Here is a 57,671-nt window from a genome sequence, read left to right as displayed (position 1 = left end):
TACGTGTTCGCCAACGAACTGCAGATCGTTGATGGCAAGCTGACTGGCGTGGCCATCGAGCCCATCGTCGATGCCCAGCGCAAGGCTGACCTGCTGAGCGAGCTGGCGCAGAAGGAAGGGCTGCGTCTGGAGCAGACCATCGCCGTCGGCGATGGCGCCAATGACCTGCCGATGCTGGCTCTGGCTGGCCTGGGCGTGGCCTTCCGCGCCAAGCCGCTGGTCAAGCAGTCCGCCAAGCAGGCCATTTCCACCCTGGGCCTGGACGGCATTCTCTACCTGCTCGGCTTCCGCGATCGCGACGGCAGGGAATGAGGGGCTGACCGGAAATGAAAAAGCCGCCTTCGGGCGGCTTTTTCATGGACGGCGTTCGAGACCGGGCTTTGCCCTTACTCGTCCCCAGAGGAGAAGTCGTAATCCATCGCCTGGCTGGGGCCTTGCAGGTAGTAACCCTGGATGTAGTTGACCCCGGCCTGCCAGAGGGTGGCGAGGACGCTGGCGGTCTCGACGTAGGGCACGATGGTCAGCTTGGCTTGGGCGTGCAGGCTCGCCAGCAGGGTCTTGAGGACCTCCTGGTTCTCCGCGCGGCCGAGGTCCTGGGTAAAGGAGCCGTCCACCTTCACGAAGTCGATGGCCAGATGCTTGAGCGTATTGAACGGGTTGAGTGCGCAGCCGAACTGGCTCAGCGCGACCTGGCAATGCAACTCGGCGAGGCCCTGGGTCAGTACCTTGGCCTGTTTCAGGTAGGCGATGGCGTCCGGCTCGCTGAACTGGAAGATCAGCGCATCGGAAGGCAACCGCGCGGCCTTCAGGGCGACGCTCAGCCAGGGCAACAGGGTCTGGTCCTGAAGGCTGGCGCCGGAGAGGTGGACGAAGAGTCGGGTGTTGTGCCCCTTGGTGCGATGCTCGGCCAGCAGCTTGATGGAGTTGAGGATCACCCAGCGGTCGATCTTTTCGGCCAGGCCGGCGTCCTTGGCTGCATCGAGGAAATCGGCGGGCGGCACTTCCTCGCCCTGCGGATTGAGCAGGCGCAGCAGGACTTCGTAATGTTCGAAGTTATCGCCACGCAGGCTGATGATCGGCTGGAACAGCAGGCGGAAGCTGTTGTTCTCCAGCGCCTGCTGGACCATGGCCACAAGGTTGCCACGGTTGGCCGCGGCGGCCAGCTCTTCGGCCGGGTTGTACAGTTTGAGGCCGTTCTGGTCGCCCAGCTCGTCGGAGCAGCGATGGGCACGATCCACCACATCCTGGGCCTTGGGCGTGGTTTCGCTGAGCCCGGCGACGCCGATGCAGAGGCTGACCTGCACGGTACGGCTGCTGACGTCGAAGAGATGAATATCGATCTTCTTCAGCAGGCTCCGCAGGCTTTCCGCCGCCTGCTCCGGCGTGACGCCCGATTGCAGGATGCCGAACACGTCGTCGCCATAGCGGGCAAGCTGGGCGTCGCCGGCAAAGTGGGCGCGCAGGAGGTTGGCGAGGTCGGTGAGCAGCAGGTCGACGCCGGCGATGCCGACTTCAGCGAGCAGGCTGGAATAGCGTGCGACACGAACGTACGCGAGGCTCGACGGCTGGCTGGCCTTGACGGCGCGCTCGGCGGCGGTGTCGAGCATTTCGTTGAAGTGGGAGCGATTGAACAGGCCAGTGACCAGGTCCTGGCTGCTGATTTCGCGCAACTTCTCTTCCAGTTCGGCGCTGCCGGTTTCGGCGCGGATCACCACCTGGATGCACGGCTCGCCGTCATAGGACGCGGGTGAAAAGCTCATCCGTGCCTGGAAGCTCTGGCCGTCGACCTTGCAGCCGTTGCAGGTGAGCTCGCCAGCGCCTTCGCCATCGCGGTAGTTCTTCAGGAAGTCCTTGAACCCGGCCTGGTCGCTGCCGGCGATCAGGTCGATCATCGGCATGCCTTCGAGTTCGTCGCCATCGTCGTAGCCGAACATCTCCACGTAGGCGCGGTTGGCATAGATGTGCATGCCGTCGTGGACGTAGGCGATGGCGTCCACGGAGCTGTCGAGCAACAACTGGCAGCGTTTTTCCGCTTCCCGCAGGCTGACCTCGGCGGCGCGGCGGGCGCGGCGTTGCTCGAGGTTGGCCAGTTCGCGGTTGGCCACCAGCACCAGGCGCTCGTCCTCGCCCTGGGGCAGGGCGTCCTGGGCGCCAAGGGCCAGGGCTTCGGTGATGAGATCGGAGTCGTTGTCCTGCACCAGCTGGATGAACGGAATGTCCTTGGACTGGCGGCGGATGCTGTTGAGGGCTTCGCCGGGACTCAGGTGTTCGCTGCTGGGGGACGCGATCAGGAGGTCCCAGCTCTGCTGCAGGGCCTCATTGAGGTCGTCGGCGGAAAGGATGCGGTGGACGCGAGTCGCGCGACCGGAATTCCGGAAAAGGCTGACCAGGCGCTCGGCTTCGTTCTGCGAGTCTTCCAGGATCAGCAGACGGATCGTTTTCTTTTCGATGGCCATGGCCTGTGCTTAGCGCCGAACGAGCGCGAATAGGCGACGAATGGTGGATTCGTCGGGAATCTACAGCGACTTCCAGAGCGAGTCAAAATCTTCCTCGCCGCCTTGTTGCTGGCTTCCTGGACCTGTGACCGGTTTCCCTAGTGGCGGTGTCGATTGCTCGAACACCCGGTACTCGAACTGGTTGAAACTGCCGGTGCTGGTGAGTCGCCGGGTGAGCACGGCGCGATGCTCGTCGCCGTGCAGATTGATCTGCACCTTGTTGCCTTCCTGGAAGGGCAGGCGTGGGGTGATCAGGGTGGCCGGGCGGGAGATGGCGCCGATGGCCGGCAGCAGCAGGGCGCGCAGGTAATGGCTGTTCTGCTCGCCCTTGCGCATCAGCAGTACACCGCAGGATTGCGCCTGGGGTGCCACGAGTTCGATGCCCATCTGGGTGCCGCCGCCGCGCACCTGGCGGATCCAGCGTACCACGGCGACGCTCCAGCCCTGGCCGGGGGCATCCTGTACGCCGAGCAGTTCGCCGGCCTGCAGTTGGCTGGGGACTTCCTTGGGCCAGCTCAGGCAATAGCCCCCAGGGCTGTGGTTGACCACAGCGACATTGAAGGTCGGGTAGCTTTCCGGGGCCGCGCTGACCTGGGGCGGCGGCGCGCTGTTCTCGGAAACCGGCCGGGAGTACTCGATCTCTTCCAGTGGCATGCCGGGCTGCCAGCCCTGAATTGGTTGTGCGTCGAAGGCATTCGCCCAGACATCCGCCGCTGGCTTGCTGAACGTGTCGAATACTGCCTGACCGACTTCCTGCGTGCGGTTGAGCACATCACTGAAGGGACGACCCCCCGCGAGGAAGAAGTGCAGGGCGCTCATGCCGATGCACAGGGTCAGGCTGCCCTGGCCGGGATTGCGCTGGAAGGTGCGTTCGGAAATGTCGCCCCAGGCCGAACTCACGTGCTGCAGCAGATCGAGGGTCATGCCCTCCGGCACCTGCAGGCGTGACTGGCTACGCTGCTCGGCCGGCAGCAGCAGGTACTCCTTGATGGCGTCCACCAGCGGCAGCGGGTCGAGGCCCAGCAGGGTGCGCGGCTCCACTTCCTGAAACAGCGTCTTGTAGCGCGGTGGTCCGTCCAGTTTCGGCGCCACCGCGAAGAGACTGGACGGCAACTCGGCGGACTGAAGCCGCACCAGGGCACTCCAGGGTGCGAGGACTTCAGCCAGGCGGGCGATGCCGATCTGGCGCATCTGGTTGCAGCGGGCGCAGCCCAGCAGCAGTGCGGCCAGGTAGCTCTGCTCAGTGCTCAGGCCCTGCGTATGGCGGGCCAGGGGATCGCGCACGACAACGCGGTGGAGCTGGCGGCTTTCGGCCAGTTGGTAGAGCTGGTGCAGTTCCAGCCAGAGACCTTCGGGCACCGGGCAGTAGAGCTGGTTGGCGCGAATCAGCGGTCCATTGAGGGCGTGGACCGCCCGTTGCAGGGCAATGGCGAGTAGCTGGGCGCGGTCGCGGTCACGGCTGGGACGCTGCGATTCCTGCACGATGATCAGCTTGTAGCCGATGGCCAGGTGGTTCTGCAGGGCCTGGCAGAGGTTGGCGACCTTGCGCGGGCGCTCGTCCAGGACGATGGATTGATTGAGGAAGTGCCTTTCCAGGTGCTGGCAGACGAAATGCACTTCTGGACGAATCAGTTCCAGGAGTTGCAGGCGGTTGTCAGTCGGAGTGGCCAGCTGGTTGAGTTCAACCAGGGCCTGATAGAGCTGGCGGGCGGTCTCCCCAAGGTTGGCCTTGGGCAGATGGGCGATCCAGCGTTTCAGCTCACGAGGGGTGGCATCGCAGAAGGACAGGCTCTGTTTGCTAGGCGCGGGTACGCGCAACAGCAGGTGAGGGCTCTGGTGCTCCATCCGGATCGAGTTCTCCGACATCTCGCGTGAGGTAATGGAATGAATTTCAGCACTCTATCAGCATCCTTGCACAGTGGCAGCCTATCCATGGCAGGGCTGTAGAGGTGTTGGCAGATTGACGGCAGGGCGCGTCACTTTCCTGATCCGGCCCTGGCCGAACGCTGCGGTTCGGCCAGGATTCCGTCCGGTCAGGCGTCCTTCGGCAGGGCCAGCAGCTGACCCATCCGCACCTGGCTGCCGGGCCACGCGTTTTCGGCCCAGCGTACCTGGTCCGGACCGAACAGCACGATGGCGGTGGAACCCAGCTTGAAGCGGCCGAGTTCGTCGCCCTTTGCCAGCGTGATCGGTGCACGCGCGGCTTCGTCGTAGCTGAAGGTCTTCAGTTCGCGCTTGGGCGGCGTGACCAGGCCGGCCCAGGTGGTTTCGATGGACGCAACGATCATCGCCCCCACCAGTACCACGGCCATCGGTCCGCGCTCGGTGTCGAAGATGCACACCACGCGTTCGTTGCGGGCGAACAGCTCAGGCACGTTCTCGGCGGTGCTCTGGTTCACCGAGAACAGTCGGCCCGGCACGTAGACCATCTCCCGCAGGGTGCCGCCCAGGGGGGCATGGACACGGTGGTAGTCCTTCGGCGACAGATAGACGGTGGCGAACTCGCCGCCCATGAAGGGGGCGGCGCGCTCGGCGTCACCGCCAAGCAACTCCAGCACGCTGAAGCTGTGGCCCTTGGCCTGGAAGCAGCGACCGTGCTCGATCGGGCCGATCTGGCTGATGGCGCCGTCGGCCGGGCAGAGGATGGCGCCGGGCGTTTCGTCCAGTGGACGCGCGCCGGGCTTGAGGGCGCGGGTGAAGAAGGCGTTGAAGTGCTCGTAGGCAGTGACATCCTCGACCAGCGCTTCGCTCATGTTCACCTGGTAGCGCTTGGCGAACCAGGTGGTGAAGGCGTTCTTGAACCACTGCACGCGGCATTCGGCGATGCAGCCAGCCAGGCGCGACAGCAGGTGATGCGGCAGCAGGTACTGGCTGATGATGAAGAGGCGTTCTTTCATTAGGTTTCCTTGATGGGCGCTTCAGCTCTCGACCGGGGTGTCCGGGTGGTTGCCCCATTCGGACCAGGAGCCGGCGTAGCCTTTGACGCGCGGGTAGCCCAGGGCCTTGGCCACCAGATAGGTGAAGCCCGAGCGGTGATGGGTCTGGCAGTGGGTGACGATTTCCTTGTCCGGGGTGATGCCCAGGGACTGCAGGATCTCGGCCATGTCGGTGCGGATGCGCAGGGCGCGGGCCGGGTCCATGCCGGCGGTCCACTCGAAGTTGACCGCGCCGGGGATGTGCCCGCCCTTGGCGGCCAGGACCTTGGTGCCGTTGTACTCGCCGGGGCCGCGGGCGTCCCAGATGGCCAGGTCGGCGGCGCCGAGGCGGCTCTGGATGTACTCGCGAGTGGCGGTGGGCTCGTCGTGCAAGGTCAGGGCGATCGGGCCACCGACCGCTGCCGGAACGGCGTCGCTGGTTTCCCGGCCTTCGGCCAGCCAGGCGTGCAGGCCACCGTCCAGATAGTGGTAACGCTGATGGCCGATCACATCCAGCAGCCAGATGAAGCGGCCGGCCCAGCCGCCGCCTTCGTCGTCGTACACCACGTAGGTGGCGTCGGCGCGATGGCCCAGTTCACCGAACAGTGCTTCGAGGTCGGCCTTGGCGGGCAGCAGGCCCGGTGCCGGCGGCTGGCCGAGCTGGGTGCGCTTCGGATCGACGAAACGGGCACCCGGGACGTGGCCAGCGGCGTAACGGGCGGCGCTGGTGAGGTCGACCAGGATCAGCTCGTCGGCACCAAGCAGGGGTGCCAACTCGGCCGGTTCGATCACCAGCGGCAGGTTGGGGAAGGCAGACATGAAAGCCTCCGGTAATGGGCAAAGTGGCAGATTGTATAGGAAAGCCTATCGGCCGCGTCTGGCGAAGCTTGCGAGTGCGCGCTCGATGCACTGGGCCGTCTTGGCGAAGGCGCGCAGGCTGATCTCGGCGAAGGGGGCGCCGTCCTGGTCGGCCACCACCAGCATGGCCACCCGGCCGTTCACGGCGATCGAGCGCAGCAGCAGGTGGTGCCCCGGGAACAGGCTCTTCAACTGGCCGGGCAGCAGGGCGGAGAACTGCGCCATGTTGTCCGGCCCCAGGCGCAGCTGGCCCGGCTGGCTGAGCAGACGCCGCAGCACCTGGCTCTGGTTCGGGTCCAGTTGCAGGCCGTTGGCTTCCTTGGGCAGCCCCACCTGCTGCTGGGCGAGCAGGCGGCTGTGGGCGCGGTCGGCCAGCAGCACCAGGACCCGGCGCATGCCGCCGCTTTCCAGGGCGTCGCGGGCGCAGGCGGAAAGCTGCACCACGTTGGCGAATGGGCTGGGCTCGCGGATCAGCTCGCCACAATGGCGACGCCAGTCTTCCAGGGCGTCGGCGGTAGGGGGCGGTGCGGCAACCGGTTCGCGGCGCAGACGGTGCTGGTTCCAAGGCCAGAGCAGGGCTTCGGCGGGGTGCCAGAGGTCGCCGCGGGCATGCAGGCGTCCGCTGTGTGCGGCGTGCTGGTGAACCTGCTGCTGCAGTTCGTCCAGCGGCACCTTCATGAACAGTCCGGTGAGGCGCTGCCAGCGCAGGCTGTGTCCATCTCCCCAGCCGACATGGGCGGAAACCGCCAGGCCGTTCGCCAGCAGGACGGTATTGCCAGGCTGGGTCAGCCAGCGACTCAAGGCGGGGTCGGCGTCCAGTTGCTGCGTTTGTTGCAGCGGATGTCCATTGTCGCGGGCAATGTGCAGGGCCTTGACCAGCATGCGGCGGTCGTCGCTCAGCAGGCGATAGCCCTGGATGATCCAGTCGGGCAGCTTCCAATGTTCGGCAAGGGCCTGGCAGAGGCGCAGCAGCGGGACGCCGAGCAGTTCGCGTTCGACCCTGGCAGCCGGTTCGCCCTCGCCCAGCACGCGCTTCTCCCAGGTGTCGAACAGTTCCGGGTGGCTGGCCAGCAGCGGCCAGAGGGGCGAAAGGAACAGCAGGCTGCACCAGTGGATTTCCTGCCAGAGGCGGGCAAGCCGGGCGGCGAACAGGCCGTTGGCTTGTTGCGCGGCGTGCTGGCTGATCAGTTGCAGCTGACGCAGGGGCTGCGGAATGTCGTTCTCGGGGACCGCGGGCAGGCGATTGAGCAGGACTTCCGCGCGCTTCAGGCCCAGGCGGCTGAGGGCAACCTCCAGACTTTCCGCCGGGCTGCTCAGCATGTTGCCGGCGGCATTGGCCTCGCGCAGCAGGCTCAGGGCCAGGGCGGGGCTGTCCTGGGTCAGGTCGGCGATATCGCGCAGGGAGCGGCGGCTGTCACCCAGCGCGCGGCGGACCTTTTCGTGGGCGGCGGCGGGGACGGGCAGGCGCACACCATCGAGGTGCTTGATCCAGCTGTCGAGACTGCGTGGCACGGGCTTTGCGGTTGACATAGGGGGCCGCCAATCTGGCTTTTCGCCTGAACAGGCTATAGTCTGGCGCATATCTTCCGATAATTAGAAGGGGCTCTTTTCATAACCCTTTCTACTGACTCTTCAAGCTTCCTTCCTATGGCAAAAATCATCGGCATCATCGTCGTATTCGCCAGCGTGCTCGGTGGATACATCCTGTCTCACGGCAAGCTTGCCGCGCTGATCCAGCCCTTCGAGGTAATGATCATCGGCGGTGCGGCGCTGGGTGCGTTCCTCCAGGCCAACCCCGGCAGCACGACGATGATCGTGTTCAAGAAGTCGCTGAAGATGTTCGGCACCCGCTTCACCCACGGCTTCTACCTGGAAGTGCTGCGCCTGCTCTACGAGATTCTCAACAAGAGCCGCCGCGAAGGGATGATGGCCATCGAGGCCGACATCGAGGACGCCCCTGCCAGCCCCATCTTCAGCAAGTACCCGGGCATCCTCAAGGATGAACGGATGACCGCCTACATCTGCGATTACCTGCGCATCATGTCCTCCGGCAACATGGCGCCCCACGAGCTCGAGGGCCTGTTCGACATGGAACTGGCCAGCCTGAAGGAAGAGCTGGAACACCCGTCCCACGCAGTCAACCGTATCGCCGACGGCCTGCCGGGCTTCGGTATCGTCGCGGCGGTACTCGGCATCGTGGTGACCATGGCCATGCTGGGCGAAGCCGAACAGGCCGCCCTCGGCCAGCACGTGGGTGCGGCGCTGGTGGGGACCTTCCTCGGTATTCTCGCGGCCTACGGCTTCTTCGGCCCGCTGGCGGTATCCCTGGAGCACGACGCCCGTGAAGAGCTGAACGTGTTCGAGGCGATCAAGGCCTGCCTGGTGGCCTCGGCTTCCGGCATGCCGCCGTCGCTGGCGGTGGAGTTCGGTCGCAAGACGCTGTTCCCGGCACATCGCCCGAGCTTCAGCGAGCTGGAGCAGGCCGTGCGCGGCAGCTGAAGGCTGAGTCATGGAGAACAACCAGCCGATCATCGTCAAGCGCGTCAAACGCTACGCCGCCGGTCACCACGGCGGTGCGTGGAAGATCGCCTTCGCCGACTTCGCCACTGCGATGATGGCGTTCTTCCTGGTGCTCTGGCTGATGTCCTCGGCCACCCCCGAGCAGAAGAAGGCCATCTCCGGCTACTTCAAGGACCCCATCGGCTTCACCGAGAGCGCGAGCCCGTACGTCATCGACCTGGGCGGCACGCCCACACCCGCGCCTGACCGCACCTTGAATCCCGAGCTGAAGGACGCGCCCGATTCCCAGGAGTCGGCGATCGATTCCACGGACAAGACCCAGGTGGATGCCAGCCAGGTGGAAACCCTGGCCGACCAGATCGAGCGTGAGCGCCTGGAACTGTTGCTGCAGGAATTGCAGAACAAGGTCGAAGAGAACCCTGAGCTGCGCAAGTTCAAGGACCAGATCCTCTTCGAGATCACCCAGGACGGCCTGCGCATCCAGATCATGGATGCCGCCAACCGCCCCATGTTCGACCTCGGCAGCGCACGCCTGCAGCCGTACTTCGAAGACATCCTGCTGATCCTCGCCGAGACCATCAAAGCCGTGCCGAACAAGATCAGCATCAGCGGCCACACCGATGCCAAGCCCTATGCCGGCGCCGGTGATTTCGGCAACTGGGAGTTGTCCGCCGGTCGCGCCAACGCCGCGCGTCGCACCCTGATCGCCGGTGGTTACCCGGAAGACCAGGTGGCGCGGGTAGTGGGCTATGCCTCGTCGGCGCTGTTCGACCGCAAGGACCCCTTCAATCCGGTCAATCGCCGTATCGACATCATCGTGCTCACCAAGAAGGCCCAGCGCGCCATCGAGGGTGAGCAGGGCGACGGTGCCAAGCCTGAGGAAGGGCAGCAGCCCCCGCCTCCTGCCAGTGATGCTGCGCCGTCGGCTCCAGCTACCCCGGCGGGCGATCCGGGCGCGCCGGTGCAGCCACGTGAGCTGCGGGAGAAGCTGAATATCTTCGAAGACGGCGTGCTGAAGATGGACCAGCCCAAGGGGCAGTGACTGCCGCACCAATGAAAAGGCCACGCATTGCGTGGCCTTTTTCGTTTCCACCGAACCTTAGTACTCGTCTTCGGGCAGGCTGGCGAGGATGTGCCGGTAGCTCGCCATCCGTTGCGGATGCACGCGGCCATCTTCCAGGGCCTTGAGCAGGGCGCAGCCCGGTTCGCGGTCGTGCTTGCAGTCACGGAAGCGGCAGGTTCCCAGCAATTCGTTGAATTCGATGAACCCGGCCTCGACATCGTCGCGGCTGACATGGCCCAGGCCGAACTCGCGGATACCGGGAGAGTCGATCAGCTCGCCGCCGCCCGGGAAGTGGAACAGGCGGGCGGTGGTGGTGGTGTGGGTGCCCTTGCCGGTGAGCTCGGAAAGGGCGCCGACGCGGGTGTCCACCCCTGGCAGCAGGCTGTTGACCAGCGACGACTTGCCCACCCCGGACTGGCCGACGAAGACACTGATATGGCCGTCGAGTCTGGCCATCAGATCCTCCATGCCGCCGCCCTGGCGTGCCGAGACTTCCAGCAGCGGGTAGCCCAGCTGCCGGTAGACCCCGAGCAGTTCGTCGAGCATGGCGCCGTTCTCGTCATCCACCAGGTCGGCCTTGTTCAGCAGCAGCAGCGGGTGGATGCCTGCGTGCTCGGCCGCTACCAGGTAGCGGTCGATCAGGTTGGCGTGGGGATGGGGCAGGGGCGCGAAGACGATGACGATCTGATCGACGTTGGCCGCCACCGGCTTGAGCACGCCGCGCATGTCCGGGCGGCACAGCTCCGAGCTGCGTGGCAATTGGGCGACGATCACCCCGCTGCCCTGGGCACCGGCGCGCCAGACCACGCGGTCGCCGGTAACCAGCGGCGGCAGGTTGGCGCGCAGGTGGCAGCGCATGATCTGGCCAGCCAGGTCGCCTTCCAGGGCCTCGACTTCCACCTGCACGCCGAAGTGGGCGATCACCAGGCCGGTCTGCTCCGGGCCGAGATCGCCGCCTTCGAGCTCTTCGAGCGCGCGCGACTCCCGCTTGGCTGCGCGAGCGGCGCGTTCTTCCTGAATCTTCTCGATGCGCCAGCTCTGCCGGCGGGTCAGTTGGCGTTTGGCCATGGTGGGTCCGCTTGGAAAAAAACCGCGCGAGTTTAGCACGCAGCCCGCAGCGGCAGCCTCTAAGCTAGAATGCGCGCTTCGCCGAGGAGACCGAATATGCAGAATGCCCTGAACCTGATCTGGATCGATCTGGAAATGACCGGCCTGAATCCGGACACGGACGTGATCATCGAGATGGCCACCATCGTGACCGACAGTGATCTGAACGTTTTGGCCGAGGGGCCGACCATCGCCATCCACCAGAGCGACGAGATTCTCGCCGGCATGGATGAGTGGAACACCCGCCAGCATGGCCAGAGCGGCCTCACCCAGCGAGTGCGCGAAAGCCAGATCAGCATGGCGGAAGCAGAGGCCCAGACCCTGGCTTTCCTCGAGCAGTGGGTGCCCAAGGGCAAATCGCCGATCTGCGGCAACAGCATCTGCCAGGACCGCCGCTTCCTCTACCGTCACATGCCGCAGCTGGAAGCCTACTTCCACTACCGCAACCTCGATGTGTCCACCGTGAAGGAGCTGGCTGCACGCTGGGCGCCGAAAGTGCGTGACGGGGTGAAGAAGAGCAGCAGCCACCTGGCGCTGGATGACATCCGTGACTCGATCGCGGAGCTACAGCATTACCGGGAACACTTCTTCAAGATTTGAATTCCCGATCGCAGCGGCCTCGACCGACTCCTGCCTCAGATAGCGCTTGCCCCATGGCGGGCGAGCGCCCACTCCACATGCTCGCGCACCAGCGCCGACGGATGTTCGCGGCGCAGCCGCAGGGCCTCCAGCACTGGAATGCTCGAAGGCGCATTGCCAAGTCCCACGGCCAGGTTGCGCAACCAGCGCTCATAACCTGCGCGGCGCAGGGGTGAGCCTTCGGTGCGGCTGAGGAATTCCTCCTCGCTCCAGCGGAACAGCTCCGCCAGTTCGGCATTGTCCAGGCCATGGCGCGGCTGGAAGTCGCCTTCGCCGGAAGGGCGGGCGAAGCGGTTCCAGGGGCAGACCATCTGACAGTCATCGCAGCCGAACACGCGATTGCCGATCAGCGGACGCAGGTCTTCGGGAATGCTGCCCTTGTACTCGATGGTCAGGTAGGAAATGCAGCGCCGCGCGTCCAGTTGGTAGGGTCCGACGAACGCGGCAGTCGGGCAGATGTCCAGGCAGGCCGAACAGCGGCCACAGTGCTCGCTGCCGTGGGGGGCGTCCATCGGCAGTGGAGCGTCGACGAACAGTTCGCCGAGGAAGAAGTAGCTGCCGGCCTTGCGGTTGAGTACCAGGGTGTTCTTGCCGATCCAGCCGAGGCCCGCCTGTTCGGCGATGGCCTTTTCCAGTACCGGCGCGCTGTCGACGAAGGCGCGGTAGCTGAACGGGCCTATGACCTTCTCGATGCGCTCGGCCAGGTATTGCAGGCGTTTGCGGATCAGCTTGTGGTAGTCGCGACCCAGGGCGTAGCGCGAGACATAGGCCTTCTCCGGTTGCCCCAGCACCTTGGCCATGCGAGTGTCGCCGGGCAGGTAGTCCATGCGCAGGGAGATCACCCTCAGGGTGCCGGGAACCAGTTCGTCCGGGTGAGAGCGTTTGCTGCCGTGGGCGGCCATGTAGTCCATCTCGCCCTGGTAGCCGGCCTCCAGCCAGCGTTGCAGATGGCCCTCGTGCTCGCCGAGCTCCACGCCGGTGATGCCCACCTGCTGGAAGCCCAGTTCTCGGCCCCATTGCTTGATGGATTGGGCGAGGGCGGCGAGATCTTGCGTGGAAAGGGTCATGCTGGGGCGGGAAACCGGTGTCGAGGTGGATATAATTCTGCCAGACCTCGCAGCTGCAACCGAATCCCATGCTTTCTTCCCGCGACGACCTGCCCATTTCGCTCCATTCCGCCGCCCAGGTGCGGGACCTCGATGCGCGCCTCATCGCTTCCGGCACGCCTGGCTTCGAGTTGATGCAGCGTGCCGCCCACGCGACCTGGCGCGCCCTGCGCCGGCGTTGGCCTGAAGCCGGCAGCCTCAGCGTGCTGGCCGGGGGGGGTAACAATGCTGGCGATGGCTATCTGGTCGCGGCGCTGGCCCGCCGTGCCGGTTGGCAGGTGAAGGTGCTGGCCGTGGGTGCTGCCGATGCGCTGACTGGCGATGCGGCGCTGGCGCGGGATGACGCCGCTGCCGTGGGCGTCACCATCCAGCCCTGGAGCGAGTGCGCCGTCCTGGAAGGTGTGGTGGTGGACGCATTGCTGGGCACCGGGCTGTCCGGCGAGGTGCGCGAACCTTATGCCCAGGCGATCCGGCTGCTCAACGCCAGTAGTCTGCCGGTGCTGGCCGTGGACATTCCGTCTGGCCTCTGCGCCGACACCGGCCGCGTGCTTGGCGTGGCGGTGCGTGCGGACCTGACGGTGACCTTCATCGGGCTCAAGCTGGGACTGTTCACCGCCGATGCGCCGAACCAGGTGGGTGAGCTGGTATTCGACGATCTCCAGGCCGATCCCGCCCTGGTCTCGGTGACGCCCCGTATCGCCGAGCGTATGGCTGCCGGCAGCCTTAGGCGCCTGGCGCCGCGCCCACGCACCGCGCACAAGGGGCAGCTCGGCCACCTGCTGGTGGTGGGCGGTGACCGTGGGCTGGGAGGCGCGGCACTGCTTGCGGCGGAGAGTGCGCTGCGCAGCGGGGCCGGGCTGGTGTCGCTGGCGACCCGGCCAGAGCACGTGATGGCCGCGTTGGCACGGCGCCCGGAAGTGATGTGTGCCGGCGTGAGCTCGGCCAACCAGCTGCTGGCCCTGGCGGACAGGGCCGATGTGCTGGTGGCGGGACCTGGCCTGGGCCAGGACGCCTGGGGGCGCGGCCTGCTCAGCGTCGTCGCGGGACTGGAGTCGGTCCAGGTATGGGATGCCGACGCGCTCAATATGCTGGCGGGTGGTCTGGTCCGTCTGCCAGCGGGTTGCGTGATCACGCCTCATCCGGGCGAGGCCGCGCGCCTGCTGGGCATTTCCACCGCCGAAGTTCAGGCCGACCGGCCACGCGCGGTGCTTGCGCTGGCGCAAAAATTCGATGCCGTCGTCCTGCTCAAGGGCGCCGGCAGTCTGGTGGCGGCCCCTGATGGTCGTCTCGCACTCTGTGATCGCGGCCATCCGGTAATGGCCGGGGCCGGGCTCGGTGATGTACTCGCCGGGCTGATCGGTGCCTTGCTCGCCCAGGGGATGGACGCGTACTCGGCCACCTGCCTGGCCGTTTGGCTGCACGCCTGCGCGGGCGAGGGCCTGGCCCGGGGCGGCCGGGGGCTGGCAGCCAGTGATCTCATTCCGACCATTCGTCAGTTGCTCGAGGAGTTTGCACCGTGCCTGAAGTGATCCTGCATGCCGAAGGCGAGGAGGCCATGCTGGCCCTCGGCGCCCGATTGGCGAATCTGACCCAAGGGCGCGGCATCCTGTACCTGCATGGGGATCTGGGGGCGGGGAAAACCACGCTATCTCGCGGCATCCTGCGGGGGCTGGGGCACGTGGGGGCGGTGAAAAGCCCCACCTTCACCCTGGTCGAGCCTTATGAAATCGGGGGCATGCGCGCCTTCCATTTCGATCTATACCGCCTGGCCGACCCGGAGGAACTGGAATTTCTGGGTATCCGCGACTACTTCGAGGGCGACGCCTTGTGTCTGATCGAGTGGCCTCAGCGGGGCGCCGGCATTTTGCCAAAGGCTGACCTGGACATTAACATTACGCCGCAAGCGGGCGGCCGTTCGCTGCGGTTGTCGCCACACACCGAGCGCGGCGAAGCATGGTGTGCCGCCCTGGCCATGGGAGCATGAAAACAAATATGGGGTGGGGTATGCGCTCGCGCGCACTGTTTGCCGGGATTGGGGTTCTGCTTGCGGCGTTCGCCGCTGATGTCCTGGCTGCCGCGGAGGTCCGCGGGGTGCGGCTTTGGCGCGCGCCTGACAACACCCGCCTGGTCTTCGACTTGTCTGGCCCTGTGCAGCACTCCGTCTTCACCCTGACTGCACCCAATCGCATCGTCATCGACATCAACGGCGCCCAGTTGGCTACCAAGCTGGAGCAGTTGTCCCTCAGCAACACCCCGATCACCAGTGTCCGCTCCGCCCAGCGCAGCCCTACCGACTTGCGCGTGGTGATCGACCTGTCGTCCGCCGTGACGCCGAAGAGTTTCTCCCTGGCGCCCAACCAGCAGTACGGCAACCGCCTGGTGGTGGACCTGTTCGACCCGGAAGCGGCCGCCAGCGAAGCCAGTGCGCCCCAGGTGGCCACCGCGCCGAGCACGCCGCAAACGCCGGTGACGCCGACCCAGCCGGCGCCCAGCAAGCTGCCGCCGGTGCCGGGCGGCAAGCGCGACATCGTGGTTGCCATCGATGCCGGTCACGGCGGTGAAGACCCGGGTGCCCTCGGGCCCAAGGGCCAGCACGAGAAGAACGTGACCCTGGCCATCGCCAAGGAACTGCAGCGCCAGATCAGCCAGGAGAAGGGCTTCCGTGGCGAGCTGGTACGTACCGGCGACTACTTCATCCCGTTGCGCAAGCGCACCGAGATCGCCCGCAAGAAGGGTGCCGACCTGTTCGTTTCCATCCACGCCGATGCCGCGCCCAGTCGCAGCGCGTTCGGTGCCTCGGTATTCGCCCTGTCCGATCGCGGCGCCACCTCGGAAACCGCGCGCTGGCTGGCTGACAACGAAAACCGCTCCGACCTGATCGGCGGAGATGGCAGTGTCAGCCTTGACGACAAGGACCGCATGCTCGCCGGCGTTCTGCTCGACCTGTCGATGACCGCGACCATGTCGTCCAGCCTCAATGTCGGCCAGAAGGTGCTGTCCAACGTCAGCCAGGTCACCCCGCTGCACAAACGCCGGGTGGAGCAGGCCGGCTTCATGGTGCTGAAGTCGCCTGACATTCCTTCGATCCTGGTGGAGACCGGTTTCATCTCCAACCACAACGAATCCCAAAAGCTGGCATCGCCGAGCCACCAGCAGGCCCTGGCGCGTTCGATCAAGACCGGCGTGAAGCAGTTCTTCCAGCAGAACCCGCCGCCCGGCACCTACATCGCCTGGCTGCGTGATCAGGGCAAGATCGCCATTGGCCCGCGCGAGCACGTCGTCACGTCCGGCGAGAGCCTGGCGCTGATCGCCCAGCGTTACGAGGTGAGCGTCGCGACACTGCGCAAAGCCAACTCGCTGTCCAGCGACAACGTCAAGGTCGGCCAGGTCCTGAACATCCCAGCCGCGACTCTGGCGGCCCAGCCATGAGCAACCTGCCGCGTATCCAGCTGCTCACTCCGCGGCTGGCGAACCAGATCGCCGCCGGTGAGGTGGTCGAACGTCCCGCCTCCGTTATCAAAGAGCTGCTGGAGAACAGCCTGGATGCGGGTGCCCGGCGCATCGACGTCGAAGTGGAGCAGGGCGGCGTCAAGCTGCTGCGGGTTCGCGACGATGGCGGCGGCATTCCGCCCGAGGACCTGCCGCTGGCCCTGGCGCGCCACGCCACCAGCAAGATTCGCGACCTGGAAGACCTTGAGCGGGTGATGAGTCTGGGATTCCGCGGCGAAGCACTGGCCTCCATCAGCTCCGTTGCACGGCTGACCATGACCTCTCGTACCGCTGATGCGGACCAGGCCTGGCAGGTGGAAACCGAAGGACGCGACATGGAGGCACGGGTGCAGCCTGCCGCCCACCCCGTCGGTACTTCGGTGGAAGTGCGCGACCTGTTCTTCAACACGCCGGCGCGGCGCAAGTTCCTGCGTGCGGAGAAGACCGAGTTCGACCACCTGCAGGAAGTCATCAAGCGTCTGGCCCTGGCCCGCTTCGATGTGGCGTTCCATCTGCGCCATAACGGCAAGACCATCTTCGCCCTCCATGAAGCGCGCGACGCCATTGCCCGCGCCCGCCGCGTCGCCACGGTCTGCGGGCCGGCGTTCCTGGAGCAGGCGCTGCCCATCGAGGTGGAGCGTAACGGCCTGCATCTCTGGGGCTGGGTCGGCCTGCCCACTTTCTCCCGCAGCCAGGCGGACTTGCAGTACTTCTACGTGAACGGTCGCATGGTGCGCGACAAACTGGTCGCCCACGCGGTGCGCCAGGCGTATCGCGACGTGCTGTACAACGGCCGCCATCCGACCTTCGTGCTGTTCTTCGAGGTCGATCCTGCGGTCGTCGACGTCAACGTGCACCCGACCAAGCACGAGGTGCGCTTCCGCGACAGCCGCATGGTCCACGACTTCCTCTACGGCACCCTGCACCGTGCCCTGGGCGAAGTGCGCCCCGAGGATCAGCTGGCTGCGCCGGCTGCCACCGATGCCGTCGTGCGTCCGACCGGCCTTGCCGCTGGCGAGTTCGGCCCCCAGGGTGAGATGAGCCTCGCGGCCAATGTGCTGGAGCGGCCTGCCGCCGAGCCGGCCTGGCGCCCGCCGGCTGGTGGTTACCAGGCGCCGCGTCCGCAACCTGCTGTACCGATGGCCGAGGCCCAGGGCGCCTACCGCGAGTACTTCGCGCCGCTGCCCGCCGCCTCCGCGCCTGCCGCGCTGCCGGAATCCCAGGGCGATGTGCCGCCGCTGGGCTACGCCCTGGCCCAGCTCAAGGGCATCTACATCCTGGCGGAAAATGCCCAGGGGCTGGTGCTGGTGGATATGCACGCCGCCCATGAGCGCATCACCTACGAGCGACTGAAGGTCGCGATGGCCAGTGAAGGGCTCAAGGGGCAGCCGTTGCTGGTGCCGGAATCCATCGCCGTCAGCCAGCGCGAAGCCGATTGCGCCGAGGAGAACGGCGAGTGGTTCCGCCGCCTGGGCTTCGAGTTGCAGCGCCTTGGCCCGGAAACCCTGGCTATTCGTCAGATTCCGGCCCTGTTGAAGCAGGCCGAGGCCTCGCAATTGGTGCGCGACGTCCTCTCCGATCTGTTGGAATACGGCACCAGCGACCGCATCCAGGCGCATTTGAACGAATTGCTGGGCACCATGGCCTGCCATGGCGCCGTGCGTGCCAATCGCCGTCTGACCCAGCCGGAAATGAGTGCTCTGCTGCGAGATATGGAGCACACCGAGCGCAGCGGCCAGTGCAACCACGGGCGTCCGACCTGGACGCAACTGGGTATGGATGACCTGGACAAGCTGTTCCTGCGCGGTCGCTGATCATGGCTGAACGGCTGCCGCCGGCAATTTTCCTCATGGGGCCCACGGCCGCCGGCAAGACCGATCTGGCCCTGGAGCTGGCGCGGACGCTGCCTTGCGAGTTGATCAGCGTCGATTCGGCCTTGATCTACCGCGGCATGGACATTGGTACCGCCAAGCCGGACAAGGCCACTCTGGCCGAATTTCCCCATCGACTGATCGATATCCGCGATCCGGCTGAAAGCTACTCCGCCGCGGAATTCCGTGCCGACGCCCTGGCCGCCATGGCGGAAATCACCGCCCGGGGGCGGATCCCGCTGCTGGTGGGCGGTACCATGTTGTATTACAAGGCGTTGCTGGAGGGGCTGGCGGACATGCCCAGCGCCGACCCCGAAGTGCGCGCCGACCTGGAAGCCCGTGCCGCCCGCGAAGGTTGGGACGCTTTGCATCGGGAGCTGGCAGCGGTCGATCCGGAGTCCGCCGCACGCATCCATCCCAATGACCCCCAGCGGCTGACCCGCGCGCTGGAGGTCTACAAGGTCAGCGGGCTCACCATGACCGCCCATCGACAGCGTCAGGCTGCGCAAAATACGGCCGGGAACACGCCAGGAACGGCGCATTTGCCGTATACTGTCGCGCACTTGGCCATTGCGCCGGCGCAACGCCAGGTATTGCACGAAAGAATTGCGCAACGTTTTCGCTTGATGCTGGAACAGGGCTTCATCGAAGAGGTCGAAGCGCTGCGCCGCAGAAGTGACTTGCATGCGGGACTGCCGTCTATAAGGGCGGTCGGTTATCGCCAGGCCTGGGATTACCTGGATGGCGTGCTGACCCGGGACGAGATGGAGGAGCGAGGCATCATCGCTACTCGTCAACTCGCCAAGCGACAGTTCACCTGGTTGCGCAGTTGGTCCGACCTGTACTGGTTGGACAGCCTGGCTTGCGACAATCTGCCGCGTACCTTGAAATACCTGAGGTCGGTCTCCATATTGAGCTGAGACCTCACCGGTTACCGTCTATCCTTGGGGGTAGGGCGGATACCAGTCATCTTTTCTTGTCATTTGAAAACTAAAACGATTGATCCCTAAAGGAGAGCGGCACATGTCAAAAGGGCATTCGCTACAAGACCCTTACCTCAATACCCTGCGTAAGGAACGCGTACCGGTTTCCATCTATCTGGTAAACGGCATCAAGCTGCAGGGCCAGATCGAATCCTTCGACCAGTTCGTGATTCTGCTGAAGAACACTGTCAGCCAAATGGTCTACAAGCACGCTATTTCCACCGTTGTACCGAGTCGTCCGGTACGCCTGCCCAGCGCCTCCGAGCAGGAGCAGCCTGAGCCGGGTAACGCCTGATAGGAGACTGCTTTGTTTTTCGAACGCCCTGGTGGTGGTGAACGGGCCATCCTGGTTCATCTGGAAGGTCAAGATCCCGAGGCGCGCGAAGACCCGCAGGAATTCCTGGAACTTGCACGTTCGGCCGGTGCGGACACGGTGGCATTCGTCTCCGTTTCCCGGCACCAGCCAACGGCCAAGTACCTGATCGGCAGCGGCAAAGTTGATGAATTGCATGACCTGGTGAAGGCCGAGAAGGCTGAGCTGGTCATCTTCAATCACACCCTCACGCCCAGCCAGGAGCGCAACCTCGAGCGCGCCTTCGAGTGCCGGGTGCTTGACCGCACCGGCCTGATTCTCGATATCTTCGCCCAGCGCGCCCGTACCCATGAAGGCAAGCTGCAGGTCGAACTGGCCCAGCTCAACCATATGAGTACGCGCCTGGTGCGTGGCTGGACTCACCTTGAGCGCCAGAAAGGTGGTATCGGCCTGCGTGGTCCGGGTGAAACCCAGTTGGAAACCGACCGTCGCTTGCTGCGGATACGTATTCGCCAGATCAAGCAGCGTCTCGAGAAGGTGCGCAGCCAGCGCGAGCAGGCCCGCCGTGGCCGCAAGCGTGCGGATATCCCGGCCGTTTCCCTGGTCGGCTATACCAACGCCGGCAAATCTACCTTGTTCAATGCCCTGACCACGTCCGAGGTCTACGCGGCCGATCAATTGTTCGCGACCCTTGACCCGACCCTGCGCCGGCTCGAGCTGGATGACCTGGGGCCAATCGTGCTGGCCGATACCGTAGGCTTCATTCGCCACCTGCCGCACAAGCTGGTGGAGGCCTTCCGGGCTACCCTTGAAGAATCTGCCAGCGCTGATCTGCTGCTGCATGTGATCGACGCCCATGAGCCAGAGCGCATGGCGCAGATCGAGCAGGTACTGGCGGTGTTGGGCGAGATCGGTGCCGAAGGCCTGCCTATGCTGGAGGTCTACAACAAGGTTGATCTGCTGGAAAGCGTCGAGCCCCATATCCAGCGCGATGGAGATGGCAAACCCGAGCGCGTCTGGTTGTCTGCGCGTGATGGCAGCGGCCTGGAGTTGCTGGAGCAGGCGGTAGCCGAGTTGCTGGGCGAGGACCTGTTCGTGGGCACCCTGCGTCTGCCGCAGCGTTTCGGCCGGTTGCGAGCCCAGTTCTTCGCCCTTGGTGCGGTGCAGACCGAGGATCACAACGAGGCCGGTGAGATTCTGCTCGCAGTGCGTCTGCCGCGCGTCGAGTTGAATCGATTGGTCAGCCGCGAAGGCTGGCAGCCGAGCGAGTTTCTAGAGCAACACACTTTGCAATAAAGCCCGTTTAGGTGATTTTGCGGCGGGCCGCGGGCTTGGGTAGCATGGGTGGGCGCGCCGTGGGCGCGTCTTTGCTTTATCAGTATGGAGAGCGCTATGGCTTGGAACGAGCCGGGTGGCAACTCGAATAACCAGGACCCCTGGGGTGGACGCCGTGGTGGCGACCGCAAAGGGCCGCCGGACCTGGACGAGGCCTTCCGCAAGCTGCAGGACAGCCTGAACGGATTGTTCGGCAGCGGCAAGAAACGTGGCGGCGGCGATGATGGCGGCGGCAGATCGGGCGGTTTCGGCCTGCTCGGCATCGGCCTGGCCCTGCTTGCCGTGGTCTGGCTGTACAGCGCGGTCTATGTGGTGGACGAGCAGGAGCAAGCCGTGGTGCTGCGCTTCGGCAAGTACTACGAGACTGTCGGCCCCGGCCTGAACATCTACTTCCCGCCGATCGATCGCAAGTTCCAGGAGAACGTCACCCGCGAGCGTGCCTACAGCAAGCAGGGTCAGATGCTCACCGAGGACGAGAACATCGTCGAAGTGCCGCTCACCGTCCAGTACAAGATCAGCAACCTTCAGGACTTCGTGCTGAACGTCGACCAGCCTGAAGTCAGCCTGCAGCACGCTACCGAGAGCGCCCTGCGCCACGTGGTCGGCTCCACCGAGATGGACCAGGTGCTGACCGAAGGTCGCGAGCTGATGGCCAGCGAGATCAAGGAGCGTCTGCAGCGCTTCCTCGACACCTACCGTACCGGTATTACCGTTACCCAGGTCAACGTGCAGAGCGCGGCAGCCCCGCGTGAAGTGCAGGAAGCCTTCGACGACGTGATTCGTGCCCGTGAAGACGAGCAGCGCGCCAAGAACCAGGCTGAAGCCTACGCCAATGCCGTGGTGCCTGAGGCTCGTGGCCAGGCCCAGCGCATCATCGAGGACGCCAATGGCTACCGCGATGAAGTGATCGCTCGCGCCCAGGGTGAGGCCGATCGCTTCAGCAAGCTGCTGGTCGAGTATCACAAGGCACCGGAAGTCACTCGCCAGCGCCTGTACCTCGAAACCATGCAGGATGTGCTGGCCAACACCAGCAAGGTGCTGGTTTCCGGCAAGGACGGCCAGAGCAACCTGCTCTACCTGCCGCTGGACAAAATGATCGAGAACCGTGGCACCAGCCAGGCGCCTGTGGCGCCGGCAGCATCGGCCGCCACGAGCGGCAGCGACCTCGGATCGCGCGTCGCCACTGACTTGCAGCAGCGCAATCTGCGTTCCAGGGAGAGTCGCTGATGAGCAATAAATCGCTGTTTGCCCTGATCGGCGGCGTGGTGGCGGCCCTGCTCCTGTGGAGCAGCCTGTACATCGTGTCGCAGACCGAGAAGGCAGTACTCCTGCAGTTCGGCCGCATCGTCGAGGCCGACGTCCAACCCGGCATCCACTTCAAGATTCCGTACGTCAACCAGGTGCGCAAGTTCGACGCGCGTCTGTTGACCCTGGATTCGCCGACCCAGCGCTTCCTCACCCTGGAGAAGAAAGCGGTGATGGTGGATGCCTACGCCAAGTGGCGCGTGGCTGATGCCGAGCGTTTCTATACCGCGACTTCCGGCATGAAGCAGATTGCCGACGAGCGTCTGTCCCGCCGTCTCGAAGCCGGCCTGCGTGACCAGTTCGGCAAGCGCACCCTGCACGAAGTGGTATCCGGCGAGCGCGACGCGCTGATGGCGGACATCACGGCTGCCCTCAACCGCATGGCCAGCAAGGAGCTGGGCATCGAGGTCGTGGACGTGCGGGTGAAGGCCATCGACCTGCCCAAGGAAGTGAACCGCAGCGTGTTCGAGCGGATGAGCACCGAGCGTGAGCGCGAAGCCCGCGAGCACCGCGCCAAGGGTTCGGAGCTGGCAGAGGGTATTCGTGCCGACGCCGATCGTCAGCGCCGCGTGCTGCTGGCTGAAGCCTATCGCGAAGCCGAGGAGACCCGTGGTGATGGCGATGCCAAGGCCGCTGCGATCTACGCCAAGGCGTACGGGCAGGACCAGGAGTTCTACGCTTTCCATCGCAGCCTCCAGGCTTACCGCGAAAGCTTTGCCAACAAGAGCGATGTGATGGTGCTGGATCCCAATAGCGAGTTCTTCCGCTATCTGGACAAGGCCGCACGCTGATACGAGTCCCCCGGCGGACGCTCATCGTCCGCCGGGGTGACCGTCAGGGAAAACGTGTTATCATGGGTCAGCCGGGAAATCCCGGCTTTTTTGCGTCCGCGGGAATCATGTGGCAGGAACTCGGCATTGCTTTTTGTCTGATGCTGGTGCTGGAAGGCATCCTGCCCTTCCTCTATCCGCGCCGTTGGCGCGCCGCGGTGCTTGGGTTGGCGGAGTTCAAGGACCGCCATCTCCGCCTGATGGGCCTGTCCAGCATGTTGCTGGGGACCGGCCTCCTTTATCTGCTTCACTGATGGCTTGCCGCCCGGCTGAGAGGGGATTGGCGAAATGGCAACGGTAGATCGCTGGCTGCTGCCAGACGGTATCGAAGAAGTACTGCCGCCCGAGGCGGCACGCATCGAGGCAGCCCGCCGCCAGGTGCTGGATCTGTTCCAGCGTTGGGGCTATGACTTCGTGGTCACTCCGCATATCGAATATCTCGAGTCCCTGCTGACCGGTGCCGGCCAGGACCTCGACCTGCGCACTTTCAAGGTGACCGACCCACAGTCGGGCCACCTGATGGGGTTCCGCGCCGACATCACGCCGCAAGTGGCGCGCATCGACGCCCATACCCTGCGCCGTGAAGGCCCGAACCGTCTGTGCTACGCGGGCAGCGTGCTGCACGCCAAGCCACGCGCACTGTCCACTTCGCGCAGCCCGATCCAGTTGGGCGCCGAGCTTTACGGCGACGCCAGTCCGGCGAGCGACGTCGAGGTCATCAGCCTGATGCTCGAAATGCTCGAGCTGGCGGCTGTGCCGGACGTGCACATGGATCTTGGCCACGTTGGTATCTACCGTGGCCTGGCGCGGGCTGCCGGCCTTTCCGGCGAAGTGGAGCGCAGCCTGTTCGATGCCCTGCAGCGCAAGGCGGTGGACGAAGTTGCCGAGCTGACCGCGGATCTGCCGAACGAACTGGCCTCCATGCTCCGCTCCCTGGCCGAGCTCTGTGGCAGCCGCGAAGTGCTGGATCTGGCCCAGGGCGTGCTGATGGAGGCGCCGGAGGATGTGCATCGTGCACTGGACGAGCTGATCGCCATTGCCGACGCCCTTGAGCTGCGCTATCCCGAGCTCCCGCTCTATTTCGACCTGGGCGAGCTGCGCGGCTACCACTATCACACTGGTGTGGTCTTCGCCGCCTTCGTTCCGGGTGTCGGGCAGTCCATTGCCCAGGGTGGCCGTTATGACGACATCGGCGCCGATTTCGGTCGTGCCCGCCCGGCCACCGGCTTCTCCACCGACCTGAAGACCCTGGTGACCCTGGGCAACATGGTGCTGGACCAGCCGGTTCCCGGTATCTGGGCGCCGGACAGCCACGACCCTTATCTGTGGTACGAGGTCAAGCGCCTGCGTTCCGATGGGCAGCGCGTGGTGCAGGCCCTGCCGGGGCAAGAGGTTACGTGCGCGCCGGAAGCGGGTTGCGATCGCCAGCTGCTCCTGCGTGACGGGCGCTGGCAAGTGGCGGCGCTTTCCTAGGAAGTGGCTTCATGGCCGGTGCAAGACTGCCGGCCACTAACGAGTTTCCGTGTTTTCCGCCGGCGGCTGCCGGCATCGAGCTTCTGCGAAGAGGACAAGTGTTATGGGTAAGAATGTCGTAGTCCTGGGCACCCAGTGGGGTGATGAGGGTAAGGGCAAGATCGTCGATCTGCTGACCGACCAGGCTGCCGCCGTCGTGCGTTACCAGGGCGGCCACAACGCCGGTCACACCCTGGTGATCGATGGCGAGAAGACCGTGCTGCACCTGATCCCGTCCGGCATCCTGCGCGAGAACGTCGAGTGCCTGATCGGCAACGGCGTCGTGGTGGCGCCCGATGCGCTGATGCGCGAAATCACCAAGCTGGAAGAGAAGGGTGTACCGGTGCGCGAGCGCCTGCGCATCAGCCCGGCCTGCACCCTGATCCTGCCGTACCACGTAGCCCTGGACCAGGCGCGTGAAAAGGCCCGTGGCGATGCCAAGATCGGCACCACCGGCCGCGGCATTGGGCCGGCCTACGAAGACAAGGTTGCCCGTCGCGGCCTGCGCATCGGCGACCTGTTCCACCGCGAGCGTTTTGCCGCCAAGCTGGGCGAGCTGCTGGACTACCACAACTTCGTCCTGCAGCACTATTACAAGGAGCCGGCGGTCGACTTCCAGAAGACCCTCGACGAAGCCCTGGCCTACGCCGAGCTGCTCAAGCCGATGATGACCGACGTCGCCGCGCGCCTGCACCAGCTGCGCAAGCAGGGCGCCTACATCATGTTCGAAGGCGCCCAAGGCTCGCTGCTGGACATCGACCACGGCACCTACCCGTATGTCACCAGCTCCAACACTACGGCTGGCGGTACCGCCACCGGCTCCGGTTTCGGTCCGCTGTACCTCGACTACATCCTCGGTATCACCAAGGCCTACACCACTCGCGTGGGTTCCGGTCCGTTCCCGACCGAACTGTTCGATGAGACCGGCGCCTTCCTGGCCAAGCGTGGTCACGAATTCGGTTCGACCACTGGCCGTGCCCGCCGCTGCGGCTGGTTCGACGCCGTGATCCTCCGTCGTGCCATCGAGATCAACAGCATCTCCGGCCTCTGCCTGACCAAGCTGGACGTGCTCGATGGTCTGGAAACCATCCGCATCTGCACCGGCTACAAGGGTGCCAACGGCGAGCTGCTGGAAGATGCGCCGACCGATGCCGACAGCTACATCGGCCTGCAGCCGGTCTACGAGGAAATGCCGGGCTGGAGCGAATCCACCGTTGGCGCCAAGAGCCTGGAAGAACTGCCGGCAAACGCCCGCGCCTACATCAAGCGTGTGGAAGAGCTGGTGGGTGCGCCCATCGATATCATCTCCACTGGTCCTGACCGTAACGAGACGATCATCCTGCGTCACCCGTATGCCTGAGTCTTTCGACTCCCCAGAAGGGCCGCCCAGTGCGGCCCTTCGTCGTTTTGGTGGTTTCAAATGTCGCGCTGCTGGTCGGCACGCACCTTGCTGGCACTTTATAAATCCGAGTTGTCGCCGTTATAGCGGTAACGGTCGTTAAGGAGCCACAAGTCGTGTCAGCCATCCTGTCTTTGTTGCAGAGCCGTTTGTTGCGTCCGGTGTTCATTGCCCTTGGGGTCGCGTTGCTGGTGCAGGTGCTGGTGGCCGTTGCCCTCACGCGGAGCACTGTGAATTCCCTTGTGGATGAACTGGGTGTCCGCCTGGGGGGTGACACCCAGCGCCTGGCGGGTGATCTGGAGCAGGCCGGGCAGGAGGTGTCCGGTAGTCTCAGTGCGCTCTCCGGCAAGACGCGCGAGCGCCTGGGGGCTGCGCTCAGTGCACGCCTCCAGCAGGAACAGGGGCAGTTGCGCCAGACCCTTGAGCAGAATCTCAAGGAGTCGGCCAACGACATGGCCCAGCTGCTTGCCGCTGTAGCGCCTCGCGCCATGTGGGACAACGACGTACCCACGCTTTCCGAATTCGCCCGCCGCGCCCAGCGCAATCCCAATGTGCTCTTCGTCATCTATGACGATGCCAGTGGGCAGCACCTCACCCGCTATCTCAATCGCGAGAACCCGCTGATCAAGGCGTTGCTGGCCAGGGGGCAGGGTGAGCGGGCGCTGGACAAGGTGCTGAATGCGGCTGCCGGCGATCCATCCGTCTATCTGGTGGAGGCCTCCATCAGCCCCAACGGCGTGGAGATCGGCAAGGTGCGAATGGGTGTTTCCACTGCGGCGGTGGAGGGGCAACTGGAGGCACTGGATCAGCGCTTCTCTGCACTGATCGCTAGCGGTGGCGAGCTGGTTGGCGAAAGTCTTTCCGGGGCTGCCAGCGAGAGCAGCGCCGCGCTGACCGCGCGCCTGCAATCGGCTCGCGAGACCGCCAGCAGCATGAGTGCGGGCACTCGCCAGGCTGTGGAGTCGGCGGCTGATGAGCTGCGTTGGCGCATCGGCCTGGGACTGGCGCTGGTTGGGCTTGGCGTGTTGCTGGTGCTGGCCGTGGTGTTGGGGCGTCGTGTGGTGGTTCGTCTGCGTTTGCTGATCGAGGCGCTGAATGATCTGGCGGCCGGCGAAGGTGATCTGACGCGTCGGGTGCGGATCGACAGTCGTGACGAGGTCGGGGAAATGGCCACTGCGGTGAACCGGTTCGTCGACAAGCTGCAGCCCATCGTCCGCGAGGCGGGTGATGTGGCGCAGCGCACCGGGCTGGAGATCAAGGCGCTGTCCGAGCGCAGTCAGTCAGCAGAGTCGGCGGCTCATCGCCAGCGCAGCGAAGTGGAAGGCAGTCTCAGCGCGTTGGCGGGCATGGTGGCCGATGCCCAGTCCGAGAGCCAGGCCATGCAGGACACCCTGCGGCAGGTGGGTGAGATCCGTCAGGCCGCCCAGGACAATGCGGCGATTGCGCGCAAGGTCGGTGGCCTGATCGAGAACCTGGAGGCGCGGGTGCAGAACGGTTCCGAAGTGATCGAGCGGCTGGCGCGACAGAGCGAGCAGATCGAGATGGTGTTGTCGGTGATCCACGGCATTGCCGAGCAGACCAACCTGCTGGCGCTGAACGCGGCCATCGAAGCGGCGAGGGCAGGGGAGAGCGGTCGCGGTTTTGCCGTGGTTGCTGACGAAGTGCGGGCGCTGGCCAGCAAGACCCAGCAATCCACGGGCGATATTCAAGAGCATATTGCCGCGCTCCAGACCGGGGCGCGCGAAGCGGTTTCGGCCATTTCCCAGGCTCGCGAGCGTGCGGTGGAGGGGTTGGAGGCGCTGCGCGACAGCGAGCGTTTGCAGCAAAACGTGCAGCAGGCGGTGGAGCAGGTGCACGGTGCGGTGCAGGCGGCGGCACGCGCAGCGGAGCACCAGGCGGCGGGCGCCGATGGCGTACGTGGCCGGGTGGATGTGATTCATGCCGAAGCCAGCCTGGCTGCTGAGGCGGTGGCGGCGACCGCCAGTAGTGGGCGCGTGCTCGCCGGCCTGGCCGATCAGCTCAAAGCCAGCCTGGGGCAGTTCAAGGCATAAAGGGGGTGGGAGAGGGGGTTGGGCGCACGCTCGGCCCCTGATCTGGCGGTAATCGAGGAATGTCCGGAAGCCAGAAAGCACAAAGCCGAGCAGAGCTCGGCTTTGTTCAAGAGTGGTGCCCAGGAGAAGACTCGAACTTCCACGGTGTTGCCACCGCTAGGACCTGAACCTAGTGCGTCTACCAATTCCGCCACCTGGGCACATTGCGATGATCGCTCATCGACTTATACGGTGTTCATCGTTGAACGACACGGAACCGTACGATCCGTTAAACGAGAAACCGAGCTTTGCGGCTCGGCTTCAGAATAGTGGTGCCCAGGAGAAGACTCGAACTTCCACGGTGTTGCCACCGCTAGGACCTGAACCTAGTGCGTCTACCAATTCCGCCACCTGGGCACTGGATGCGATGATTGCTCATCTGCTTCCTTCACAACGTCTCAGCGACGCTGTGGGCGCGAACTATACGAGCCGACTTTTGTGTTGTAAACCCCTGAGCGCGAAAAAAATTATTCTTCGGACTAAGCTGACCGACAATCGGAATTCGCGCTTCAATAAGACCCATGGCAAATCCCTCTATGGATAAAAAGGTGATCACCCCCTGATGGCCGATTGGCAGAACCTCGACCCCGAGGCCGCTCGCGAGGCGGAAAAATACGAAAACCCCATCCCCAGCCGCGAGTTGATCCTGCAGCGCCTCGATGAGCGCGGCGCCCCAGCCAGCCGTGAGCAGCTGGTGGAAGAGTTCGGCCTGACCACTGATGAGCAACTGGAGGCCCTGCGCCGACGGCTCCGCGCCATGGAGCGCGATGGCCAGCTCATCTATACACGCCGCGGCACCTACGCGCCCGTGGACAAGCTCGACCTCATCTGCGGGCGCGTCAGCGGCCACCGCGACGGCTTCGGCTTCCTCATTCCTGACGACGGTTCCGAAGACCTTTTCCTCAGCCCCGCGCAGATGCGCCTGGTGTTCGATGGCGACCGGGCCCTGGCCCGGGTCGCTGGCGTCGACCGCCGTGGCCGCCGCGAGGGCGCCCTGGTGGAGATCATCGAGCGGGCCCACGAAACTCTGGTCGGCCGCTTCTTCGAAGAAAGCGGCATCGCCCGGGTGGTCGCAGACAACCCGAAGATCCAGCAGGAAGTCCTGGTACCCAGCGGCAAGCAGGGTGCTGCCAGGCATGGTCAGTTCGTCCAGGTGAAGATCGAGCAGTGGCCGAGCAACTTCCGCCTGGCCCAGGGCGAAGTGGTGGAAGTGCTGGGCGACTACATGGCGCCCGGCATGGAGATCGAAGTCGCCCTGCGCAGCTATGACATCCCCCACGAGTGGCCCGCAGCCGTGATCAAGGAGGCGGCCAAGCTCAAGCCCGAAGTGGCCGAGAAGGACAAGGAGAAGCGCATCGACCTGCGCGACCTGCCCCTGGTCACCATCGACGGCGAGGATGCCCGCGACTTCGACGACGCCGTATACGCCGAGGCCCGCAAGGGTGGCGGCTGGCGCCTGATCGTCGCCATCGCCGACGTCTCCCATTATGTAAAGGTGGGTTCGGCGCTGGATGAAGAGGCGAGCAACCGCGGCAACTCGGTGTACTTCCCGGAGAAGGTCATTCCGATGCTGCCCGAGGTGCTTTCCAATGGCCTCTGCTCCCTGAACCCCCTGGTGGATCGCCTGGCGATGGTCTGCGACATGACCATCTCCCGCGCCGGCAAGCTGACGGGCTACGAGTTCTACGAGGCGGTGATCCATTCCCACGCGCGGCTCACCTACACCAAGGTCAGCCAGTTCCTGGAAACCCCGGAATCCGCCGAAGCCCAGCAGTTCGCCGAGCAACTGCCGCACCTGGTCAAGCCGCTCCAGCAACTCTACAAGCTTTATAAGGTGCTGCTGGCGCAACGCCAGGTCCGCGGGGCCATCGACTTCGAGACCCAGGAAACCCGTATCGTCTTCAGCGCCGATCGCAAGATCTCCGAGATCCTGCCGACCCAGCGCAACGATGCCCACAAGCTGATCGAGGAATGCATGCTGTGCGCCAACGTGGCCACCGCACGCTTCCTGCAGCAGCACGAGATCCCGTCGCTCTACCGTATTCACGAGGGCCCGCCGAGCGAGCGCCTGGACAAGCTGCGGCAGTTCCTCGCCGAACTGGGGCTGTCCCTCAATCGTGGCAAGAACGAGCCGACGCCGAGCGACTACCAGGCCTTGCTCGAGAAGATTCGCGGGCGCCCGGACTTCCACCTGATCCAGACGGTGATGCTGCGTTCCCTCAGCCAGGCGGTATACAGCCCGGACAACGAGGGCCACTTCGGCCTCAACTACGATGCCTATACCCACTTCACCTCGCCGATCCGGCGTTATCCGGACCTGCTGGTGCATCGTGCCATCCGCAGCCTGATCCGCTCCAAGCGCGAGAGTGCCCATGTGCAGCGTGCCGGCGCGGCGAGCATGCCCAAGGCGCGCATCTATCCCTACGACGAGGCGCGCCTGTTCCAGCTGGGCGAGCAGTGCTCGATGACCGAACGGCGCGCCGACGAGGCGACCCGCGACGTCACCAACTGGCTGAAGTGCGAGTACATGCGCGACCGTGTGGGCGAAACCTTCCCCGGTGTGATCTCGGCGGTAACCGGCTTCGGCATCTTCGTCGAGCTGATCGATATCTATGTCGAAGGCCTGGTACACGTGACGGCGCTGCCGGGTGACTACTACCATTTCGATCCGATCCACCATCGTCTCTCCGGTGAACGCTCCGGCCGCAGCTTCCGCCTGGGCGACCAGGTGGAAGTGGTTGTGGCGCGGGTCGACCTGGACGAACGCAAGATCGATTTCGAGCTCTCCGACAACGTCCTCAGCGCTCCGGTCGGCCGCAAGAGTCGCGGCACCGACAAGCCCGTTCCGGACAGAGGCAAGGCCAGGGCCGCCGAGCCCAAGGTCGGCAAGGGCCGTAGCCGGGGCGCCAAGGGGGCGGCTCGCCACGCCCAGCGGGACACTTCCACACTCCAGCAGGAGCCGAGGGCTGCCGTGGCGCCGCGCCGACAGCGCGCCGGCAAGGTCCAGGCGCTGCCGGCCGTGCCGCCGGAAATGCTCGCCCAGGCCGAGGAGATGCTCGGCAACACCGATGTGAACAAGAGTCGTGCGGTGAAGCAGGCCCTGCTCAACGAAGCGCGTCAGGGCGCCAAGTCCAGCAAGGGCACGCGTCCGGCGCAGGCAGCGCTGGATAAGCCCGGCAGGGACGACGCCAGGTCCAGCGCCAAACCGCCGAAGAAGAAAGCCAAGGCGGCGAAGGCCAAGGCCGCCAGCAAACCCACGAAACACCGGAAAGGGCCGCCGAAACCCAAGGCACCCGGTAGCAAGGTCAATAAATGAGTCAGTTGGAAAAGGTCTACGGCGTGCATGCCGTGGAGGCGCTCCTGCGCCATCACCCCAAACGCGTCAAGCAGCTCTGGCTGGCGGAAAGCCGGCACGATCCGCGGGTCCAGGTCCTTCTCGACCTGGCCGGGCAGCACCGCATCGCGGTGGGCCACAAGGATCGCCACGAGCTGGACGAATGGGCCGAAGGCGTCCACCAGGGCGTGGTGGCCGAGGTCAGCCCCAGCCAGGTCTGGGGCGAGAACATGCTCGACGAACTGCTTGAGCGCACCCCCGGTGCGCCCTTGCTGCTCGCGCTGGACGGCGTCACCGATCCGCACAATCTGGGCGCCTGCCTGCGCACCGCCGACGCCGCTGGCGTACTGGCGGTGATCGTGCCCAAGGACAAGTCCGCCACCCTCAACGCCACCGTGCGCAAGGTGGCTTGCGGCGCGGCGGAGGTCATGCCGCTGGTGGCGGTGACCAACCTCTCGCGCACCCTCGAAAAACTGCAGAAGAAGGGCCTCTGGGTGGTCGGAACCGCCGGCGAGGCGGAGCAGGAGGTCTACGAGCAGGACATGACCGGGCCGACCGTGCTGGTCATGGGGGCGGAAGGCAAGGGCATGCGCCGCCTGACCCGCGAACATTGCGATTACCTGGTCAAGCTGCCCATGGCCGGCAGCGTGAGCAGCCTGAACGTCTCCGTGGCCACCGGCGTCTGCCTGTTCGAGGCGGTTCGCCAGCGCCGCAGCCGTCCCCAGTGACGGCCTGCCCCGGATGGCTTCGCTGCCGTTCGGGGTTGTTCAAAGTTTCGCCAATTTGCCTTGCGCGGCATTCAGCCCTTCTCTAGAATGTCGCCCCTTGCCGTTGGGGGCAGGCTCGTGCACGTCCCCGGCCCGGCAAGCCAAAACGAGATATTCACTCCTTGCCTGACCACGATGTTGGCAGGCTACAACCCGTAAGGAGCATTTATGCGTCATTACGAAATCATCTTCCTGGTTCACCCGGACCAGAGCGAGCAGGTTGGCGGCATGGTTGAGCGCTACACCAAGCTCATCGAAGAAGACGGTGGCAAGGTTCACCGCCTGGAAGACTGGGGCCGTCGTCAGCTGGCCTACGCCATCAACAACGTTCACAAGGCTCACTACGTGATGCTGAACGTTGAGTGCAGCGGCAAGGCCCTGGCCGAGCTGGAAGACAACTTCCGCTACAACGATGCCGTCATCCGTAACCTGGTCATCCGTCGCGACGAAGCCATCACTGGCCAGTCCGAGATGCTCAAGGCCGAGGAAAACCGCAACGAGCGCCGCGAGCGCCGTGAGCGCGTTGAGACTGACGCTGCCGCCGAAGGCGAAGACAGCGACAACGCTGACGAGTAATCCACGGATCTATTGAGGAGCCAAGTTCATGGCACGTTTCTTCCGTCGTCGTAAGTTCTGCCGTTTCACCGCTGAAGGCGTGAAAGAGATCGACTTCAAGGATCTCAACACCCTGAAGGCTTACATCTCCGAAACCGGCAAGATCGTTCCGAGCCGTATCACCGGCACCAAAGCCAAGTATCAGCGTCAGCTGGCTACCGCTATCAAGCGCGCCCGCTACCTGGCCCTGCTGCCCTACACCGACAGCCACGGCCGTTGATCTCGGTCGGTCGACCTAGGTAAGGGATAGATCGCAATGCGCGCTCTGGCGGAGTTCATCATGCGCGGTCGTGTGCAGGCCACCCTTGTGGTGGCAGGCGCAGCGGCCCTGCCCCTGATGTTCTGGCTGAGCGCCGCCGCGGGCAGCCTGGTGCTGCTGCGGCGTGGTGTGAACGATGCTCTCGGCATCATTGCCTGGGCCCTGCTGCCAGCTCTTGGCTGGTGGTACTTCGGCGAGCCGCGCACCTTGATGGTGCTGCTTGGTGCGCTGGGGTTGGCCCTGGTGCTGCGTTCCAGCGTGTCCTGGACGCGGGTGCTGATGATCAGCGTGGCGCTTGGTCTGTTGTACGGCCTGGTGCTGGGCGCGGTGTTCCGCGAGCCCATAACCGCCATGGCGGTTGAGCTGCAGAAGCTCATGCCGCAGGTGATGGGAAGCGTCTATTCGCAATTGGCGGATGACGAGCGAGCGCGCCTGGGAGCCATGGTCGCGCCGGTCCTGACCGGCCTGATCGCGTCGCTGCTGCAGCTGGTCAGCGTGCTGAGCCTGATGCTCGGCCGCTACTGGCAGGCAGCCCTGTACAACCCCGGTGGTTTCGGCAACGAGTTTCGTGCGCTGAGGCTGCCGCCGGCACTGGCTTTCGGCTTGCTGGCCGCCATGCTGCTGGGTCCGAACCTGGGCCTGGAGCTGGCGATGCTGACGCCGATCTGCAGCGTGCCGCTGGCTTTCGCCGGCCTGGCCCTGGTGCACGGTCTGGCGAAGCAGGGTGGGCTGGCCGGTTTCTGGCTGGTGGGCTTGTACGTGTCGCTGCTGCTGTTCATGCAACTGGTCTATCCGTTGCTGGTGGTTCTGGCCATCGTCGACAGTCTGATTGATTTTCGCGGACGCAAGGCGCGCAAGAATGGCGCCGGCCCTGCGAACGGTGAAGGTTAAAAGTTAAGAGGTAAGACTCAAATGGAAGTCATCCTGCTCGAAAAAATCGCCAACCTGGGCAACCTGGGCGACAAGGTGAATGTAAAGTCCGGCTACGGTCGTAACTTCCTGCTGCCGCAAGGCAAGGCCACCGCTGCTACCGCCGAGAACGTTGCTGCGTTCGAAGCTCGCCGCGCTGAGCTGGAAAAGCAGGCTGCCGACAAGAAAGCCGCTGCCGAAGCCCGCGCTGCCCAGCTGTCCGAACTGGAAGTGACCATCACTGCCAGCGCCGGCGACGAAGGCAAGCTGTTCGGTTCCATCGGTACCCACGACATCGCTGACGCCCTGACCGCCGCTGGCGTTCCGGTTGCCAAGGCTGAAGTCCGCCTGCCGAACGGCACCATCCGTCAAGTTGGCGAGTACGACGTTGCACTGCACCTGCACACCGACGTCGAAGCTGCGGTCAAACTGATCGTGGTAGCCGGCTAAGCGAGCCGTCGAAGTGAGCTTGCACTCAGGTGCCGGCTCGCTAACATCGGGCACGTCATTGCAGATGCGATGACGTGCCCGATGTCTTTCCAGCCCAAGAATCTTTCGAACCCATGAACGAGATCACCGTCCCGGAACAGTTCGACCTGCAGACCGCCGCCCTCAAGGTGCCGCCGCACTCCATCGAGGCCGAACAGGCCGTCCTCGGGGGCCTGATGCTGGACAACAATGCCTGGGAGCGCGTGCTCGACCAGGTGTCCGACGGCGACTTCTATCGTCATGACCATCGGCTGATCTTCCGCGCCATCTTCAAGCTGGCAGAGCGCAACTCGCCGTTCGACGTGGTGACCCTGTCCGAGCAACTGGACAAGGAAGGGCAACTGCCCCAGGTGGGCGGCCTGGCCTATCTCGGGGAGTTGGCGAAGAACACGCCGTCGGTGGCCAACATCAAGGCCTACGCGCAGATCATTCGCGAGCGCGCCACCCTGCGCCAGTTGATCGGCATCAGCAACGAGATCGCCGACAGCGCCTACGCGCCCCAGGGCCGGACCGGCGAAGAGATCCTCGACGAAGCCGAGCGCCTGATCTTCCAGATCGCCGAAGCGCGGCCCAAGACCGGTGGCCCGGTTGGCATCAACGACATCCTGGTCAAGGCCATCGACCGCATCGACGAGCTGTTCAACAACGGCGATGCCATCACCGGCCTGTCCACCGGCTTCAACGACCTGGACACCCAGACCAGCGGCCTGCAGCCTGCCGACCTGATCATCGTCGCCGGCCGTCCCTCCATGGGTAAGACCACCTTCGCGATGAACCTGGTCGAGAACGCCCTGATGCGCAGCGACAAGGCGATTCTCGTGTACTCCCTGGAGATGCCCTCCGAATCCATCGTGATTCGTATGCTCGCGTCCCTCGGTCGCATCGACCAGACCAAGGTCCGTGCCGGTCGCCTGGACGACGACGATTGGCCGCGGCTGACTTCCGCAGTCAACCTGCTCAACGACCGCAAGCTGTTCATCGACGATACCGCCGGCATCTCCCCGTCCGAGATGCGCGCCCGTACCCGCCGCCTGGCGCGCGAGCACGGCGAGATCGGCCTGATCATGGTCGACTACCTGCAGCTCATGCAGATCCCGGGCTCCAGCGGCGACAGCCGGGTGAACGAGATTTCCGAGATCTCCCGCTCGCTCAAGGCCCTGGCCAAGGAATTCAACTGCCCGGTGATCGCTTTGTCCCAGCTCAACCGCTCGCTGGAGCAGCGTCCCAACAAGCGTCCGGTGAACTCCGACCTTCGCGAATCCGGAGCGATCGAGCAGGACGCCGACATCATCATGTTCGTGTACCGCGACGAGGTGTATCACCCCGAGACCGAGTACAAGGGCGTCGCCGAAATCATCATCGGCAAGCAGCGTAACGGTCCCATCGGCACCGTGCGCCTCGCGTTCCTGGGTAAGTACTCGCGCTTCGAAAACCTGGCACCGGGCACCTACCACTTCGAAGACGAGTAACGGGCAGTCCGCGTACCCGGACGCGCTGGATCAATGAATACGGGCGACCAGGCGGTATTATGGGCGCCCGTTTTCGTTCATGAGCCCGCCTCAATGCGCCCACTGATCGCAGCTGTCGACCTCTCCGCCATCCGCCACAACTACGCCGTCGCCAAGCGGTGCGCGCCGGGCCGCCAGGCCTTTGCGGTGGTCAAGGCGAACGCCTATGGCCATGGCGTGCGCGAGGTGGTCGCCAGCCTGCGCGGCGAGGCCGACGGCTTTGCCGTGGCCTGCCTGGAAGAGGCCGCCGAAGTGCGCGCCCTCGATGATGAGGCGCGCGTGCTGCTGCTGGAGGGCTGCTTCGAGCCGGCCGAATACCAACTGGCTGCCCAGCTTGGCCTGGACCTGGTGGTTCAGGGCGTGGAACAGGCCGAAGCGCTGCTCGCCGCACCGCTGGCACGCCCGCTGAGCGTCTGGCTCAAGCTGGATTCCGGCATGCACCGCCTGGGTTTCTCCCCCGATGCACTGCGCCATTGGCATGCCCGCCTGCGGGGCGCGGCTCAGGTTGCCGAGCTCAACCTGATCAGCCATTTCGCCTGCGCCGACCTGCGCGGCCACACGCTGAACGAGTTGCAGCTCGAAGCCTTCCTCGACCTGCTGGACCTCGACTTCGACCAGCGCAGCCTGGCCAACTCGGCCGCGATCCTGACGATGCCCGCATCCCATATGGACTGGCTGCGTCCCGGCATCATGCTCTACGGCGCCACGCCGCTTGCCGATCTCAGTGCCGCCGAACTGGGCCTGAAACCGGCCATGACCCTCAGTGCCCAACTGATCGCCGTACGCGAGATCGCGGCAGGGGAAAGCGTCGGCTACGGCGCTACCTGGGAAGCCACCCGGCCGTCACGTATCGGGACCGTGAGCTGCGGCTACGCCGACGGTTATCCGCTCCACGCACCCAGTGGCACTCCGGTCGTGGTCAACGGCCAGCGCGTGCCACTGGCGGGGCGGGTATCCATGGACATGCTCGCCGTGGACCTCAGTGACCTGCCGGATGCCCGGGTCGGCGATCCGGTCGAACTCTGGGGCGCCCAGCTTCCGGTGGATGAACTGGCCCAGGCCTGCGGCACCATCGGCTACGAATTGCTGACCAAGGTCACCGCGCGAGTGCCGAGGCGCTATCTGGCCTGAGTGGCGTGTAGAAGGTAGGGGGCGCCGTGCGCACCGGTCTTCCTGCCTGTAATCAGCCCGCTGCTCGCGAAGGAAGAGAGGCCAGCAGATGAGCTCTCAAAGCAATCCGCTGCGGATCTTCAGCACATCCAGCTGCAGGCTGGCCTCTTCCGACAGCTCGCCGTCCTCGCCGAACAAGACCATGCCCGAGCGGCCACGGGCCTTGACCTTGTACAGGGCCTGGTCGGCAGTCTGGTAGAGCCCGGAGAAGTGCCGGGCGTGCTGCGGGAACAGGGCGATGCCGATGCTGATGCTTACCGTCAGCTGCTCGGCGCCGTAGCTCATCGGCGCAGACAGCTCCTCCAGCAGGCGCCGGGCCAGGTCGCATGCCTCGGCCTCCGCGTCCGCTCCACCGATCAGCACGGCGAATTCGTCGCCGCCCAGGCGCGCCACCGCATCGCCGCCACGCACATGCTGGCGCAGGCGCCGGCCAATGGTGCGCAGCATCTCGTCGCCGGCGTCATGGCCGAAGCGATCATTGATCGGCTTGAAGTGATCGAGGTCGATCAGCAACAGCGCCAGCGGTTCCTCGTGTCGCTTGGCATTGGCCAGCGCCGACTCGGTGCGTTCGATCAGGTAGCGGCGGTTCGGCAGCTCCGTCAGCGCGTCGTGGAAGGCGGCGTGCTCCAGTTCCCGTTCGCGCTCGCAGAGGCGCTGGTTGGCGGCGGCCAGTTCAGCGGTCCGGGCGACGACGGCGGCCTGGAGTTCGTCGGCGCTGGCCTGCATCTGCGCCAGGCGGGCGGCCTTCTCGCGGTCGGCCTGCACCAGGGCGGCGGCACGCTCCTGCTTGAGCATCTGGATGCGGTAGGCGAGGGCGAAGGAGAACAGGATCGACTCCGCCGCGATGGCGACGGGGAACATGTAGGCGGTGAAGTTGATCGGCTGGATCAGGCCGGCGGCACGCATCACCAGTATCGCGGTGCTGATCAGCACGGTGCCGTAGCCGATCAGGTAGAAGCGCGCCGGAATGAAGCCCTGGCGCCAGCGGATCACAGCGCTGATCAGTGCTGTGGGCACGGTCACGATCGGCGTGACGGCGATCAGGATGGCGCCCTCGGCGCGATAACCGAAGAAATTGATCAGGATGGCGACGGCGTAGAGCACGCAGGCCACGTTGAACAGGCGGTCGGACCAGCGCAGGCCTCGCTTGGTATAGAGCAGCTCCTGGGTGAAGCGCATGACGAAGATGCCCCAGAGCGAGGGCAGGGTGATACGGTCGAGCCACACCGGTACCGGCGCATCGGGCCAGAAGTACTGGAAGCCGTGCCCGGTCATGCTGAGGATGAACACCAGCGCCGAGGACGTGGCCAGCACGTACCAGAGGTAGGCCTTGTCGCGCAGCGCCACGAGGATGAACAGGTTGTAGAGGAACAGCGCGAGAATCACCCCGTAGACCAGGCCGAAGCCGAGGTTCTCGGTGGACTTCAGCTCCTTCAGGTCGTCCAGTTGCCACACCTTCAGAGGAAAGGAGTTGCCCGCCGGATCGTAGCTGCGGAAGTACAGGGTGAGGGGCTCAGCGCCGATTTCCGGCAGCTTGAACAGCATGCGCCGGTAGGAATAGTCGCGGGTTTCGGCGAAGGGCAGCGCTTCGCTGCTTTCCTGGCGGCTCCAGCCTCCCTGGCCATCCGGAAGGAACAGGCTGACGCGATAGACAGTGATGCCGGAGTTCTCCAGCCACCATTGCTGCGGGGCGTCGCCGCTGCGGCTGAGCTGCACCCGTACCCACCACACGCTGCGGCTCTGGCCGACGGTGGCGCGGCCGTTGGCAGGGGTGAAGCGCTGTTGCACCTCCGGCCTGGCCATATCCTGGATGTCCAGCGTGCCGTCCGGGTCTTCCAGCAGGTCGATCGCTCCATTGAGCGTCGCACCGCTGCTCTGCGTTGTCAGTTCGAAGGCTGCCTGGGCCGGCACGGCAAGGCCCAGCCAGCACAAGAGCAGGAAGAGGGTAAGGATCGGACGTCGCACCGCACACGCTCCTTGTAAGTTATTTACTACTGCGGCCTGGCGGTTTGTAGGTCGGCAAAAGTATAGCGAGCCGGAGTATTTGTGATCACTTTGTACGCTATTTCCTACAGCCTTGCATTCGGCCCCTGAAGAAACCGAGTGTCAGCGTCGGATTTGCTCAAATTTTGTGCTATATTCCGCGCCCCGTAAAAAAGCCCGCTGGTCAAAAAATATGCAAGCTGCGAAGCCGCTGTTCGACTATCCGAAGTACTGGGCCGAGTGTTTCGGTCCCGCACCCTTCCTGCCGATGAGCCGGGAAGAGATGGATCAGCTCGGCTGGGATTCGTGCGACATCATCATCGTGACCGGCGATGCCTACGTCGACCATCCGTCCTTCGGCATGGCCATCATCGGCCGCCTGCTGGAAGCCCAGGGCTTCCGCGTGGGCATCATCGCCCAGCCGGACTGGCGCTCGAAAGACGACTTCATGAAGCTCGGTGCGCCGAACCTGTTCTTCGGCGTGGCCGCGGGCAACATGGACTCGATGATCAACCGCTACACCGCGGACAAGAAGATCCGCTCCGACGACGCCTATACCCCCGGTGGCGTCGCCGGCAAGCGCCCGGACCGCGCCAGCCTGGTCTACAGCCAGCGCTGCAAGGAAGCCTACACCCATGTCCCGGTGGTGCTGGGCGGCATCGAGGCCTCGCTGCGCCGCATCGCTCACTACGACTACTGGCAGGACAAGGTGCGCCGCTCCATCCTCATGGATGCCACCGCCGACATCCTCCTCTACGGCAACGCCGAGCGCGCCGTGGTCGAGATCGCCCAGCGCCTGTCCTGGGGCGAAACCATCGACACCATCACCGACGTGCGCGGCACCGCCTTCATTCGCCGCGACACCCCGTCCGACTGGTTCGAGATCGACTCCACCCGCATCGACCGTCCGGGCAAGATCGACAAGATCATCAACCCCTACGTCAACACCCAGGACCTCCAGGCCTGCGCCATCGAGCAGGAGAAGGGCCCGCTTGAGGACCCGAACGAGGCCAAGGTGGTGCAGCTCCTGCCCAACCCGCGCCTGACCCGCGACAAGACCGTGATTCGCCTGCCGTCCTTCGAGAAGGTGCGCAACGACCCGGTGCTCTACGCCCACGCCAACCGCGTGCTGCACCTGGAGACCAACCCCGGCAACGCCCGTGCGCTGGTGCAGCGCCATGGCGATGTGGACGTGTGGTTCAACGCGCCGCCCATCCCGATGACGACCGAGGAGATGGACTACGTCTTCGGCATGCCCTACGCGCGTGTCCCGCATCCGGCGTACGGCAAGGAGAAGATCCCGGCCTACGAGATGATCCGCTTCTCGGTGAACATCATGCGCGGCTGCTTCGGCGGCTGTACCTTCTGCTCCATCACCGAGCACGAAGGCCGCATCATCCAGAACCGTTCGGAAGAGTCGATCATCCGCGAGATCGAGGAAATCCGTGACAAGGTGCCTGGCTTCACCGGCGTGATTTCCGACCTGGGCGGCCCAACCGCCAACATGTACCGGATCGCCTGCAAGAGCTCGGAGATCGAGAAGCACTGCCGCAAGCCCTCCTGCGTGTGGCCGGGCATCTGCGAGAACCTCAACACCGATCACTCGGCATTGATCCAGCTCTACCGCCGTGCCCGCGACCTGCCGGGCGTGAAGAAGATCCTCATCGCCTCCGGCCTGCGCTACGACCTGGCCGTGGAGTCGCCCGAGTACGTCAAGGAACTGGTGACCCACCACGTCGGCGGCTACCTGAAGATCGCCCCGGAGCACACCGAGGACGGGCCGCTGAACAAGATGATGAAGCCCGGCATCGGCACCTATGACCGCTTCAAGCAGATGTTCGAGAAGTACTCGAAGGAAGCGGGCAAGGAGCAGTACCTCATCCCGTACTTCATCGCCGCACACCCCGGCACCACGGACGAGGACATGATGAACCTCGCCCTGTGGCTCAAGCGCAACGGCTTCCGCGCCGACCAGGTGCAGGCCTTCTACCCGTCGCCCATGGCCAGTGCCACCGCCATGTACCACTCGGGCAAGAACCCGCTGCGCAAGGTCACCTACAAGAGCGAAGGGGTGAAGATCGTCAAGAGCGAGGAGCAGCGCCGCCTGCACAAGGCCTTCCTGCGCTACCACGATCCGAAGAACTGGCCGATGCTGCGCGAGGCCCTGGAGCGCATGGGCCGTGGCGACCTGATCGGCAACGGCAAGAACCAACTGATCCCGACCCACCAGCCTGCCAGCGACGAGTACCACAGCGCCCGTCGCAAGAACTCCACCCCGGCCGGCAGCAAGAAGGTCGGCGCCGCCGGCAAGATGCTCACCCAGCACACCGGCCTGCCGCCCCGCGCCAGCGACGGCAGCAAGCCCTGGGACAAGCGCGAACAGGCCAAGGCTGCGGCCTTCGCCCGCAAGCAGGCGGAAAACCAGGCCGCCGGCGGCAAGGGCGGCGGCAAGAAGAAACCGGCCAAGCGGCCAGTGGCGCCGCGCTGATGAAAACGCCAGCCTTCGGGCTGGCGTTTTCGTATCCGTGGTTCTTGCAGGAGAGAGCTCCGCTCGCGAACGACCGAGCCGCTGGCTCGCTCCTGCACGGTCGTCTGTCGGCTTCTTCCTACAAGATGAGGGGTGGAACTATAGTGCCAAAATCGTAAGAGGAACCCGGTACTGTCCCATGCGCCCCGTCTCGCTCCTGGCCCTCGCCCTCCTGCTTGCCGGCTGCGGCGAACAGGCCGAATCCCCCGTTACCCATGCCGATTTCCAGAAGGACCTGCAAACCCGCCTGATCAAGGCCAAACCCGGCACCGTCATCGAACTACCTGCCGGCACCTGGCAACTGGACCGGGGCCTCAGCCTCAAGGTCAGCGGCGTGACCCTCAAAGGTGCCGGCATGGACAAGACCATCCTCAACTTCAAGGGTCAGAAGGCCGGCGCCGAAGGGCTGCTGGTGGACGCCTCGGACTTCACCATCGAAGACCTCGCCCTGGAAGACAGCAAGGGCGACGCCCTCAAGGTGGTCGGCGGGCGGAACATCGTCATCCGCAATGTGCGCACCGAATGGACCAACGGCCCGGCCACCGCGAACGGCGCCTATGGCATCTACCCGGTGCAGACGGAGAACACCCTGATCGAAGGCGCGGTGGCCATTGGTGCGTCCGACGCCGGCATCTACGTCGGCCAGTCGCGCAACGTGGTGGTGCGCAACAGCCGCGCCGAACGCAACGTCGCCGGCATCGAGATCGAGAACACCATCGGCGCCGACGTCCACGACAACGTCGCCACCGGCAATACCGGCGGCATCCTGGTGTTCAACATGCCCAACCTGCAGCAGCCGGGGCACGGCACGCGCATCTACCGTAACAAGGTGGAGGGCAACAACCACGACAACTTCGGCCACAAGGGCACCCCGGTAGCCAGCGTGCCGGCCGGCTCCGGCGTGGTGATCAACTCCAACGACGATGTGGAAATCTTCGACAACGACATCGGCAACCACCGCACGGCCAACGTCATCGTCAGCAGCTACTTCAGCACTGGCTACAGCGACCTCTCCACCACGAAGGACTTCGATCCCTACCCGGAACGCGTCGCCATCCACGGCAACCGCTTCGGCCCCGCTGGCGACAATCCTGACCACCTCGAGCTGAAGGCCCTGAAGATCGCCCGGTTCGGCCTCGATGGCCGCCTGCCGGACATCCTCTGGGACGGCTACGTGAATCCGGCCCGGCTGGTGGACGGCAAGCTGCCGGCGGAGCTGGGCATCTGCGTCGACAACGGCGCGGCCACCCTGGTCAATGTCGATGGGCCGAACAACTTCAAGAACATCAGCACCGACATGGGCCCCCATCGCTGCAAGCTGCCACCGCTGCCGGAAGTGGTGCTGGCCAGCGTCGCGGAGAACGAGGGTTCATGAGGCTCGCCATCTGCCTGGCGTTCCTGCTGGCTGGTTGTGGCCAGCAGGCCGAACCACTCTATCTGCCGGAGGGCGAGGCCTATCCGGAAAAACTCAGCGGCTGGGGCATGCTGAAGCGCGCCGATGGCCACCTGGGGCCGGCCGCCGAAGCCCTGGCCTACGACCTCAATACGCCGTTGTTCAGCGACTACGCCCACAAGCTGCGCACCCTCTGGATGCCGGCGGGGCAGGCAGCACGCTATGGCGAGGAACGCATCGACTTTCCCGTCGGCACCGTGCTGACCAAGACCTTCTACTACCCGAAGGACGAACGGGGCCGCTTGCTGAAGAACGCCACGGATGACCGCGACCCGGCCAAGGGGCTGGACCTCGCGAAGGTGAAACTGGTCGAGACTCGCGTGCTGCTGCGCCAGCGGCAGGGCTGGGTGGCGTTGCCCTATGTGTGGGACGAGGCGCAGCAGGAGGCGACCCTGGAATGGACCGGCGCCAGCGTGGCGCTGGAACTGCAGGAGGGGCAGGGCGGCAGCCTGGCGGTGGACTACCAGGTGCCCGATGCCAACCAGTGCGCGGGCTGCCACGAGGAGCGCCATGGCGCAGGTGTGCAGCCGCTGGGGCCCAAGGCCCGTCATCTGAACCGGGACCTGGCCTATCCGGACGCTGTGGATAACCAGCTGCAACGCTGGCAGCGCCAGGGACTGCTGCAGGGACTGCCGGCGCCTGAAGGCATCCCGCGCAACGCCCTGGCGAGCGCGCCGCGCAAGGGCGAAAACCTGGAGCGGCAGGCGCGCAGCTACCTCGACATCAACTGCTCCCACTGCCACAACCCCATGGGGCCGGCGCGCACTTCCGGCCTCTACCTCGATCCGGCCACACCGCTCGGCATCCCGTTCGGCCTGTGCAAGCAGCCGGTGGCGGCGGGCAAGGGCTCCGGCGACCGCCGGGTGGATATTCACCCCGGCCAGCCAGACGCCTCCGTGCTGATCTACCGCGTGGAAAGCACCGACCCCAGCGTGATGATGCCCGAGCTGGGACGTTCCACCGCCCACCGCGAAGGGCTGGAGTTGCTGACGCGCTGGATTGCCGGCTTGCCGGGTGGCTGCTGAGCAGCCCAGGCTTTTTGTGGGAGCGAGTTCATTCGCGAATGGCCGCGGAGCGGCCTCTGACCTCAATGGCAGGCCGTTGGCCTGCATCGCGAATGAATTCGCTCCTGCAGGTCCCGTCGGGACTTATATCCAATCGGCCTAACCAGCCCGATGCGAGTTCCCTTCTCCTTCATCTTCGACCGCTAGGCTTGAGTCTCACCTGCTGGCCCGCCGCGAACCATTTTTGTGCGGCCGGGTCATCCGGGTGCGAAGGAGGCCCTTTTCCGGTGCTCGGAAGGGCCGAAATCCGTGGTTCGGGGGCTGGCACAAGTCTTGCGCGACTCCCGTCATCGCCCAGGCTCGCAGGAGGCACGCCGTGTCGATCCATGTCGCACTGCATCACGTCACCCACTATCGCTACGATCGTGAGGTCAACCTCGGTCCGCAGATCATCCGCCTGCGCCCGGCACCCCACAGCCGCACGCGCGTCCTCGGCTATTCGCTGAAGGTGTCGCCAGGCAAACACTTCATCAACTGGCAGCAGGACCCCCAGGGCAACTACCTGGCGCGCCTGGTGTTCCCGGACAAGACCCGCGAGATGAAGGTCGAAGTGGACCTGGTTGCCGAGATGGCGGTGTTCAACCCCTTCGACTTCTTCCTCGAACCAATCGCCGACCAGTTCCCCTTCCGCTACACGGCTGACGACCAGCGCGAGCTGGCGCCCTATCTCAGCCGCCTGCCGGCCACGCCGCTGTTCGCCGACTACCTCGGCCGCATCGACCTCACGCCCAAGGGCACGGTGGATTTCCTGGTGGCGCTCAACCAGCAGCTGTCGCGGGATATCCGTTACCTGATCCGCATGGAACCCGGCGTGCAGACGCCGGAGAAAAGCCTGGAGCTGGCCTCCGGCTCCTGCCGCGATTCGGCCTGGCTGCTGGTGCAGCTGCTACGCCACCTGGGCCTGGCGGCGCGCTTCGTCTCGGGGTACCTGATCCAGCTCACCGCAGACCAGAAGTCCCTCGATGGCCCCAGCGGCACCGAAGTGGATTTCACCGACCTGCACGCCTGGTGCGAGGTCTACCTGCCAGGCGCAGGCTGGGTCGGCCTCGACCCGACATCCGGCCTGTTCGCGGGTGAAGGCCACATCCCGCTGGCCTGCAGCCCGGAGCCCTCCTCGGCGGCGCCCATCAGCGGTGCGGTGGATGAAAGCGAGTGCGAGTTTTCCCACGACATGCGTGTCGAGCGGGTCTGGGAAGCCCCACGGGTGACACGGCCCTACAGCGAGGAGCAATGGCAGGCCATCCGCGAACTGGGCGCGCGCATCGACGCCGACCTCGTCGCGGGCGATGTGCGCCTGACCATGGGCGGCGAGCCCACCTTCATCGCCATCGACTATCCCGACGACCCGGAGTGGAACACCGCCGCCCTTGGGCCGAACAAGCGCCGTCTGGCCGCTGACCTGTTCCATCGCCTGCGCAGGCACTACGCGCCTCACGGCCTGGTGCACTTCGGCCAGGGCAAGTGGTATCCCGGTGAACAGCTGCCGCGCTGGTCGTTGAACTGCTACTGGCGCAAGGATGGCGAACCCATCTGGCAGGACCAAGCCCTCTACGCCGATGAAGGCCGCAGCTACGGCGCCGATACCCGCCTTGCGGCGCGCTTCCTCAGCCGCGTGGCCAGCCGGCTGGGCGTGCCGGGGGACAATCAGTTCCCGGCCTTCGAGGACTGGTTCTACTACCTCTGGCGCGAGCGCAAGCTGCCCGCCAACGTCACGCCGGAAGACGCCCGCCTCGCCGACCCGCTGGAGCGTGAGCGCCTGCGCCGGGTGTTCGAGCGCGGCCTGGGAGAAGTGGTGGGGCAGATCCTGCCGCTGGCGCGCAGCGCGGCGGGCGATGGCTGGGAAAGCGGTCGCTGGTTCCTCCGCGATGAACACTGCCGGCTGATCCCCGGCGACTCGCCGATGGGTTATCGCCTGCCGCTGGACTCCCAGCCCTGGGTCAGCGAGGCGGACTACCCCTACGTGAACCCGGCCGACCCGAGCCAGCAATTTCCGCCATTGCGCCACGCCGCGCTGATCCGCCAGCAGTTGCGCGACGGCGCCCCCGCGCGTGCTGGCGAGCCCCGTGCGCCCGGCATGCAGGAGTCCGCCGCCGGCATCACTCGCACCGCGCTCTGTGCCGAACCCCGCGAAGGTCGGCTCTACCTGTTCATGCCGCCGTTGTCCGAGCTGGAGGCCTACCTGGAACTGGTGGCCGCCATCGAAGCCACGGCGGGCGAGCTGGAGTGCCCGGTGCTGCTTGAAGGCTACGAGCCGCCCGGCGACCCGCGCCTGACCAACTTCCGCGTCACTCCCGATCCGGGTGTGATCGAAGTGAACATCCACCCCTCGGCCAACTGGGACGAACTGGTGGAGCGCACCGAATTCCTCTACGACGCCGCGCGGCAGAGCCGCCTTTCCAGCGAGAAATTCATGGTCGACGGCCGCCACGTCGGCACCGGCGGCGGCAACCACTTCGTCCTCGGCGGTGCCACGCCGGCGGACTCGCCCTTCCTGCGCCGGCCGGACCTGCTGCGCAGCCTGATCAGCTACTGGCACAACCATCCGTCGCTGTCCTACCTCTTCTCCGGCCTGTTCATCGGCCCCACCTCCCAGGCGCCACGGGTGGACGAGGCGCGCAACGATGCCCTCTACGAGCTGGAAATCGCCTTCCGGCAGATGCCCGAGCCTGGCACGGATTGCCCGCCCTGGCTGGTGGATCGCCTGCTGCGCAACCTGCTGGTGGATGTCAGCGGCAACACCCACCGTGCGGAATTCTGCATCGACAAGCTCTACTCGCCCGACAGCAGCACAGGCCGCCTCGGCCTGCTGGAGCTGCGCGCCTTCGAGATGCCACCCCATGCGCGCATGAGCCTGGCCCAGCAACTGCTGCTGCGCGGGATGGTGGCGCGCTTCTGGAACGAGCCCTACCAACCGGCGAAGCTGGTGCGCTGGGGCACCGAGCTGCACGACCGCTTCCTGCTGCCGCACTTCGTCCAGCAGGACTTCGACGACGTGGTCCATGAGTTCAATGCTGCCGGCTATCCATTGCGCAGCGAGTGGTTCGCCCCGCACTTCGAGTTCCGCTTCCCGAAATATGGCGACTACCAGGTGAAGGGCATCGACCTGGAATTGCGCCAGGCCCTGGAGCCCTGGCATGTGCTGGGGGAGGAGGGCGCTGCCGGCGGAACCGTGCGCTTTGTGGATTCGTCCCTGGAGCGGGTGCAGGTCAAGGTCAGCGGCATGGCGCAGGACCGCTATGTACTCACCTGTAATGGCGAACCGGTGCCGCTGCGGCCCACCGGGCGGGTGGGCGAGTTCATCGCCGGGGTGCGCTACCGCGCCTGGCAGCCGGCGTCCTGCCTGCAGCCCACCATTGGCGTGCAGGCGCCCCTGGTGTTCGACCTGGTGGACACCTGGATGCAGCGCTCCCTGGGCGGCTGCCAGTACCATGTGGCCCATCCCGGCGGGCGCAGTTACGACAGCTTTCCGGTGAACGCCTACGAGGCCGAGAGCCGCCGCCTGGCACGCTTCTTCCGCCACGGGCACACGCCGGGCAAGCTGCAGGTCGCCGCCCCTGTGGTCGACGACGAACTGCCCATGACCCTGGACCTGCGCCGCCGCTAGGTGGACGCACGGAGCGCCCCGGTCGCCGATGCAGCGGCCGGGCGCCGCGCCGTCCGCTAAAGTTTCCCTGCTGCCCTTCTGCCGAGCCTGTTGATGTCCGAGCTGCTAGCCAACTACCCCCTGACCGCCACGGCCTACCACGAACTGCTGGATGCCGAGGGCCGGGTGCGCCCCCATTGGCAGCGCCTGTTCCAGCAGTTGGAACGCAGCAGCCCGGCGCAGATGCTGCAGCGCCAGGACCTGCTGGTGCGGCAGATCCAGGAAAACGGCGTTACCTATAACGTCTACGCCGACCCCAAGGGCACTGATCGCCCCTGGGAGCTGGACCTGCTGCCCAATCTGCTCTCGGCGGAGGAGTGGCAGCCCATCGCCGCCGGCGTGGCCCAGCGCGCGCGCCTGCTCAATGCCGTGCTGGCCGATCTCTATGGTGAACAGCGCCTGCTGGCCGAAGGGCTGCTGCCCAGCGAGCTGGTCTATGGCCACCCCAATTTCCTCTGGCCCTGCCAGGGCGTGCAGCCGGCTGGTGGCATCTTCCTGCACAGCTACGCGGTGGACCTGGCGCGCGATGCCGACGGTCGCTGGCACGTACTGGCCGACCGCACCCAGGCGCCGTCCGGTGCCGGTTACGCCCTGGAGAACCGGCAGATCGTCTCCCGGGCCTTGCCGGAGCTCTATCGCGACCTGCGCGTGCAGTACCTGGCAGGCTACTTCCGCACCCTGCAGGAAACCCTGATCCGCCAGGCACCCAGCGATGGCGAGACGCCGCTGGTGGTATTGCTGACGCCCGGACGCTTCAACGAAACCTATTTCGAACACCTCTACCTGGCCCGCCAATTGGGCTTCCCGCTGGTGGAAGGCCACGACCTGACGGTGCGCGACGCCACCCTCTACCTCAAGACCCTTGGCGGCCTGAAACGCGTCCACGCCGTGCTGCGCCGCCTCGACGATGATTACTGCGACCCCCTGGAACTGCGCACCGATTCCGCCTTGGGTGTGCCCGGCCTGCTGGATGCGGCGCGCCAGGGGCGGGTGCTGGTGGCCAATGCCCTGGGCAGCGGCGTGCTGGAGTCGCCGGGGTTGCTCGGCTTCCTGCCGAAGGTCGGCCAGCGCCTGCTCGGGGAAGACCTCCTGCTGCCTACCCTGGGCACCTGGTGGTGCGGCCAGGGGCAATTGCTGGAGAAGTCGTTGCAGGGCCTGGGCGGGCTGGTATTCAAGCCTGCCTTTCCCAGCCAGAGCTTCGAGCCGTTGTTCGGCCATGCCTTGCACGATGGCGCGCTGCAGGCCCTGCGCAAGCGCCTCCAGGCCCATCCCCATGCCTACGTCGCCCAGCGCATGGCGCAGCTGTCCCAGGCGCCGGTCTGGCAGGGCGACGAGCAGAAGGGTGAACTGCAGTCGCGGGCCATCGGCATGCGCGTCTTCGCCGTGGCCGGCAGCGACGGCCGCTACTGGGTGATGCCCGGCGGCCTGACCCGGGTGGCCTCGGCGGCCGACGCCGAAGTGGTGTCCATGCAGCGTGGCGGTGCCAGCAAGGACACCTGGGTACTGGCCGATCTGCCGGTGGTGGGCGAACCCTTGCGTCCGCGTTCCCTCGGCGCACGTGACCTGATCCGCCAGGACCCGTACCTGCCCTCGCGGGTGGTGGAAAACCTCTACTGGTTCGGCCGCTACGGCGAGCGCTGCGACGACGGCGCACGCCTGCTGCGGGTAGTGCTGTCGCGCTATGTGGACGCCGACGGCGACGAGCAGGCCCTGCAATCGGCCCTGGGCCTGGCCAGCGCCGTTGGCCTGGTGCCGCGCGGTCACCAGCCGCTGGAGCAGCGCCTGCTGGCGGCCCTGCTGGACGAAGAGTGGCCGAGCAGCGTCAGCGCCAACCTGCGCCGTCTGCACTGGGCCGCGGCCCAGGTGCGTGGGCGGCTGTCGCGGGAGAACTGGCATGCAGTGCTGGAGCTGAACCGCGATGCCCTGGCCCTGGACCCGAAGCGCACCGATCTGGGCGAAGCCCTGGAATTCCTCAACCGCCTGCTGATGTCCCTGGCCGCGCTGTCCGGCTTCGCCCTCGACGACATGACCCGCGACGATGGCTGGCGCTTCCTGATGATCGGCCGCCGCATCGAGCGCGTGCAGTTCTACGCCGAGGCCATCGCCGGCTTCCTCGAGGGCGGCGCCGCCTGGGACCCGGTTGCCCTGGAGTGGCTGCTGGAACTGGGCAACAGCACCATCACCTACCGCTCGCGCTACCTCGCCTCGCCGCAGCTGATCCCGGTGCTCGACCTGCTGTTGCTGCACGAACAGAACCCCCACGCCCTGCGCTTCCAGCTGCAAGCCCTGGAGCGCTCCCTGGGACGCCTGCACCAGGAGTTCGGCGCACCCCAGGAGCTGGTGCTGAGTGGCCTGATCGGGCGCCTGCTGGCCTTCGACCTGGCCACCCTGGAGGACCCGCTGTTCGGCAGCGAAAGCGTGGCTGAGGTGCTTGCCGGGCTGGCGGGGCTGTTGCGGGAGATCGCGCAGAACGTCGGACAGGTCTCCGACCGCCTCGGATTGCGCTATTTTGCCCACGTCGATGACGTCAGCCAGCAAACGGTATCCACCTGATGCGTGCGCAAGCCCAATCCATCGCCCCCGTGCAGGGCGCCCGCTACCAGGTGTTCCACGACACCCACTACCGCTATTCGGCGCCGGTGTCCCTGTCCCAGCAACTGGTGCACCTCTGGCCGCGCGAATGCCCCTGGCAGCTGTGCAGCGGCCAGGAGCTGCTGATCAACCCCGAGCCCACCCTGCGCCAGGACCTCACGGATGTTTTCGGCAACCCGCTGACGCGCCTGGCCTTCGAACGGCCCCACGATGAACTGCAGGTGAACGCCCGCCTGCAGGTCGAGGTGTTGCCCCACGGGCCGGTGGACCTGGCTGCCTCGCCGGCCTGGGAACAGGTGCCGGCGAGCCTGGCCTTCAGCGGCCGTGCCTTATCCTCCCTGGAGCTGGAAGCCTGCCGCTACCGGGTGGAGTCGCCCTATGTGCGCATCAAGCGCCAGTTCAGCGAGTTCGGAGCCGGTTGTTTCCCTGCCGGACGGCCGCTGTTGCAGGGCGCGGCGGCGCTGATGGAAAAGATCTTCAGCGAGTTTTCCTTCGACGCCGAGGCCACCCAGGTGGCGACGCCGCTGACCGAGGTGCTGGAGCGGCGGCGTGGCGTCTGCCAGGACTTCGCCCACCTGATGCTCGCCTGCCTGCGGTCACGGGGGCTGGCGGCGCGCTACGTCAGTGGCTACCTGCTGACCCAGCCGCCCCCCGGCCAGCCGCGCCTGATCGGCGCCGACGCCTCCCACGCCTGGGTCTCGGTGTACTGCCCGCGCAATGGCTGGGTGGACTTCGACCCCACCAACAACATCCTGCCGAACCTGGAACACATCACCCTGGCCTGGGGCCGCGACTTCTCCGATGTCTCGCCGCTGCGCGGGGTCATCCTCGGCGGCGGCAGCCACGACCCGGAAGTCCGTGTCACCGTCATGCCGCTCTGGGAGCTCGCTATCTGACGCTCCCGCCGCGCTTGCAGGTCGGTGCCGAGCGAATCGAGACCCAGCGGCGGTGCCTCAGGCGGGGCTCCGTCGGGTTGGGCTTCGTACCTCAGCCCAACCTACGAAAAGCGCGCGGGCCGTTGCCGCGAGCACTTTGCCGGCGCCGTGCTAGCTTTTTCGGGGCCACTTCTCTCCTGCAAGGTGCTTCGCCATGGATGAAACAACCATCGTCAATGTGGGGACCGAGAAGGTCAGCGCGTTCATGACCACGGTCATGCAGTACGCCACCACCTTCGGCGTCAAGATTCTCGCTGCCATTGCCTTCTGGGTGGTCGGCCGCTGGCTCATCGGATTCGCGGTCGGACTGGTCCAGCGATCCCTGGAGCGGCAGAAAGTCGACCCGACAGTGCTGCGTTATGTCGGATCCTTCATCACCGTCACCCTGAACATCCTCCTGGTGGTGGGCATCCTCGGGTACTTCGGCATCCAGACCACCAGCCTCGCGGCGCTGATCGCGGCGGTCGGCCTGGCCATCGGCATGGCCTGGTCGGGCCTGCTGGCCAACCTGGCGGCGGGCGGCTTCATCATCGTCCTGCGGCCGTTCAAGGTGGGTGACTTCATCAGCGCCGGCGGCGTGACCGGTACCGTGAAGGAGATCGGCCTGTTCGCCACGTCCATCAACACCCCGGACAACGTGATGACCCTGGTGGGCAACAACAAGATCTTCAGCGACACCATCCAGAACTTCAGCCACAACGACTTCCGGCGCGTGGAACTGAAGGCCCAGCTCTCCGGCGCCGCCGATTGGCAGGCCGCCGCGGCACTGCTCAAGCAGCGCATCGCCGCCATCCCCAATGTGCTGGCCGAGCCGCCGGTGGATGTGGAAATCCTCGAGTTCAACCTGGTGGGGCCGGTGCTGGCGGTACGACCTTACTGCCACAACGACAACTACTGGCAGGTCTATTTCGATACCAACCGGGTGATCAAGGAGGCCCTGGGCGCGGACTTCCCGGCACCCATGCCGGCGCAGACCATCATCGTGCAACAGCCGCAGGGGTGATCTCGGGCAGGCCTTCGGCCTGCTTGGCGAATGAATTCGCCCCTACAGGAAACGCGCTCAGATCAACTTTGGCACCATCCGCCCCCTCTCCCTCCGGGAGAGGGTTGGGGAGAGGGAAGCCCGCTCAGTCCTTGCGCAGATGCAGGATCGGAAACGGCTTGCCCGCGCCATCCACTTCCGAGCGGCCATGCTGGACGAATCCCAGGCGCAGGTAGAAACCCACCGCCTGCGGGTTCTGTTCGTTCACATCCACGGATTGCGCGCCCAGGGCCAGGGCGTGGTCCATCAGGGCGCGGCCGATGCCCCGGCCATGCTGCGCCGGGTCGACGAAGAGCATTTCCACCTTGTCCTCGACCGTGCCGATGAAGCCGGCGATCTGGCCGTCGGCGCCCCGCAGGCAGGCCAGGCGCACCGAGTCCAGGTAGGCATCGCGCACCAGGGGCCTGAAGAACTGGATGTCATCCTCGCTGAGGAAGTGGTGGGTGGCGCGCACGGCGCCTTCCCAGACGTCGACCAGGCGCTGGCGGTCGACAGGGGAAAGGGCGGTCAGGGTTTCGATTGCAGCGGTCATCCATGTCACCAGTGGTGCTTGGCCCGGTTCCAGCGATAGAGCGCGCGGGCGAAGGCCTTGTAGGCGAGTTGCGAGAGGCCGTGGATCAACGGCAGGGAGAACAGCCGGGCTTTCCAGCGTTCCCGTGGCGAATGGCGCCAGAGCACGATGAAGGCGTCCATCCCCATGCGCTTGACACCCCGTTCGTCCAGCAGGTGCAGGCGCTCGCGGACGTATTCCAGGTCCTCGCCGATTTCTTCCACCGCGCTGTTGTCCTGGTGGACATCGGCCCATTCCACCTGGCAGGCGGTGGTCTTGCCCTTCTGGCCTTCGATGCCGGCTTTGCACACCGGGCAGGCGCTGTTGTAGTAGACCTTGATCCGTTCGTCGTCCGCCATCGATCACTCCTGACCCCGGGGGTTCGTCCCGGACAGTGTAAGGCCGGGACGGGGGGGCGGTCAGTGTGGCTTGCGATCTACCCACTTGGGCGCGCTGGACGGACGCCAGGCTTCCAGGCGGTCCAGCAGGGTTTCCGGGTGGCCGCCGACCTGCAGCATGCCGCGGTGCTGGTCGCGGACGAAGCGCTCTTCCACCAGGTGGTCGAGGAAGTCGGTGAGCTTGTCGTAGAAGCTGTTCACTTCCAGCAGGCCCAGCGGCTTGCTGTGGTAGCCGAGCTGGCCCCAGGTCCAGACTTCGAACAGTTCTTCCAGGGTGCCCAGGCCCCCGGGCAGGGCGATGAAGGCATCGGACAGCTCGGCCATGCGGGCCTTGCGTGCGTGCATGCCGTCGACCACTTCCAGGCGGGTCAGGCCCTTGTGGCCGATTTCGGCGTCCATCAGGCTCTGCGGAATCACCCCGATGACCTCGCCACCGGCGGCCAGCGCCGCGTCGGCCACGGTGCCCATCAGACCCACTGCACCACCACCGTAGACCAGGGTGATGCCGCGTTCGGCCAGGGTGTGGCCCAGGAGGGCGGCTGCCTCACGGTAGATCGGCTTGGCGCCGGGGCTGGCACCGCAGAACACGCAGACGGAACGCAAGGACATGGAGGACTCCTGGTGCGAAAAAAGCGCGCAAGAGTACCGGCTTCGTCCTCGGGCTCCAAGCTGTTCGACTAGTCAGCTTCCGAACGGTAGGGCGCGCGATTACTCGGCGGATGCGCCACAAGCCCCGGCGGCATAGGCGGCGAGCAGGCTTTGCAGGAAGTCCATGGTGCATCTCCTTGTGAATGGATGGCGCCATGCTAGGACGCCGTCCCGACCACCCGCCCTTAGTTTGTTTCGATCGCTCCGATAGCTCAGGCGATCTTCATCAGCTCCGCCGCCGTCATCCCCGAAAGGGCCAGCAGGCAGAGGCCGCAGGCGAGGTAAGTGACCCGGTGCCAGAGCGTGGACGCGGCGCGGCGGAACCAGTCCACCAGGCCGGCGCAGATGAAGCACCAGAGCAGCGACGACAGCATGAAACCACCGAAGAACACCGCCAGGTGAGTGGGCGTCGGCTCGGCTACGCCAACGGCTGCCATGGCCCCGCCCATGGCGGCCCAGTAGACGATGTTCTGCGGATTGGTCAGCGACAGCGCCGCCCCCGAGGCAAAGGCGCCGCCCGTGGCGCCGCCATCCTCGGGCGAAGGCTGTGGCGGGCGATGGGCGTCGCGCAGGGATTGCAGCCCCAGCCAGGCGAGGTACAGGGCGCTGGCGATGGTCAGGGGGTAGCGCACGGTGGCGCTGTCCAGCAGCAGGGCCAGGCCGGTGAGGCCCAGGGCAGCCCAGGTGGCGTCGCCCACCAGGGAGCCGATCTGGACCATCAGCGCGGGCCGGTAACCATCCCGCAGGCCGCGCCGCAGGGTCTCGCTGAAGACCGCGCCGGGCGCGGCATTGAACACGAATCCGAGGAGCATGGCGGCGATGAAGAACGACAGCATGGGGTATGAACTTCCCTGTTTTCAGGATTGCGGCCCGTTGCCGCAGGTCATGGGAACTCGCTGGCGAATAGGGCAGTCTCCCTTCTGGGGCATTTCTGCCCTTTCTGCCAAGGAGACTCCCATGATTCGCAAGCTCGTCGTTGCATCCGTGTTGGCCCTGGCCAGTGCACCTCTGCTGGCTGCTGAATGTACCGTGGATGTGCAGGCCACCGATCAGATGACTTTCGATACCAAAGAGATCAAGGTCAGCAAGAGTTGCAAGACCTTCACCGTGAACCTCAAGCACGTCGGCAAGCTGGCCAAGAACGTGATGGGTCACAACTGGGTGCTGAGCAAGACCGCCGATGCCCCGGCCATTGCCTCCGAAGGCATGACCGCAGGACTCGACAAGGATTACCTGAAGGCCGACGACGCCCGCATCATCGCTCACACCAAGATGATCGGAGGTGGCGAGAGCGACAGCGTGACCTTCGATGTGGCCAAACTGGCTGCCGGTGAGAGCTACGAGTTCTTCTGCTCCTTCCCCGGCCACGTATCGATGATGAAGGGCACCCTGGCCCTGGTCGACTGACCTCCGAGGGGTAACGAAGAGGCCGCTCTATTGAGCGGCCTTTTTGTGGGCAAGGTTGTGGGAGCGAATTCATTCGCGATAAACCGTGAACCGGCCTGGGACCACGGGCCGCTGGCGGCCCTTCGCGAATGAGTTCGCTCCTGCAGGTTCGTGGGTTATCCCTGCTTCCCGGCAGTCATCTTGAAGATGCCCTGGGCATTGCCGCTGTCGAAGTTCAGGTCCAGGCGCGCATCGTCGGGGTCGATCTCGCGCTGGATGAACTCGACGAAGGAGCCCGGAACCTCGCGCTGCACGGCGCGTCCGCCGACATCGACGAAGTCGCGCTGCACCTGCACCGCACGGTAGGCGGTCTGCATCACCCGGCCTGATGCCGAGACCTCGATGCTGGCCTTCATCGGCCGGCCCTTGGCGTTCTGCTCGTCCACCACTGCCTGCAGGTCGGCGACCCGATCGGTGAGGTGGTTGAACATGTTGCCCTCGGTGGAAATCCAGGCCATCTCCACGCTTTCCTCGCGCAGCAGGTCGTAGTCCTGCTCGCGCACCACGCCGTGCTGGCGGTCGAAGGCGCGGTAGAGCGCCGGCAGCAGGTGCCGGGCTTCGGCGAAGTTGCATCGGCGCTGGCGCCAGAGGGTGTCGAGGATGGCTTTATGGCTGGCGTCCAGCGGGTCGCGGCTGTCGCCCACCACACGGCTCACGGCCAGTTGGAAGCCCTCGCTGAACCGGCCCGGATGCAGCTCCGAAACGAAGAACTGGGCGATGTCCTCGGGAAGGTCCATCTGCCGGTAGGCGTAGCCGGTCATCTTCAGCCGGGTCAGCGGATAGGTGCGCACATCGGCGAAGCCCAGGGGTTCCAGCAGGCGGGCGAACGCCTGGCGGCCACGGGGCAGGGCGCCGTTGTCCGGCCAGTCGACGGTGCGGATGGCGCCGTGATCGAACACCACCTGGCGGCCCTTGGTCCGCTGTTCTTCAACATAGGTACGGCCTATGGGGACCGCTTCCACCAGTTTATGGAACAGGCAGAGGTTCAGCGCCTCGGCCAGCCAGGCGCGATGCACGACGGTTTCGCTGAAGGGGAATGCGGACAGGCCTGCAGGGACTTCCACGTGGGTTTCGACCCAGCGGGCGGCGGGTTCACCGATCACGCTGGCGACCAGGGCAAACAGGCGTTCGTTGGCGGACATGGAACGATTCCGGGTTCAAGGAAAGATGAGCCTATCCAAGCAGCCCGGCGGCGGCGGGGCAAACGAAAAAAACCGGCGGGTTCATTCCGTTTTTTCCTGAAGCGCGAGGCGCTCCAGCATTCGCTCCCACAGAAAAGAAGGCCGTCGTGATCCTGTCACAGCGGTTCCCGCTCCAACTGCTCCAGCATCCAGCGCACGAAGTCCTTCACCTTCGGCACTTCCGCCGCGTGCTCGGGGTAGGCCAGGTAATAGGCATTGCGGCTGGGCAGGGGGTGGTCCCAGGGGATCACCAGCTTGCCTTCCTCCAGTTCCTCTTCCACCAGGAAGCGCGGCAGCAAGGCTACGCCGCAGCCGGCCTGGGCAGCGCGGATGCACATGTAGGAGGTGTCGAAGCGCGGCCCGTGGTAGCTGTGCTCGGTGTGCCGGTCCTGGCTCTGGAACCACTCGTGCCAGGCCTCGGGGCGAGTGGCGTTCTGCAGCAGCACCAGGTCGGTGAGCTGGGTCGGTTCGGTGAAGGGCGTCCTGGGCATCGCACCTGGCGCGCAGACCGGCACCACTTCCTCGCTGAACAGGCGGATGCACTCGGCGCCGGGCAGGGCACCATGGCCGAAGTAGAAGGCCACGTCGCTGCGGCCCTGGACCAGGGCGTTCGGTTCCAGTTCGTTGCGCAGGTCCAGGTGGATGTTCGGATGGCGCAGGCGCCAGCCCTTCAGGCGCGGAATCAGCCAGCGCGCACCGAAGGTCGGCGGCGTGGCCACCCGCAGCACTTCGGTATCGCCGCCGTAGGACAGCATGTAGTGGGTGGACATCTCCACCTGGGCGAGGATCTTGCGCACCTCGGTCAGGTACAGCGAGCCGGCCGGGGTCAGTTGCAGGCGCCGGCGCACACGGCGGAACAGCAGGTGCTGGAGCAGCTCTTCCAGCTGCGCCACCTGTTTGCTCACCGCGCTCTGGGTCAGGCTCAGCTCCTCGGACGCTCGGGTGAAGCTGAGGTGCCGGGCCACTGCCTCGAAGCATTGCAGGGCGGTGATCGAGGGCATGTGGCGTTTGAGCATCGGGGGTTCTCGTGACGGGCCGGATCATGAATTAACGGAATGATATGTGTCGGAAAGGTCGTTTGTTGGCAAGCCCTTTTCGCAGCTATTACTGGTGCCATTCCGACTCGGCCCGACCGGTAGGAGCCAGCGCGCTGGTGAATACGGGTATGGCGCCACCTCTTTTGTGACAGGAGTTCCCCATGGTTGCCGCACTGCTTGACCGTCTTGGTGTCGATTCGTCCCTTTACCAGCAAGGCGATCACGCCGTTCACTCCCCCATCGACGGCAGCCGCATCGGCACCGTGCGCCTGGAAGGTCGGGCCGAAGTCG

General features: G+C 65.5%; 48 protein-coding genes and 2 tRNA genes (2 of these 50 cut by a window edge). 34 read left to right on the top strand and 16 right to left on the bottom strand.

Going from position 1 to position 57,671, the window contains the following annotated elements:
• Positions 1-312: the 3' portion of a phosphoserine phosphatase SerB gene (gene serB, locus FXN65_RS25460; protein ID WP_151137633.1), read on the top strand. Its footprint begins 903 nt before the window's first position; 312 of the gene's 1,215 nt are visible here — the last part of the coding sequence; its start codon lies off the left edge, out of view; it ends in the stop codon at positions 310-312.
• A gap of 74 nt (positions 313-386) precedes the next feature.
• On the opposite strand, the gene FXN65_RS25455 is transcribed toward serB, so the two are convergent.
• The 5 genes from FXN65_RS25455 to FXN65_RS25435 form a co-directional block, all read right to left on the bottom strand.
• On the bottom strand, positions 387-2,456 hold the full coding sequence (locus FXN65_RS25455) for an EAL domain-containing response regulator (protein WP_151137631.1): 2,070 nt from the start codon (positions 2,454-2,456) through the stop codon (positions 387-389).
• A 60-nt stretch (positions 2,457-2,516) separates the two neighbouring features.
• On the bottom strand, positions 2,517-4,340 hold the full coding sequence (locus tag FXN65_RS25450) for a molecular chaperone (RefSeq protein ID WP_151137629.1): 1,824 nt from the start codon (positions 4,338-4,340) through the stop codon (positions 2,517-2,519).
• 188 nt (positions 4,341-4,528) lie between these two features.
• Complete coding sequence (asd, locus tag FXN65_RS25445; protein WP_151137626.1) at positions 4,529-5,392, bottom strand: archaetidylserine decarboxylase; 864 nt, start codon at positions 5,390-5,392, stop codon at positions 4,529-4,531.
• Between the two features lie 21 nt (positions 5,393-5,413).
• Positions 5,414-6,229, bottom strand: a complete 816-nt coding sequence (gene rhdA / locus FXN65_RS25440; protein WP_151137624.1) for a thiosulfate sulfurtransferase — start codon at positions 6,227-6,229, stop codon at positions 5,414-5,416.
• Positions 6,230-6,274: 45 nt separating this feature from the next.
• Positions 6,275-7,798, bottom strand: coding sequence for an HDOD domain-containing protein (locus FXN65_RS25435; protein ID WP_151137623.1), 1,524 nt, complete (start codon positions 7,796-7,798; stop codon positions 6,275-6,277).
• A gap of 117 nt (positions 7,799-7,915) precedes the next feature.
• On the opposite strand from FXN65_RS25435, the gene motA reads away from it, so the two are divergent.
• Together motA and motB are read left to right on the top strand one after the other, a co-directional pair.
• Complete coding sequence (gene motA, locus FXN65_RS25430; protein ID WP_151137621.1) at positions 7,916-8,767, top strand: flagellar motor stator protein MotA; 852 nt, start codon at positions 7,916-7,918, stop codon at positions 8,765-8,767.
• 10 nt (positions 8,768-8,777) lie between these two features.
• Complete coding sequence (gene motB / locus FXN65_RS25425) at positions 8,778-9,830, top strand: flagellar motor protein MotB (protein ID WP_151137619.1); 1,053 nt, start codon at positions 8,778-8,780, stop codon at positions 9,828-9,830.
• 57 nt (positions 9,831-9,887) lie between these two features.
• Here the strand turns inward: motB and rsgA are convergent, their stop codons facing one another.
• Positions 9,888-10,919, bottom strand: coding sequence for a small ribosomal subunit biogenesis GTPase RsgA (rsgA, locus tag FXN65_RS25420; protein WP_151137617.1), 1,032 nt, complete (start codon positions 10,917-10,919; stop codon positions 9,888-9,890).
• Positions 10,920-11,015: 96 nt separating this feature from the next.
• On the opposite strand from rsgA, the gene orn reads away from it, so the two are divergent.
• Complete coding sequence (orn, locus tag FXN65_RS25415; protein ID WP_151137615.1) at positions 11,016-11,558, top strand: oligoribonuclease; 543 nt, start codon at positions 11,016-11,018, stop codon at positions 11,556-11,558.
• Positions 11,559-11,593: 35 nt separating this feature from the next.
• On the opposite strand, the gene queG is transcribed toward orn, so the two are convergent.
• The gene (gene queG, locus FXN65_RS25410; RefSeq protein WP_151137613.1) at positions 11,594-12,664 is read right to left on the bottom strand and encodes a tRNA epoxyqueuosine(34) reductase QueG; all 1,071 of its coding nucleotides are present in this window, start codon (positions 12,662-12,664) and stop codon (positions 11,594-11,596) included.
• A gap of 68 nt (positions 12,665-12,732) precedes the next feature.
• Between queG and FXN65_RS25405 the strand changes: the two genes are divergently transcribed.
• The 13 genes from FXN65_RS25405 (at position 12,733) to FXN65_RS25345 (ending at position 27,791) form a co-directional block, all read left to right on the top strand.
• Complete coding sequence (locus FXN65_RS25405) at positions 12,733-14,232, top strand: NAD(P)H-hydrate dehydratase (protein ID WP_151137611.1); 1,500 nt, start codon at positions 12,733-12,735, stop codon at positions 14,230-14,232.
• The gene (tsaE, locus tag FXN65_RS25400; RefSeq protein ID WP_151137609.1) at positions 14,220-14,687 is read left to right on the top strand and encodes a tRNA (adenosine(37)-N6)-threonylcarbamoyltransferase complex ATPase subunit type 1 TsaE; all 468 of its coding nucleotides are present in this window, start codon (positions 14,220-14,222) and stop codon (positions 14,685-14,687) included. Before FXN65_RS25405 ends, tsaE begins: the two co-directional genes overlap by 13 nt.
• Before the next feature lie 8 nt (positions 14,688-14,695).
• Positions 14,696-16,132: an N-acetylmuramoyl-L-alanine amidase gene (locus tag FXN65_RS25395; protein WP_151138961.1), complete on the top strand. Its 1,437-nt coding sequence runs from the start codon at positions 14,696-14,698 to the stop codon at positions 16,130-16,132.
• Positions 16,129-18,006: a DNA mismatch repair endonuclease MutL gene (gene mutL, locus FXN65_RS25390; RefSeq protein WP_151137607.1), complete on the top strand. Its 1,878-nt coding sequence runs from the start codon at positions 16,129-16,131 to the stop codon at positions 18,004-18,006. The genes FXN65_RS25395 and mutL overlap by 4 nt, the downstream gene beginning before the upstream one ends.
• A 2-nt stretch (positions 18,007-18,008) precedes the next feature.
• Positions 18,009-18,983: a tRNA (adenosine(37)-N6)-dimethylallyltransferase MiaA gene (miaA, locus tag FXN65_RS25385; protein ID WP_151137605.1), complete on the top strand. Its 975-nt coding sequence runs from the start codon at positions 18,009-18,011 to the stop codon at positions 18,981-18,983.
• A gap of 103 nt (positions 18,984-19,086) precedes the next feature.
• On the top strand, positions 19,087-19,341 hold the full coding sequence (gene hfq, locus FXN65_RS25380) for an RNA chaperone Hfq (RefSeq protein ID WP_003453015.1): 255 nt from the start codon (positions 19,087-19,089) through the stop codon (positions 19,339-19,341).
• A gap of 12 nt (positions 19,342-19,353) precedes the next feature.
• Positions 19,354-20,655, top strand: a complete 1,302-nt coding sequence (gene hflX, locus FXN65_RS25375; protein WP_151137603.1) for a ribosome rescue GTPase HflX — start codon at positions 19,354-19,356, stop codon at positions 20,653-20,655.
• 96 nt (positions 20,656-20,751) lie between these two features.
• Positions 20,752-21,921, top strand: a complete 1,170-nt coding sequence (gene hflK, locus FXN65_RS25370) for an FtsH protease activity modulator HflK (RefSeq protein WP_151137601.1) — start codon at positions 20,752-20,754, stop codon at positions 21,919-21,921.
• Positions 21,921-22,790, top strand: a complete 870-nt coding sequence (gene hflC / locus FXN65_RS25365) for a protease modulator HflC (RefSeq protein WP_151137599.1) — start codon at positions 21,921-21,923, stop codon at positions 22,788-22,790. The genes hflK and hflC overlap by 1 nt, the downstream gene beginning before the upstream one ends.
• A gap of 107 nt (positions 22,791-22,897) precedes the next feature.
• Entirely contained in the window at positions 22,898-23,083 is a 186-nt protein-coding gene (locus FXN65_RS25360; protein WP_003453007.1) for a DUF2065 domain-containing protein, read from the top strand.
• A 34-nt stretch (positions 23,084-23,117) separates the two neighbouring features.
• Positions 23,118-24,302 (top strand): ATP phosphoribosyltransferase regulatory subunit, encoded by a 1,185-nt coding sequence (locus FXN65_RS25355; RefSeq protein WP_151137597.1) that lies wholly within the window; start codon positions 23,118-23,120, stop codon positions 24,300-24,302.
• Positions 24,303-24,405: 103 nt separating this feature from the next.
• Positions 24,406-25,701, top strand: coding sequence for an adenylosuccinate synthase (locus tag FXN65_RS25350; protein ID WP_151137595.1), 1,296 nt, complete (start codon positions 24,406-24,408; stop codon positions 25,699-25,701).
• A 155-nt stretch (positions 25,702-25,856) separates the two neighbouring features.
• Complete coding sequence (locus FXN65_RS25345; protein WP_151137593.1) at positions 25,857-27,791, top strand: methyl-accepting chemotaxis protein; 1,935 nt, start codon at positions 25,857-25,859, stop codon at positions 27,789-27,791.
• Between the two features lie 113 nt (positions 27,792-27,904).
• Here FXN65_RS25345 and FXN65_RS25340 read toward each other — a convergent pair.
• Positions 27,905-27,991, bottom strand: a tRNA-Leu gene (locus FXN65_RS25340).
• 109 nt (positions 27,992-28,100) lie between these two features.
• A tRNA-Leu gene (locus FXN65_RS25335) sits at positions 28,101-28,187 on the bottom strand.
• 205 nt (positions 28,188-28,392) lie between these two features.
• Between FXN65_RS25335 and rnr the strand changes: the two genes are divergently transcribed.
• The 8 genes from rnr to alr all read left to right on the top strand — a co-directional run bounded on the left by rnr (position 28,393) and on the right by alr (position 36,842).
• Positions 28,393-31,146 carry a ribonuclease R gene (rnr, locus tag FXN65_RS25330; RefSeq protein ID WP_151137591.1) on the top strand — a complete coding sequence of 918 codons (2,754 nt, stop codon included), beginning with the start codon at positions 28,393-28,395 and terminating at the stop codon, positions 31,144-31,146.
• A complete protein-coding gene (gene rlmB, locus FXN65_RS25325; RefSeq protein ID WP_151137589.1) occupies positions 31,143-31,892 on the top strand; it encodes a 23S rRNA (guanosine(2251)-2'-O)-methyltransferase RlmB in 750 nt (249 codons plus the stop codon). The genes rnr and rlmB overlap by 4 nt, the downstream gene beginning before the upstream one ends.
• Positions 31,893-32,099: 207 nt before the next feature.
• A complete protein-coding gene (rpsF, locus tag FXN65_RS25320; RefSeq protein WP_151137587.1) occupies positions 32,100-32,507 on the top strand; it encodes a 30S ribosomal protein S6 in 408 nt (135 codons plus the stop codon).
• Between the two features lie 28 nt (positions 32,508-32,535).
• Positions 32,536-32,766 (top strand): 30S ribosomal protein S18, encoded by a 231-nt coding sequence (gene rpsR, locus FXN65_RS25315; protein ID WP_003452992.1) that lies wholly within the window; start codon positions 32,536-32,538, stop codon positions 32,764-32,766.
• Positions 32,767-32,802: 36 nt separating this feature from the next.
• Positions 32,803-33,696, top strand: coding sequence for a YybS family protein (locus FXN65_RS25310; protein WP_151137585.1), 894 nt, complete (start codon positions 32,803-32,805; stop codon positions 33,694-33,696).
• Between the two features lie 21 nt (positions 33,697-33,717).
• A complete protein-coding gene (gene rplI, locus FXN65_RS25305; RefSeq protein WP_151137583.1) occupies positions 33,718-34,164 on the top strand; it encodes a 50S ribosomal protein L9 in 447 nt (148 codons plus the stop codon).
• A gap of 113 nt (positions 34,165-34,277) precedes the next feature.
• Complete coding sequence (gene dnaB / locus FXN65_RS25300) at positions 34,278-35,672, top strand: replicative DNA helicase (RefSeq protein ID WP_151137581.1); 1,395 nt, start codon at positions 34,278-34,280, stop codon at positions 35,670-35,672.
• A gap of 93 nt (positions 35,673-35,765) precedes the next feature.
• Positions 35,766-36,842, top strand: a complete 1,077-nt coding sequence (gene alr / locus FXN65_RS25295; protein ID WP_151137578.1) for an alanine racemase — start codon at positions 35,766-35,768, stop codon at positions 36,840-36,842.
• 96 nt (positions 36,843-36,938) lie between these two features.
• Here alr and FXN65_RS25290 read toward each other — a convergent pair whose 3' ends face one another.
• Positions 36,939-38,846, bottom strand: coding sequence for a diguanylate cyclase (locus FXN65_RS25290; protein WP_151137577.1), 1,908 nt, complete (start codon positions 38,844-38,846; stop codon positions 36,939-36,941).
• A 211-nt stretch (positions 38,847-39,057) separates the two neighbouring features.
• On the opposite strand from FXN65_RS25290, the gene FXN65_RS25285 reads away from it, so the two are divergent.
• From FXN65_RS25285 to FXN65_RS25255, 7 genes are all read left to right on the top strand, one after another.
• Positions 39,058-41,352 carry a YgiQ family radical SAM protein gene (locus tag FXN65_RS25285; protein WP_151137576.1) on the top strand — a complete coding sequence of 765 codons (2,295 nt, stop codon included), beginning with the start codon at positions 39,058-39,060 and terminating at the stop codon, positions 41,350-41,352.
• A 178-nt stretch (positions 41,353-41,530) separates the two neighbouring features.
• Positions 41,531-42,766: a parallel beta-helix domain-containing protein gene (locus FXN65_RS25280; protein WP_151137574.1), complete on the top strand. Its 1,236-nt coding sequence runs from the start codon at positions 41,531-41,533 to the stop codon at positions 42,764-42,766.
• Positions 42,763-43,869, top strand: a complete 1,107-nt coding sequence (locus tag FXN65_RS25275) for an SO2930 family diheme c-type cytochrome (RefSeq protein ID WP_151137573.1) — start codon at positions 42,763-42,765, stop codon at positions 43,867-43,869. The genes FXN65_RS25280 and FXN65_RS25275 overlap by 4 nt, the downstream gene beginning before the upstream one ends.
• A gap of 355 nt (positions 43,870-44,224) precedes the next feature.
• Entirely contained in the window at positions 44,225-47,512 is a 3,288-nt protein-coding gene (locus tag FXN65_RS25270) for a transglutaminase family protein (protein ID WP_151137571.1), read from the top strand.
• 93 nt (positions 47,513-47,605) lie between these two features.
• The gene (locus FXN65_RS25265) at positions 47,606-50,104 is read left to right on the top strand and encodes a circularly permuted type 2 ATP-grasp protein (RefSeq protein WP_151137569.1); all 2,499 of its coding nucleotides are present in this window, start codon (positions 47,606-47,608) and stop codon (positions 50,102-50,104) included.
• The gene (locus tag FXN65_RS25260) at positions 50,104-51,039 is read left to right on the top strand and encodes a transglutaminase family protein (protein WP_151137567.1); all 936 of its coding nucleotides are present in this window, start codon (positions 50,104-50,106) and stop codon (positions 51,037-51,039) included. The genes FXN65_RS25265 and FXN65_RS25260 overlap by 1 nt, the downstream gene beginning before the upstream one ends.
• Positions 51,040-51,232: 193 nt before the next feature.
• Positions 51,233-52,081, top strand: coding sequence for a mechanosensitive ion channel family protein (locus tag FXN65_RS25255; RefSeq protein ID WP_151137565.1), 849 nt, complete (start codon positions 51,233-51,235; stop codon positions 52,079-52,081).
• A gap of 124 nt (positions 52,082-52,205) precedes the next feature.
• On the opposite strand, the gene FXN65_RS25250 is transcribed toward FXN65_RS25255, so the two are convergent.
• From FXN65_RS25250 to FXN65_RS25235, 4 genes are all read right to left on the bottom strand, one after another.
• A complete protein-coding gene (locus FXN65_RS25250; protein WP_151137563.1) occupies positions 52,206-52,652 on the bottom strand; it encodes a GNAT family N-acetyltransferase in 447 nt (148 codons plus the stop codon).
• 5 nt (positions 52,653-52,657) lie between these two features.
• Positions 52,658-53,029, bottom strand: a complete 372-nt coding sequence (locus FXN65_RS25245; protein ID WP_151137561.1) for a thiol-disulfide oxidoreductase DCC family protein — start codon at positions 53,027-53,029, stop codon at positions 52,658-52,660.
• A gap of 60 nt (positions 53,030-53,089) precedes the next feature.
• Entirely contained in the window at positions 53,090-53,677 is a 588-nt protein-coding gene (locus FXN65_RS25240; protein WP_151137559.1) for an LOG family protein, read from the bottom strand.
• A 251-nt stretch (positions 53,678-53,928) separates the two neighbouring features.
• The gene (locus tag FXN65_RS25235) at positions 53,929-54,552 is read right to left on the bottom strand and encodes a LysE family transporter (protein ID WP_151137557.1); all 624 of its coding nucleotides are present in this window, start codon (positions 54,550-54,552) and stop codon (positions 53,929-53,931) included.
• 121 nt (positions 54,553-54,673) lie between these two features.
• On the opposite strand from FXN65_RS25235, the gene azu reads away from it, so the two are divergent.
• Entirely contained in the window at positions 54,674-55,123 is a 450-nt protein-coding gene (azu, locus tag FXN65_RS25230; RefSeq protein WP_151137555.1) for an azurin, read from the top strand.
• Positions 55,124-55,278: 155 nt separating this feature from the next.
• Here azu and FXN65_RS25225 read toward each other — a convergent pair whose 3' ends face one another.
• Positions 55,279-56,304, bottom strand: coding sequence for a DUF1338 domain-containing protein (locus FXN65_RS25225; protein ID WP_151137553.1), 1,026 nt, complete (start codon positions 56,302-56,304; stop codon positions 55,279-55,281).
• 155 nt (positions 56,305-56,459) lie between these two features.
• On the bottom strand, positions 56,460-57,359 hold the full coding sequence (locus FXN65_RS25220; protein WP_151137551.1) for a LysR family transcriptional regulator: 900 nt from the start codon (positions 57,357-57,359) through the stop codon (positions 56,460-56,462).
• A gap of 182 nt (positions 57,360-57,541) precedes the next feature.
• On the opposite strand from FXN65_RS25220, the gene amaB reads away from it, so the two are divergent.
• Positions 57,542-57,671: the 5' portion of an L-piperidine-6-carboxylate dehydrogenase gene (amaB, locus tag FXN65_RS25215; protein ID WP_151137549.1), read on the top strand. Its footprint extends 1,361 nt past the window's final position; the window shows 130 of its 1,491 coding nt (coding positions 1-130); it begins with the start codon at positions 57,542-57,544; the stop codon falls past the right edge of the window.

Source organism: Pseudomonas lalkuanensis, from assembly GCF_008807375.1.
GTDB lineage: Bacteria > Pseudomonadota > Gammaproteobacteria > Pseudomonadales > Pseudomonadaceae > Metapseudomonas > Metapseudomonas lalkuanensis.
The sequence above is the reverse complement of the archived record's forward strand: the minus strand, read 5'-3'. Positions and strand labels throughout refer to the sequence as shown.

What these genes read in the sequence shown, in the direction of transcription:
- FXN65_RS25395 (WP_151138961.1), top strand. Translation starts at nt 14,696, where the DNA reads ATGGGGTGGGGTATGCGCTCGCGCGCACTGTTTGCCGGGATTGGGGTT.
- miaA (WP_151137605.1), top strand. Translation starts at nt 18,009, where the DNA reads ATGGCTGAACGGCTGCCGCCGGCAATTTTCCTCATGGGGCCCACGGCC.
- orn (WP_151137615.1), top strand. Translation starts at nt 11,016, where the DNA reads ATGCAGAATGCCCTGAACCTGATCTGGATCGATCTGGAAATGACCGGC.
- hfq (WP_003453015.1), top strand. Translation starts at nt 19,087, where the DNA reads ATGTCAAAAGGGCATTCGCTACAAGACCCTTACCTCAATACCCTGCGT.
- FXN65_RS25450 (WP_151137629.1), bottom strand. Translation starts at nt 4,340, where the DNA reads ATGGAGCACCAGAGCCCTCACCTGCTGTTGCGCGTACCCGCGCCTAGC.
- dnaB (WP_151137581.1), top strand. Translation starts at nt 34,278, where the DNA reads ATGAACGAGATCACCGTCCCGGAACAGTTCGACCTGCAGACCGCCGCC.
- FXN65_RS25240 (WP_151137559.1), bottom strand. Translation starts at nt 53,677, where the DNA reads ATGTCCTTGCGTTCCGTCTGCGTGTTCTGCGGTGCCAGCCCCGGCGCC.
- FXN65_RS25245 (WP_151137561.1), bottom strand. Translation starts at nt 53,029, where the DNA reads ATGGCGGACGACGAACGGATCAAGGTCTACTACAACAGCGCCTGCCCG.
- rnr (WP_151137591.1), top strand. Translation starts at nt 28,393, where the DNA reads ATGGCCGATTGGCAGAACCTCGACCCCGAGGCCGCTCGCGAGGCGGAA.
- FXN65_RS25260 (WP_151137567.1), top strand. Translation starts at nt 50,104, where the DNA reads ATGCGTGCGCAAGCCCAATCCATCGCCCCCGTGCAGGGCGCCCGCTAC.
- FXN65_RS25285 (WP_151137576.1), top strand. Translation starts at nt 39,058, where the DNA reads ATGCAAGCTGCGAAGCCGCTGTTCGACTATCCGAAGTACTGGGCCGAG.
- FXN65_RS25360 (WP_003453007.1), top strand. Translation starts at nt 22,898, where the DNA reads ATGTGGCAGGAACTCGGCATTGCTTTTTGTCTGATGCTGGTGCTGGAA.
- FXN65_RS25255 (WP_151137565.1), top strand. Translation starts at nt 51,233, where the DNA reads ATGGATGAAACAACCATCGTCAATGTGGGGACCGAGAAGGTCAGCGCG.
- FXN65_RS25350 (WP_151137595.1), top strand. Translation starts at nt 24,406, where the DNA reads ATGGGTAAGAATGTCGTAGTCCTGGGCACCCAGTGGGGTGATGAGGGT.
- motB (WP_151137619.1), top strand. Translation starts at nt 8,778, where the DNA reads ATGGAGAACAACCAGCCGATCATCGTCAAGCGCGTCAAACGCTACGCC.
- FXN65_RS25280 (WP_151137574.1), top strand. Translation starts at nt 41,531, where the DNA reads ATGCGCCCCGTCTCGCTCCTGGCCCTCGCCCTCCTGCTTGCCGGCTGC.
- motA (WP_151137621.1), top strand. Translation starts at nt 7,916, where the DNA reads ATGGCAAAAATCATCGGCATCATCGTCGTATTCGCCAGCGTGCTCGGT.
- FXN65_RS25435 (WP_151137623.1), bottom strand. Translation starts at nt 7,798, where the DNA reads ATGTCAACCGCAAAGCCCGTGCCACGCAGTCTCGACAGCTGGATCAAG.
- FXN65_RS25220 (WP_151137551.1), bottom strand. Translation starts at nt 57,359, where the DNA reads ATGCTCAAACGCCACATGCCCTCGATCACCGCCCTGCAATGCTTCGAG.
- alr (WP_151137578.1), top strand. Translation starts at nt 35,766, where the DNA reads ATGCGCCCACTGATCGCAGCTGTCGACCTCTCCGCCATCCGCCACAAC.
- FXN65_RS25250 (WP_151137563.1), bottom strand. Translation starts at nt 52,652, where the DNA reads ATGACCGCTGCAATCGAAACCCTGACCGCCCTTTCCCCTGTCGACCGC.
- FXN65_RS25275 (WP_151137573.1), top strand. Translation starts at nt 42,763, where the DNA reads ATGAGGCTCGCCATCTGCCTGGCGTTCCTGCTGGCTGGTTGTGGCCAG.
- rlmB (WP_151137589.1), top strand. Translation starts at nt 31,143, where the DNA reads ATGAGTCAGTTGGAAAAGGTCTACGGCGTGCATGCCGTGGAGGCGCTC.
- rplI (WP_151137583.1), top strand. Translation starts at nt 33,718, where the DNA reads ATGGAAGTCATCCTGCTCGAAAAAATCGCCAACCTGGGCAACCTGGGC.
- FXN65_RS25355 (WP_151137597.1), top strand. Translation starts at nt 23,118, where the DNA reads ATGGCAACGGTAGATCGCTGGCTGCTGCCAGACGGTATCGAAGAAGTA.
- queG (WP_151137613.1), bottom strand. Translation starts at nt 12,664, where the DNA reads ATGACCCTTTCCACGCAAGATCTCGCCGCCCTCGCCCAATCCATCAAG.
- hflC (WP_151137599.1), top strand. Translation starts at nt 21,921, where the DNA reads ATGAGCAATAAATCGCTGTTTGCCCTGATCGGCGGCGTGGTGGCGGCC.
- FXN65_RS25310 (WP_151137585.1), top strand. Translation starts at nt 32,803, where the DNA reads ATGCGCGCTCTGGCGGAGTTCATCATGCGCGGTCGTGTGCAGGCCACC.
- hflK (WP_151137601.1), top strand. Translation starts at nt 20,752, where the DNA reads ATGGCTTGGAACGAGCCGGGTGGCAACTCGAATAACCAGGACCCCTGG.
- rpsR (WP_003452992.1), top strand. Translation starts at nt 32,536, where the DNA reads ATGGCACGTTTCTTCCGTCGTCGTAAGTTCTGCCGTTTCACCGCTGAA.
- asd (WP_151137626.1), bottom strand. Translation starts at nt 5,392, where the DNA reads ATGAAAGAACGCCTCTTCATCATCAGCCAGTACCTGCTGCCGCATCAC.
- rpsF (WP_151137587.1), top strand. Translation starts at nt 32,100, where the DNA reads ATGCGTCATTACGAAATCATCTTCCTGGTTCACCCGGACCAGAGCGAG.
- FXN65_RS25265 (WP_151137569.1), top strand. Translation starts at nt 47,606, where the DNA reads ATGTCCGAGCTGCTAGCCAACTACCCCCTGACCGCCACGGCCTACCAC.
- rhdA (WP_151137624.1), bottom strand. Translation starts at nt 6,229, where the DNA reads ATGTCTGCCTTCCCCAACCTGCCGCTGGTGATCGAACCGGCCGAGTTG.
- FXN65_RS25405 (WP_151137611.1), top strand. Translation starts at nt 12,733, where the DNA reads ATGCTTTCTTCCCGCGACGACCTGCCCATTTCGCTCCATTCCGCCGCC.
- rsgA (WP_151137617.1), bottom strand. Translation starts at nt 10,919, where the DNA reads ATGGCCAAACGCCAACTGACCCGCCGGCAGAGCTGGCGCATCGAGAAG.
- azu (WP_151137555.1), top strand. Translation starts at nt 54,674, where the DNA reads ATGATTCGCAAGCTCGTCGTTGCATCCGTGTTGGCCCTGGCCAGTGCA.
- FXN65_RS25455 (WP_151137631.1), bottom strand. Translation starts at nt 2,456, where the DNA reads ATGGCCATCGAAAAGAAAACGATCCGTCTGCTGATCCTGGAAGACTCG.
- FXN65_RS25225 (WP_151137553.1), bottom strand. Translation starts at nt 56,304, where the DNA reads ATGTCCGCCAACGAACGCCTGTTTGCCCTGGTCGCCAGCGTGATCGGT.
- FXN65_RS25235 (WP_151137557.1), bottom strand. Translation starts at nt 54,552, where the DNA reads ATGCTGTCGTTCTTCATCGCCGCCATGCTCCTCGGATTCGTGTTCAAT.
- mutL (WP_151137607.1), top strand. Translation starts at nt 16,129, where the DNA reads ATGAGCAACCTGCCGCGTATCCAGCTGCTCACTCCGCGGCTGGCGAAC.